Origin of the sequence: Neopararhizobium haloflavum (genome assembly GCF_002750855.1) — a bacterium.
Classification (GTDB): domain Bacteria; phylum Pseudomonadota; class Alphaproteobacteria; order Rhizobiales; family Rhizobiaceae; genus Georhizobium; species Georhizobium haloflavum.
In genome coordinates, this window is sequence record NZ_NWUC01000010.1 from 1 (window position 1) to 57671 (window position 57671).

General features: G+C 62.8%; 56 protein-coding genes (1 of these 56 running past the window's edge). 25 read left to right on the forward strand and 31 right to left on the reverse strand.

The annotated features are described in order from the left end of the window. The first annotated feature begins 119 nt into the window (after positions 1–119). From CN673_RS18170 to CN673_RS18245, 16 genes are all read left to right on the forward strand, one after another. A complete protein-coding gene (locus CN673_RS18170) occupies positions 120–641 on the forward strand; it encodes a DUF4376 domain-containing protein (RefSeq protein ID WP_099867832.1) in 522 nt (173 codons plus the stop codon). Next, entirely contained in the window at positions 641–985 is a 345-nt protein-coding gene (locus CN673_RS18175; RefSeq protein WP_099867833.1) for a DUF1353 domain-containing protein, read from the forward strand. The genes CN673_RS18170 and CN673_RS18175 overlap by 1 nt, the downstream gene beginning before the upstream one ends. A gap of 133 nt (positions 986–1118) precedes the next feature. Further along, entirely contained in the window at positions 1119–2363 is a 1245-nt protein-coding gene (locus tag CN673_RS18180) for a phage tail sheath protein (protein WP_099867921.1), read from the forward strand. A gap of 74 nt (positions 2364–2437) precedes the next feature. Continuing rightward, entirely contained in the window at positions 2438–2974 is a 537-nt protein-coding gene (locus CN673_RS18185; RefSeq protein WP_099867834.1) for a phage major tail tube protein, read from the forward strand. A gap of 63 nt (positions 2975–3037) precedes the next feature. Beyond that, positions 3038–3361 carry a phage tail assembly protein gene (locus CN673_RS18190; protein WP_099867835.1) on the forward strand — a complete coding sequence of 108 codons (324 nt, stop codon included), beginning with the start codon at positions 3038–3040 and terminating at the stop codon, positions 3359–3361. A gap of 164 nt (positions 3362–3525) precedes the next feature. Continuing rightward, positions 3526–5964, forward strand: a complete 2439-nt coding sequence (locus CN673_RS18195) for a phage tail tape measure protein (protein WP_099867836.1) — start codon at positions 3526–3528, stop codon at positions 5962–5964. 12 nt (positions 5965–5976) lie between these two features. Then, positions 5977–6399, forward strand: coding sequence for a phage tail protein (locus CN673_RS18200; protein WP_099867837.1), 423 nt, complete (start codon positions 5977–5979; stop codon positions 6397–6399). Continuing rightward, the gene (locus tag CN673_RS18205) at positions 6396–6629 is read left to right on the forward strand and encodes a tail protein X (protein ID WP_099867838.1); all 234 of its coding nucleotides are present in this window, start codon (positions 6396–6398) and stop codon (positions 6627–6629) included. Before CN673_RS18200 ends, CN673_RS18205 begins: the two co-directional genes overlap by 4 nt. Then, entirely contained in the window at positions 6629–7651 is a 1023-nt protein-coding gene (locus tag CN673_RS18210) for a phage late control D family protein (protein WP_099867839.1), read from the forward strand. Before CN673_RS18205 ends, CN673_RS18210 begins: the two co-directional genes overlap by 1 nt. Before the next feature lie 66 nt (positions 7652–7717). Continuing rightward, a complete protein-coding gene (locus tag CN673_RS18215; protein WP_099867840.1) occupies positions 7718–8482 on the forward strand; it encodes a peptidoglycan recognition protein family protein in 765 nt (254 codons plus the stop codon). 43 nt (positions 8483–8525) lie between these two features. Further along, complete coding sequence (locus tag CN673_RS18220) at positions 8526–9011, forward strand: hypothetical protein (protein WP_157928941.1); 486 nt, start codon at positions 8526–8528, stop codon at positions 9009–9011. A 143-nt stretch (positions 9012–9154) separates the two neighbouring features. Next, positions 9155–9409, forward strand: a complete 255-nt coding sequence (locus CN673_RS20950; RefSeq protein ID WP_157928942.1) for a hypothetical protein — start codon at positions 9155–9157, stop codon at positions 9407–9409. Beyond that, positions 9402–9707, forward strand: a complete 306-nt coding sequence (locus CN673_RS18230; protein WP_099867843.1) for a hypothetical protein — start codon at positions 9402–9404, stop codon at positions 9705–9707. Before CN673_RS20950 ends, CN673_RS18230 begins: the two co-directional genes overlap by 8 nt. After that, entirely contained in the window at positions 9704–10234 is a 531-nt protein-coding gene (locus CN673_RS18235; RefSeq protein ID WP_099867844.1) for a hypothetical protein, read from the forward strand. Before CN673_RS18230 ends, CN673_RS18235 begins: the two co-directional genes overlap by 4 nt. 223 nt (positions 10235–10457) lie before the next feature. After that, positions 10458–11039: a hypothetical protein gene (locus CN673_RS18240; protein ID WP_157928943.1), complete on the forward strand. Its 582-nt coding sequence runs from the start codon at positions 10458–10460 to the stop codon at positions 11037–11039. 376 nt (positions 11040–11415) lie between these two features. Further along, positions 11416–12567 (forward strand): GGDEF domain-containing protein, encoded by a 1152-nt coding sequence (locus tag CN673_RS18245; protein ID WP_099867846.1) that lies wholly within the window; start codon positions 11416–11418, stop codon positions 12565–12567. Between the two features lie 45 nt (positions 12568–12612). On the opposite strand, the gene CN673_RS21480 is transcribed toward CN673_RS18245, so the two are convergent. The 5 genes from CN673_RS21480 to CN673_RS18265 form a co-directional block, all read right to left on the reverse strand. After that, a complete protein-coding gene (locus CN673_RS21480) occupies positions 12613–12747 on the reverse strand; it encodes a hypothetical protein (RefSeq protein ID WP_280951201.1) in 135 nt (44 codons plus the stop codon). A 23-nt stretch (positions 12748–12770) separates the two neighbouring features. Then, positions 12771–13718, reverse strand: a complete 948-nt coding sequence (locus CN673_RS18250; RefSeq protein ID WP_099867847.1) for a hypothetical protein — start codon at positions 13716–13718, stop codon at positions 12771–12773. Positions 13719–13929: 211 nt separating this feature from the next. Then, positions 13930–15858, reverse strand: coding sequence for a TRAP transporter permease (locus CN673_RS18255; protein WP_099867848.1), 1929 nt, complete (start codon positions 15856–15858; stop codon positions 13930–13932). A gap of 81 nt (positions 15859–15939) precedes the next feature. Continuing rightward, positions 15940–16896 carry a TAXI family TRAP transporter solute-binding subunit gene (locus tag CN673_RS18260; RefSeq protein ID WP_099867849.1) on the reverse strand — a complete coding sequence of 319 codons (957 nt, stop codon included), beginning with the start codon at positions 16894–16896 and terminating at the stop codon, positions 15940–15942. Positions 16897–16930: 34 nt separating this feature from the next. After that, positions 16931–17827: a fumarylacetoacetate hydrolase family protein gene (locus CN673_RS18265; RefSeq protein WP_198586053.1), complete on the reverse strand. Its 897-nt coding sequence runs from the start codon at positions 17825–17827 to the stop codon at positions 16931–16933. 184 nt (positions 17828–18011) lie between these two features. On the opposite strand from CN673_RS18265, the gene CN673_RS18270 reads away from it, so the two are divergent. Continuing rightward, positions 18012–18683, forward strand: coding sequence for a FadR/GntR family transcriptional regulator (locus CN673_RS18270; protein ID WP_099867923.1), 672 nt, complete (start codon positions 18012–18014; stop codon positions 18681–18683). A gap of 65 nt (positions 18684–18748) precedes the next feature. Here CN673_RS18270 and pntB read toward each other — a convergent pair whose 3' ends face one another. The 13 genes from pntB to CN673_RS18335 all read right to left on the reverse strand — a co-directional run bounded on the left by pntB (position 18749) and on the right by CN673_RS18335 (position 35800). Then, positions 18749–20113 (reverse strand): Re/Si-specific NAD(P)(+) transhydrogenase subunit beta, encoded by a 1365-nt coding sequence (gene pntB / locus CN673_RS18275; protein WP_245409986.1) that lies wholly within the window; start codon positions 20111–20113, stop codon positions 18749–18751. 4 nt (positions 20114–20117) lie between these two features. Further along, positions 20118–21653 carry a Re/Si-specific NAD(P)(+) transhydrogenase subunit alpha gene (locus CN673_RS18280; RefSeq protein ID WP_099867851.1) on the reverse strand — a complete coding sequence of 512 codons (1536 nt, stop codon included), beginning with the start codon at positions 21651–21653 and terminating at the stop codon, positions 20118–20120. A gap of 101 nt (positions 21654–21754) precedes the next feature. After that, on the reverse strand, positions 21755–23467 hold the full coding sequence (locus tag CN673_RS18285; protein WP_099867852.1) for a dihydroxy-acid dehydratase: 1713 nt from the start codon (positions 23465–23467) through the stop codon (positions 21755–21757). Next, positions 23464–24918, reverse strand: coding sequence for an NAD-dependent succinate-semialdehyde dehydrogenase (locus CN673_RS18290; protein ID WP_099867853.1), 1455 nt, complete (start codon positions 24916–24918; stop codon positions 23464–23466). Before CN673_RS18290 ends, CN673_RS18285 begins: the two co-directional genes overlap by 4 nt. Before the next feature lie 14 nt (positions 24919–24932). Continuing rightward, positions 24933–26822, reverse strand: coding sequence for a thiamine pyrophosphate-dependent enzyme (locus CN673_RS18295; protein ID WP_198586054.1), 1890 nt, complete (start codon positions 26820–26822; stop codon positions 24933–24935). Beyond that, on the reverse strand, positions 26815–28329 hold the full coding sequence (locus tag CN673_RS18300) for a tripartite tricarboxylate transporter permease (protein WP_099867855.1): 1515 nt from the start codon (positions 28327–28329) through the stop codon (positions 26815–26817). Before CN673_RS18300 ends, CN673_RS18295 begins: the two co-directional genes overlap by 8 nt. Before the next feature lie 10 nt (positions 28330–28339). Then, on the reverse strand, positions 28340–28849 hold the full coding sequence (locus CN673_RS18305) for a tripartite tricarboxylate transporter TctB family protein (protein ID WP_157928944.1): 510 nt from the start codon (positions 28847–28849) through the stop codon (positions 28340–28342). A gap of 28 nt (positions 28850–28877) precedes the next feature. After that, a complete protein-coding gene (locus tag CN673_RS18310) occupies positions 28878–29840 on the reverse strand; it encodes a Bug family tripartite tricarboxylate transporter substrate binding protein (protein ID WP_245409987.1) in 963 nt (320 codons plus the stop codon). An 86-nt stretch (positions 29841–29926) separates the two neighbouring features. Next, entirely contained in the window at positions 29927–30937 is a 1011-nt protein-coding gene (locus tag CN673_RS21485) for a xanthine dehydrogenase family protein molybdopterin-binding subunit (protein WP_099867857.1), read from the reverse strand. After that, on the reverse strand, positions 30937–32817 hold the full coding sequence (locus CN673_RS21490) for a molybdopterin-dependent oxidoreductase (protein WP_099867858.1): 1881 nt from the start codon (positions 32815–32817) through the stop codon (positions 30937–30939). The genes CN673_RS21485 and CN673_RS21490 overlap by 1 nt, the downstream gene beginning before the upstream one ends. Continuing rightward, positions 32810–33727, reverse strand: a complete 918-nt coding sequence (locus CN673_RS18325) for an FAD binding domain-containing protein (protein WP_099867859.1) — start codon at positions 33725–33727, stop codon at positions 32810–32812. Before CN673_RS18325 ends, CN673_RS21490 begins: the two co-directional genes overlap by 8 nt. 24 nt (positions 33728–33751) lie before the next feature. Further along, the gene (locus CN673_RS18330; protein ID WP_099867860.1) at positions 33752–34915 is read right to left on the reverse strand and encodes a zinc-dependent alcohol dehydrogenase; all 1164 of its coding nucleotides are present in this window, start codon (positions 34913–34915) and stop codon (positions 33752–33754) included. Between the two features lie 39 nt (positions 34916–34954). Then, positions 34955–35800, reverse strand: coding sequence for an IclR family transcriptional regulator (locus tag CN673_RS18335; RefSeq protein WP_099867861.1), 846 nt, complete (start codon positions 35798–35800; stop codon positions 34955–34957). A gap of 182 nt (positions 35801–35982) precedes the next feature. On the opposite strand from CN673_RS18335, the gene CN673_RS18340 reads away from it, so the two are divergent. Beyond that, positions 35983–36435, forward strand: a complete 453-nt coding sequence (locus CN673_RS18340; protein ID WP_157928945.1) for a BLUF domain-containing protein — start codon at positions 35983–35985, stop codon at positions 36433–36435. Positions 36436–36453: 18 nt separating this feature from the next. On the opposite strand, the gene CN673_RS18345 is transcribed toward CN673_RS18340, so the two are convergent. Beyond that, on the reverse strand, positions 36454–38499 hold the full coding sequence (locus tag CN673_RS18345) for an oxidoreductase (protein WP_370853073.1): 2046 nt from the start codon (positions 38497–38499) through the stop codon (positions 36454–36456). A 31-nt stretch (positions 38500–38530) separates the two neighbouring features. Further along, positions 38531–40087 carry a trimethylamine methyltransferase family protein gene (locus tag CN673_RS18350; RefSeq protein ID WP_099867863.1) on the reverse strand — a complete coding sequence of 519 codons (1557 nt, stop codon included), beginning with the start codon at positions 40085–40087 and terminating at the stop codon, positions 38531–38533. Between the two features lie 91 nt (positions 40088–40178). Here CN673_RS18350 and CN673_RS18355 point away from each other — a divergent pair, with 91 nt between their 5' ends. Continuing rightward, on the forward strand, positions 40179–41090 hold the full coding sequence (locus CN673_RS18355) for a LysR substrate-binding domain-containing protein (protein WP_099867864.1): 912 nt from the start codon (positions 40179–40181) through the stop codon (positions 41088–41090). A 187-nt stretch (positions 41091–41277) separates the two neighbouring features. Beyond that, on the forward strand, positions 41278–41430 hold the full coding sequence (locus CN673_RS20955) for a hypothetical protein (RefSeq protein WP_157928946.1): 153 nt from the start codon (positions 41278–41280) through the stop codon (positions 41428–41430). 136 nt (positions 41431–41566) lie between these two features. On the opposite strand, the gene CN673_RS18360 is transcribed toward CN673_RS20955, so the two are convergent. The 3 genes from CN673_RS18360 to mscL all read right to left on the reverse strand — a co-directional run bounded on the left by CN673_RS18360 (position 41567) and on the right by mscL (position 44036). Beyond that, positions 41567–42169, reverse strand: a complete 603-nt coding sequence (locus CN673_RS18360) for an outer membrane protein (RefSeq protein WP_099867865.1) — start codon at positions 42167–42169, stop codon at positions 41567–41569. A 174-nt stretch (positions 42170–42343) separates the two neighbouring features. Beyond that, entirely contained in the window at positions 42344–43510 is a 1167-nt protein-coding gene (locus tag CN673_RS18365) for a pyridoxal phosphate-dependent aminotransferase (RefSeq protein WP_099867866.1), read from the reverse strand. Positions 43511–43622: 112 nt separating this feature from the next. Then, positions 43623–44036: a large conductance mechanosensitive channel protein MscL gene (gene mscL / locus CN673_RS18370; RefSeq protein WP_099867867.1), complete on the reverse strand. Its 414-nt coding sequence runs from the start codon at positions 44034–44036 to the stop codon at positions 43623–43625. Between the two features lie 207 nt (positions 44037–44243). On the opposite strand from mscL, the gene CN673_RS18375 reads away from it, so the two are divergent. Beyond that, positions 44244–47762: a hybrid sensor histidine kinase/response regulator gene (locus CN673_RS18375; protein WP_099867868.1), complete on the forward strand. Its 3519-nt coding sequence runs from the start codon at positions 44244–44246 to the stop codon at positions 47760–47762. 36 nt (positions 47763–47798) lie between these two features. Here CN673_RS18375 and CN673_RS18380 read toward each other — a convergent pair whose 3' ends face one another. Then, on the reverse strand, positions 47799–48479 hold the full coding sequence (locus CN673_RS18380; RefSeq protein WP_099867869.1) for a response regulator: 681 nt from the start codon (positions 48477–48479) through the stop codon (positions 47799–47801). A 109-nt stretch (positions 48480–48588) separates the two neighbouring features. Beyond that, positions 48589–48909, reverse strand: a complete 321-nt coding sequence (locus tag CN673_RS18385) for a hypothetical protein (RefSeq protein WP_198586055.1) — start codon at positions 48907–48909, stop codon at positions 48589–48591. A 133-nt stretch (positions 48910–49042) separates the two neighbouring features. Here CN673_RS18385 and CN673_RS18390 point away from each other — a divergent pair, with 133 nt between their 5' ends. Further along, a complete protein-coding gene (locus CN673_RS18390) occupies positions 49043–50011 on the forward strand; it encodes an alpha/beta hydrolase (protein ID WP_099867926.1) in 969 nt (322 codons plus the stop codon). Positions 50012–50013: 2 nt separating this feature from the next. Here CN673_RS18390 and CN673_RS18395 read toward each other — a convergent pair whose 3' ends face one another. Next, on the reverse strand, positions 50014–50442 hold the full coding sequence (locus tag CN673_RS18395; RefSeq protein ID WP_099867871.1) for a hypothetical protein: 429 nt from the start codon (positions 50440–50442) through the stop codon (positions 50014–50016). A 146-nt stretch (positions 50443–50588) separates the two neighbouring features. Between CN673_RS18395 and CN673_RS18400 the strand changes: the two genes are divergently transcribed. Further along, positions 50589–50936, forward strand: coding sequence for a DUF952 domain-containing protein (locus CN673_RS18400; protein ID WP_099867927.1), 348 nt, complete (start codon positions 50589–50591; stop codon positions 50934–50936). Continuing rightward, on the forward strand, positions 50933–52024 hold the full coding sequence (locus CN673_RS18405; RefSeq protein WP_099867872.1) for a quinone-dependent dihydroorotate dehydrogenase: 1092 nt from the start codon (positions 50933–50935) through the stop codon (positions 52022–52024). Before CN673_RS18400 ends, CN673_RS18405 begins: the two co-directional genes overlap by 4 nt. Here the strand turns inward: CN673_RS18405 and CN673_RS18410 are convergent. Beyond that, entirely contained in the window at positions 52014–53369 is a 1356-nt protein-coding gene (locus tag CN673_RS18410; RefSeq protein ID WP_245409988.1) for an MATE family efflux transporter, read from the reverse strand. The two genes, CN673_RS18405 and CN673_RS18410, sit on opposite strands and share 11 nt — an antisense overlap. Positions 53370–53484: 115 nt before the next feature. Between CN673_RS18410 and CN673_RS18415 the strand changes: the two genes are divergently transcribed. Continuing rightward, the gene (locus CN673_RS18415) at positions 53485–54381 is read left to right on the forward strand and encodes a histone deacetylase family protein (RefSeq protein ID WP_099867928.1); all 897 of its coding nucleotides are present in this window, start codon (positions 53485–53487) and stop codon (positions 54379–54381) included. 3 nt (positions 54382–54384) lie between these two features. Here CN673_RS18415 and CN673_RS18420 read toward each other — a convergent pair whose 3' ends face one another. The 4 genes from CN673_RS18420 to CN673_RS18435 all read right to left on the reverse strand — a co-directional run. After that, on the reverse strand, positions 54385–54870 hold the full coding sequence (locus CN673_RS18420; RefSeq protein WP_157928947.1) for a CAP domain-containing protein: 486 nt from the start codon (positions 54868–54870) through the stop codon (positions 54385–54387). Positions 54871–54875: 5 nt separating this feature from the next. Beyond that, complete coding sequence (locus tag CN673_RS18425) at positions 54876–55142, reverse strand: DUF6460 domain-containing protein (protein ID WP_099867929.1); 267 nt, start codon at positions 55140–55142, stop codon at positions 54876–54878. Positions 55143–55259: 117 nt separating this feature from the next. After that, the gene (locus CN673_RS18430; protein ID WP_099867875.1) at positions 55260–56894 is read right to left on the reverse strand and encodes a cisplatin damage response ATP-dependent DNA ligase; all 1635 of its coding nucleotides are present in this window, start codon (positions 56892–56894) and stop codon (positions 55260–55262) included. 13 nt (positions 56895–56907) lie between these two features. Further along, positions 56908–57671, reverse strand: the 3' portion of a protein-coding gene (locus CN673_RS18435; protein WP_157928948.1) for a hypothetical protein. The gene runs 160 nt beyond the window's last position; only the last 764 of its 924 coding nucleotides appear in the window; its start codon lies beyond the right edge, outside the window; its stop codon occupies positions 56908–56910.

Genomic DNA, 57671 nt, shown 5'->3' on the forward strand with positions numbered 1-57671 from the left:
GGCAACGCCTCGCCCGGACAGATACCCGGCGGCGGCGGGGGCGGCGCAGGACGATCTGGAAAGGGTGGCAACGGCGCACGAGGTGAAGTCCGCATAACTCGTTTCAAGAGGGTCAAGCAATGACACGTCGCGCAGTCATAGACGGCGGGATAGTCGTCAACATTATCGAAGCAGGGCCGGATTTCGAGCTTCCCGGCAAAACGCTGGTGGACGCGGGGAACGCTAGCATCGGCTGGTCATGGGATGGCGAGGCTTTTACCTCACCCCCGGCCCCGCCCGTTACCGCCGACCAAGTCGACGCCGAACGCGACCGCCGCATTGACGCGGGATTTGCCTTCAACGGCGTCCATTACCAATCTGCGCCGAAAGACCGCGAAAATATCGCAGGAGCGGCGACAGCAGCACTCGGCGCAATGATGGCGGGGGTTCAGCCGGGCGATCTCCGGTGGCATGGCGGCGGCGACGATTTCCGCTGGATCGCTGCCGACAACACCGAGCACGACATGGACGCGCAAACAACATTTGCATTCGGCCAGGAAGCCATGCGGCACAAGCAAGCGCATATCTTCGCAGCGCGAGTTCTGAAAGACATGGACCCGATCCCAGCAGACTACGCGACCAACGAGGCTTACTGGCCCTGATGTCCGCCTACACCGCGCATCTCGGGGCGATCCCGATTGGCGGTATCGAATATCGGCTGGCACGATCGCTGACATGGCACATCGGACACGAAGACGGACCGCCGGTCACAGTGCCGGCAGGCTTCATGTTCGAAGTGTCGGTGCCGGTGCTTCTTCGCTGGCTGTTCGATCCGCACGACCCCGCCTTCCACAAGGCCGCAGCCCTGCATGACTGGCTGCTTGAAAACGGATGGGATCGCGTCACGGCTGGCGCGGTCTTCCACGAGGCATTGAAGGCCGACGGTGTCTCGCTGCCGCGCCGGCTGGTGATGCTGCTCGCCGTGATCATTTGGAGGTACGAGTAACCGTATCTGCCGCCTCTGAAACCGCATGAGCCCGCCACCCCGGCGGGCTTTTTTATTGCCCGCATACAGGCCGTGGGCGGGCCGACCATCAAACGCGCGATGCGCGCTCTTCAAAACTGAAATGGAGAACAGAATGTCCGACCCTACGTTCGGCCTGTCCATCACGCGCGTCGACAACGAGCCGCGTCCGGCTGTTGGCGCCGATCTTTCCGTCATCGGCCTTGTCGTTACCGCGCCGGATGCAGACGCGACGCGCTTCCCATTGAATACGCCGGTCCTCGTTTTCTCTGACGACGCCACGCTCGAAGAAGACCTCGGAACGACTGGCTCGGTCGCGCATCAGCTTGATCTCATCAATGCGCAGCTTGGCGAGTTCCAGGTTGCCGCGCGCGTCGTCATCGTTCGCGCCGATGAAGGCGCCGATGATGCCGCGACGATGACCAACCTCATCGAAGCCCTCGATGGGCTTGAGACTTCCGGGGCTGTTCTTGGTGTCGTCCCGCGGTTGATCGGCATCCCCGGCTTCACGTATCAGCAGGAAGAGGACATCGAGAACCCCGGCGTCCTTCTCGCGAACCCTGTCATTGCCGCCCTGGCAGGCCCGCTTGAGCGCATGCTCGCCCATGCGGTTGTCACCGGACCCCACTCCACCCTTCAAGCCTTCACCGATTGGCGTGAGACGATCCAGAGCGATCGCATTATTCCGGTCGAGACGTGGGTCAAGGTGGGCGCGGCGGCGACCGTCGTCGATAGCGTCGGCTCGATCCTCGGCGCTGGCGTTCGGCGCGACCATGAAAAGCAGGGGCGTCCGTTCCACTCCTGGGCCAATCAGCCGATCCAAGGCATCGTTGGCCCGAACCGCCCGATCGGCTTTTCGCTGACCGATGGCGCAACTGAGGGGCAGACGATCCTTGCTGCAAATGGCGGGGTCATCCTGCGCGGCGAGGCGGGCGTGGAAACCGCGATCGCCTCTGGGGGCTTCGTATTTGTCGGAACTGACAACGCGGGCGAAGACGATGTGTGGCGCTTCTACAATGTCACGCGCGGCCGGGACTACATCCATCTGCTTTTCCTGAGGACGCTCCGCTTCTATCTCGGTCGCTTCAATCTGACGGGCCAGACGATCGAAGCCGTCACGAATACGATGAAGATGGCTCTGCGCGACCTTCAGGCTGACGGCGATATCCTCGGCTTCAAGATGGGCTTCTCGCGAGACCAGAATAACCCCGAACAGCTTCGCCTTGGGAAGTTCACGATCGACTTCGCCGCCGAAGAGGCGCCGGTCCTTCGCTACATCGGCGTTCGTTCTGCGCGCTACCGGCCGGCTCTCGACGCCCTGCTCGACAATCTGATCACCCAGCTTGATCAGGCCGCTTAACGGCGCCCTGCGCCTTGCCATAGCGGGCGGCTCCTAAGAGCCGCCCTTCGCCATTTCCACGGAGCAAATGCCCGATGTCCACGATCTACATGATGACCGCGGTCAACCTGTTCGCAGGCGACCACGATCCGACGAAATCGAAGCACCTGACGATTTCGGAACTCAAGCTTCCCGATCTATCTGAAATCTACGTCGACCATCACCCCGGCGGCGGTCGTGTCGGCGTCGAATTCGAGGTCGGCGTCAATAAGCTTGAGCCCACTTTCAAGCTCGCCGGCCACGACCCGGACCTCATGGTTCAGTTCGGCCTCGGCGGGAAGCAGCGCAAGGTCTACACGGCCTACGGCGTGATCCTCGACAAGCGCACCGGCCGCGAGTTCGAAAGCAAGGCGATCATCGAAGCCCGCCTGGGAAATGTGGCGCCTGACGCATTCCAGCGCGGTGAACTTCAGGGGCACGAATACGCGCTTAACGAAGTCATGCACTACGAGCTTTGGTTCGACGACCAGGAGAAGTTCCACTGGGACTTTTTCACGAACGTCTGGCGCGTCAATGGCAACGACGAGAACGCTGGGGTCAACCGCATCCTCCGAATTCCGGGCGCCGCTTAAGCGGATCGCCTCCGCCCGCCGGCTTCTGCCGGCGGGCATTCAACGCCATAAGGAAGCGCCGAAATGTCTAGTACTTGGAAGACGAGAACGCACGTCCTGAAATTTCCCGTCACGTTGGGCGAAAAGCATATTGCTGCCGTGACGGTTCGCGAGCCCGATGTCGATGCGCTTGAAGCCATCGAGGGGCTTGAGATCGAAAATGGTGAGAGCCTGACGATCAAGCAAATGCGCGGCCTCATAAGCGCCCTCGCCGATTGCCCATCCGAAGCCATCGGAAAGATGCACCGAAGCGATCTGGAGGCGCTTGGCGAAGTCGTCATCCCTTTGTTGCAGGACGAAGAGGAACAGACGGAAGAGGCGCCGCAGGAGCCGTCATCGTCGAAATGATTGCTTGGTACCGCGATCACGGCGACGTGGTTGTAGCCGATGTCGCGGCCATGCTTTCGACCCCCTACCCGCAAGTCAGGCGAACCCCCATCCCACTATTGCTGCGGTATCACCAGCAGGCATTGCGGATCGCGCGGCTTCGCCTTCGATAAGGAAACCTTCCGATGGCCGGTTCTGTCACTTCGACCCTCGTTGTCCGGCTACTCGACAAGGTATCGACCCCGGCGAAGGCCGCAGCGCGCTCGCTGGGTGGTATCCAGCGGGCGGCAAACCGGACCAGCGGCACGCTCACGTCGCGCGTGCAAGGCGCGATCGAGCGGAACAACAGGGCGCTCGACGAGACGCGCGGGCGGCTGGTCGATGCCGTCGGGGGCTTCTACCTCTTGAAGCAGGGCCTCACGGCCCCGATGACCGCAGCGCGCGATTTCGAGAGCCAGCTTGAGGATATCGGCCAGAAGGCTGAAATCCCGACGAGCAAGCTCGGAGAACTCGGCAAGCAGATCACAAAGATCGGCCGCGACACCAATCAGGCGTCATCGCAGATCGCCGCGGCTATCGACAATCTTGTCGGCAAGGGCGCATCGACCGATGTCGCGCTTGCTGCGGCTGATCCGATCGGCAGGGCGGCTACCGCATACCGGGCATCGACGGACGACCTTGCATCAGCATCTTGGTCGGCGGTCGATAACCTGAAGGTGCCGGCCGAGCAGATCGAGACTGCCATCGATATGATGGCGCAGGCGGGCAAGGAGGGCGCCTTCGAGCTTCGCGACATGGCGCAGTATTTCCCGGCGCTCGGCGCGTCCTATCAGGCGCTCGGGCAGGAAGGGACATCGGCGGTCGCGGACCTTGCGGCGGCGCTCCAGGTCGTGCGCAAGGGGACGGGCGATAGCTCGTCGGCCGCGACGAACCTCGCGAACGTCCTTCAGAAGATTTACGCCCCGGCGACGATCAAGAAGTTCGGCGACGCCGGCATCGATATCTTCAAGGAGATGGAAGCCGCCGCGCAGCGGGGGCTTACTCCGATCGAGGCGATCGCTGATATCACCGACAGGGCTCTCGATGGCGATCTGAAGAAGCTCGGCACCTTGTTCGAAGACGCGCAGGTCCAGCAGGGCTTGCGGTCGATTATCCAGAACATGGAAGAGTATCGGCGTATCCGCGACGAAGCCATGCGGGCCAGCGGTGTTGTCGAGAAAGACTTTCAGAACCGCATTCAATCTGCAGAAGGCGCAACGCTGCGCTGGCAGGCTGCGGTCGAGAACCTGAGCATCGCGATCGGCAACGGACTTCTCCCGCTGCTTTCCGATGTGACGAACAATATCGTCCCGCTCATCGACAAAATCGGAGCACTTGCTGAAGCCCATCCGAGGCTGGCGCGGGCTGCGATCGTGGCAACCGGCGGCATGATTGCGCTTCGCGTCGGCATGATCGGCGTCCGTTGGGCTGCACTGATGATGCGGGGCGGCGCTCTTGCCGCTGTTCTTCCCATCATCAAGCTCGGATCGTGGGCAAAGCGTGCGGCGACAAATGCCGTCGGCCTCCAGGCATCGCTTGCCGCTCTTTCGGGTGTCAGGTTCGGGCCGCTGTCAAAGGCCTCTGTCGCCCTTGGAGGCATCGCCCGGGCCATTCCGGGGGTCGCCCTGCTTGGGACGGCTGGACCGGCCATTGCCGGCGCTGTGGCGGCGATTACGGCGCCCGCATGGGGCGCCATTGCGATCGGGGTCGGTGCCGTCGCGCTCGCGGGGGCTGCGATCTACAAGTACTGGGATCGTGTCTCGTCGATCTTCAAGGGCGTCGGCCGGGCGATCAGTGAGCATCTTCTCGGATCGCTTTCCGAGGCAGGCGATCGCCTATCCGGCTTCAAGGATACGGTGGCGAGCAAGGTCGAGCAGATTGCCGATGCCTTCGGCTTCGATGGCTCGGCGGCGCGCGCAGCTTTCGAGCGCATGTTTGACTTCTCGGCAATCCGCGAGAAGCTCTCGGGCTTCTTCGATTGGATCGGCGGAATGTTCAGCCGTGAGGTCTTGTCCGAGGACCAGAAGGCGGGCTTCGAGCAGGCCGGATACGACATCGCGAACCGTTTGATCAACGCCGTAAAGGAAACGATCAACGGCCTCGTCGAGTGGTTTCGTGGCCTGCCCGGGAAGATCATCGGCGCGATTGGCAGCATCGATCTCTCGAAGATCATCAAGTGGCCGACCCCGCCTTCGTGGTGGACCAATCGGCCGACGTGGATGGGCGGTACCGGCGGCGCTTCGGCGCCGGCCAATGATAACGTCGAGAAGCGTGCAAAGGGTGGCCCTGTCCGCCGCGGCAAGCCGTACATCGTCGGCGAGGAAGGCATGGAGCTTTTCACGCCGGACACGAACGGCTCGATCATGCCGCACCGAGACACCATGAGCGCTTTGCGCAGCACGGCCGGGATGGCGGCGCAGAGCGGTGGCGCCCAGCGGGCGGCAGGCGGTGGCGGGGCGCTCACAATCAACGCCCCGATCCACATCCACGGCATTGCCGATCCGAAGGCCGTAGCCGATGCAGTCGGCCGCGAACTCGAAGAGCGGCAGCGCCAGGGCCTTCGGGCCATCCACGCGGACATCTAAAGGGGAGCCGGCATGCTCTATCGTCTCGGCTCTCTGGCGATCAAGGTCCATCCGTTCAACGTCCATCAAGTCGGCCGCGAGGCTGCGGCCGACTATGCCTTCAAGCCAGTGATCGGCGCGGAAGCCCCCGGGGAATTCGTTGGCGAGGGCGCGAATACTTGGTCCTTCGAGGGCCAGCTTTTGCCTCGAAAGATCGGGGGTCTCGACGAACTCGAAATCCTCGATCAGATGCGCTCTTCCGGCTTGCCTCAATATCTGATCCGCGGCGACGGCCGTCCTATGGGATGGGTCGTAATCGAAAGCGTATCGGAACAGTCGACTTATCTGGACCCCCAGGGCGTCGGACAGGTCATAACCGTATCGATCCGCGTGCGCCGGGCTCCGAAACCTTCGCCGGGCTCCTACTTCTCCATCGTTTCAGGGTTCTTCCGATGACCGATACCGTCGAGCGCATCGTCATCGAGGGCGAAGGCATCACGGTTCCGCTTTTGGTGTGGCGGCGCTTCAAGCGCCCCATGCCGGGGATCGTCGAGCAGGTCTTCGAGATGAACCAGAACCTCGCCGACCTTGGCCTTTTTCTTCCCGTCGGGACCGAAGTCCTGATGCCAATTCCGACGCCTCGTCCTGCGCCGATTGTCGAGCCTGTCCGCCTATGGGGTGACTGATGAAAGCCGTCTTTTCAGTCTTGATCGACGGCAGCGATATATCGACGAGGCTCGCGCCGGTCGTCACTTCGATTTCGGTCAGCGACAAGGCCGGCATGTCGAGCGATACCGCGTCGATCGATGTCGATGATCGCGAAGGTCGCATCGTTCTCCCCCGCCCTGGGGCATCAATAACGATCATGCTCGGTTTCACAGAGACCGGCATGGGCGTCGTCTTTCGCGGGAAAGTCGATGAGGTCCGCAGCCGGGGCGATCGCGGCGGCGGTCGCTCGATCACCGTCTCGGCGAAAGGGGTCGACACACAGGGCAAGGCGAAAGAGCCTCAGCAAAAGCACTGGGACGAAAAGAGCCTGCAAGACATCCTCTCGGAAGCCGGAAGGCTCGCGGGCATCGATGACGTGCGGGTCGACCAATCCTTCGCGTCGATCATCCGAAAATATGAGCGGATGGACGATGAAAGCTTCCTGTCGTTCGGCGAGCGCATCGCGGCCGAGATTGGCGGGACATTCAAGATATCGGATGGCCGCGCGGTCCTGGCGAAACGAAACGGGGGCACAACGCCCGGAGGAAGCCCGCTGCCGACGGTTTCGGCCGTCTACGGGCAGAACCTCCACTCGTGGGACATTGCGCCCTTCCTGAGCCGCCCTCGCTATAAGCAGACCCGGACACGCTACTACGATCGGGAAGCGGCGACATGGAAGGAAGTTTTGACTGAAACGGTCATCGAAGACGCGGAAGCGATCGCGTCGTCTCGCTTTACTGCAGCCGACGAGGATGAAGCCAAGCAGAAGACAGAAAGCCAGAAGGCGGACGCGGAGCGGGGCTCGGGCGCCGGGACGGTTGTCATTGAAGGCAACATCGGCGCGCAGCCTGAAGGCCTATGCGTCGTCGGCGGAACGCGTGCGGGGATTGATGGGACGTACCGGATAGACGGCGTTCAGCATGCCTATTCCCGCGGGGGCTTCATCACGACGCTCTCGCTCAAGCAGCCGCAGGGCACCGCCGGCAAAGACGATCGGTAAGCCTTCTGCCCTTTTGGAATTCACACAGCCGCCTCCGGGCGGCTTTTCTTTTGGAGAAACGCCGAAATGAGAACGATCAACGAAATCATCGTGCACTGCACCGCGACGCCTGAAGGGCGCCCCGTCACGGTCGCGGAGATCGACCAATGGCATCGAGCGCGCGGGTGGTCCGGCATCGGCTACCACCGCGTTGTAGGGCTCAACGGCGAACGCCAGGACGGCCGGCCGATCGAGAAGATCGGAGCCCACGTTGCCGGGCACAATACCGGCACGATCGGCATCGTCTATGTCGGCGGTGTCGAGAAGGATGGGAAGACGCCCAAAGATACCCGCACGGCGGCGCAAAAGGACGCGCTGCTTTCGGAGATCGTCAACCTCCGCGACCACTTCAAGATCAAGAAGATCAGCGGCCACAACGAGTATGCGAACAAGGCATGCCCATCCTTTGATGCCTCGGCCGAATACGATCACCTGATGATGCGAGCAGGCGACTTCGTGCCGACAGTCGATGCCGTCTTGCAGCGCGGCGATAGCGGCGCGGAAGTCGCGGCATGGGTTGATGACCTCGCTGCTTATCGCGAACAGGTCGATCATCCATTCCCGGTTCGCCCCGGTAGCGCCTTCGACCATACGATCGAGATGGTCACGATCTGGTTCCAGAAGGAGCGCGGCATCGTCGCCGACGGTAAGGTGGGCCCGCAGACGCGCGACGAGATGGAACTCGCGCTATCAGGCAAGCCACCCTTCCAGGCGATCCCCGACGCCGGCCCTGGCCCGGATACGGCCGAAGCTGCCCGGCTCCTGCGGGCTGCTCTCGAAATCCTCACCTGACTTTCAAGGCCGCAATCCCGCGGCCTTTTTCATGGAGAAAGCCATGTTCCGAAACAACGCCGTCTTCACTATGGCGATGCTTATCGCCGTCGCTGCCGTGTCCCTCCTGATCGGCCCCGCATTCGCCCAAGAAGCGGGTGATACCGTCGTCGGCCTGGGCGGCTTCTTCGGCGCACTGTCGCCCTTCATCGCGGAGGTCGCCGCCCTTCTCGTGACCGCGCTTGTCGGCTGGATCATGGTTCGGCTTAACGGCCTGCTTGGTCTGCAGAAGGAGGGGAAGCACCGAGAGGCGCTGCAATCGGCGCTGATGAATGGTGTTTTTGCCGGCCTGCACTACGTCGAAGCGAAAGCCGACAAAGCAACGATCGATGTCCGATCGGCGGTCCTCGCCGAAGGAATTCGCTACGTTGAACGCAACGTTCCCGACGCTCTGAAGTTCTTCAAGCTAACGCCGGATCGTGTCCGCGAGCTTCTTGAAGCGAAGCTCCCGGCCGTCGAAGTGGATCGTGAGGCCGAGCCCCATGCTTAGCGCGCTCCTGTCCTTCCTGTCCGGCGTTATCGCATCCATCGCACGCGACGTGATCTCCGACTACCGGCGGGACAAGGCGCTCGAAAGAAAAGGGGCGGCGGAAGCCGCCCTCACTACCGAACGGCGAATTCAGGAGATTGCCGATGCACAGCACCAAATCGATGCGGCTGATCGCGGCAATTCTGCCGATGTCGCTCGTCGCCTGCGCGAGCGTATCGCCGCCCGTCGCCGATAAGGCGTCCATTGCTCGCGTCTGCCCAACGCAGACGCCAGATAGCAGGCTCGTGGCGATAGCCGAGTATCTCGAAGTGGCGCCGGCCGATCCCGGCCTCGATACCCTCGCAACCGAATGGGAGCGCCTCGACGCAGGCGCCCGGGGGTGCGAGGGCGATGCATGATTTTCTAAAGCAGAATGCCGGGTTCCTGATCGCCGTTGGCGGCGGGCTTCTGGTATCTGTACTGAACTCGGAGAAGCATTCCGTGATGGTCGCAATCACCCGGCTTGCCGCGGGGCTTTTCTGCTCGGTCTTCCTGACCGACCCCTTCCTTCACTACATGGAACTCGACCCCGAGACCTACCGTAATGGAGTGGCGGGCCTCTTCTCGATGATGGGCTATGCAGTGACGCGCTTCGTCGCGAACATCGATAGCGCGACCTTGCTTGATTTTGTTCGTGCAATCAGAGGCCAAAAATGAGCTTCCCGAAAAACATCCAGTGCCGGATAGTCGATGCCGCCCGCAGCGCGGAGATCGGCGATAAGGCGTTCGGCCTGATCATCCTGGCCGCGTTCCTTGTCTTCCTCGTGCACAAGCCGATCCTGCAATACTACGACGACTGGACGACACCGCAGCCGTGGTTCGCCGCTTCGATCGACGTGGAGGATCATGTGGTCGGCCAAGAGGCGATGGTCAGCTATACGCGGGTCATCAACCGGCCGGTTTTCGGGAACTGGCAATCGAACGTCTTTGCCGTCGATGCAGGTGAAGGATTTCGCTACATCTGCTCAGGGGGCGGCTACGCCCGCTACTATCCCGAGACATCAGGCGATATCCGCATCAGCCTTTCGGATTTCGTCGGCGCCGAATGCATCCAGTCTGAAGGGCGCTATCGAGTTTGCTCGAGCTACGCCTTGCGCGACGAAAGTGAGCTTCTCCGGCGCTTCGGTCCTTTCTGCACTCAATTCGATGTTGCCCCGGCCGATGAGGCGCCAGGGGCACAATAGACGCGGCTGGCGGTGTAATCGGCGTTCGCTGCCAGCCACGTAGCGGGGGCGCGTCCTCCAGCGCGACCCCCGCGCTTGTTCCCTGTGGGCTTGACCGCCCTACCTCGATGCCCCCTTTTGCGGCTGATGCCGTGGGAGGGGGCCTTTTTTTGTGCCTTGATTTGGAGTTCCCACGTCTTTGATCATCGATTACGGTCCCGAGCATTGAGGCATGGAGGGCTCGATGGAAAACTTCTTCGCATTCTTATTCTTGGTCGCGGTGGCGGTCATGATCTACGGCATCGTTTGCATGTTCCGATCGGGGCGCCGCTTGCGCGGCTTTACCACTGCATCTCTCGGGCTCCTGTTCGGCGTGATATCGCTCTTGCAGATTGGCTCCGACATCGACGTTTCGAGTGCTGAAGGCACGCCTGAAGCAACCCAGGCCGAAGCCGTGCCCGAAGAGCCGGCGGAAGAAGAGGAAGTCGAGCAGGCCGCGGCGACAGGCGATGAGGACGAAGCCGAAGACTGCCGGCAGGACATATCTTGCCACGGCGAGAAGTTCGTGACCGAAGCGTCGGTTCGATGCACCGGCCTTATCGAAGGGCTGGCGAACTACGATTACGAGTGGACGAATGGGTGGCTATCGCCGAAGTTCTCGCGCCTTCAATGGGTCGATCGCGAAGCCGGCATCGTCAGCTACATCGGCGATGAGATCAAATTCCAGAACGGCTTCGGGGCTTGGCAGTATCATACCTACCGCTGCAACTTTGACACCGAACTCGAAGCGGTAGTCGATGTCGAAGCTTATCCGGGGCGCATCTGAGATTAAAAAGGTGCGGCCCGCCCTTTACGGGAAGCCCCGAAACGCAAGGGGAAGCAAAACGGGCCGCACTTGCCGTAAGCGTTTGATTTTAGGCGCTTGCCGCGCCCCGCCCCTGGGCACCATTCTTTCAAAAATAGCCCGGTGGATCGCAGCTTTCCCTGACGATGTCTCCCGCTGCGAGCGGACCGTCTCGTCAGGCCTCGTCGCGCTAGCCGACAGAGGTCGTCCTGTCGATGCGGCCGACCTCCAAATTGATCTGGCGCAATTCAAAGTATTCCGGATAACCTTTTCGATACCAGATCGCTCTATCGTTCGCCGGGTGGGGCTGGGTTTGGGTGCGTTTACCTTTGGGCCTCGTCTTTAGCCGGGGCAATCGATGATTTTTGACCAGATCTCCCTGTTGGCAGCGATCGGGTTCGCCAGCACGGCATTGTGCGTGACGTTGTTCGTGGCCTGGCTTGGTGCGCGCCAGGACAGATTTCTGTTGAGCTGGTCAATCGGGATGGCGTTGATCGTCGGCGGGGTGGTCTTCTTCGGTGCGATCGGAGAGACCTATCTGCCCACCGTCCAATTCACCTCGTTCGCGCTGGTCATCGTTGGCTTCAGCTTCGTCTACGTCGGCGCGATGCAGTTCCGTACCGGCGAGACCAACTGGACCTCCTTCGGATGGACGATCGCCATCGCGGTGACGCCGACGGCCGCGGCATTTGCCCTTGGCTACTCCGGCACCGGAACAATGCTGGCAAACTGCGGTATCGCTCTCGTGATCGGCCGCATCGCCCACCAGTATTGGATTGGTCGCAGCGAGGCTCCCATTCCCATGGTGGCGAACACATTGCTCTATGGCGCGACGTCATTGTCGTTCCTGTTGTGCGGCGTGGTCCTCCTGCAAGAGGGCCAGTTCGTCCTGTCACAGCGCCCTGAGAACTGGGCCGAGGACGTCAACGCGATCGTCATCATCATCGGCATAAGCAGCATCGGCGCACTGTCGCTCGCGATGAACCAGTCACGCATCGCTCGCCGCCACCGGGTCGACGCCATTACCGATCAACTTACCGGACTCCTCAATCGCCGGGCTCTTTTCGAGTGTGTCGACGACACCCCGGTCCAGCCCGGCACGGCCTTGATCGTGCTCGACCTGGACCACTTCAAAGAAATCAACGATCAGTTCGGTCATGACGCCGGCGACTTCGTGCTTCGGCGGTTCGCGAAGGTCGTCCAGGAAAGCATCAGGGCAACCGATATGGCGGCGCGCCTTGGCGGCGAAGAGTTCTGTATCGTGTTGCCGAACATCACCCCAAGTCACGCCAGCGGCATCGCCGAACGCATTCGCGCGAAGTTCGAGATGGAGACCATCGAAACAGCCATCGGTGTCGTTCGCGCAACCGTCAGTGGCGGCCTTGTCATGTGTGCGGGCAAACCCGAAAATTTCGCTTCCCTGCTGAGCCAGTCGGACGCCGCGCTCTATAGGGCAAAGCGCAACGGCAGGAACCAGGTGCATTCCGTCGGCCTCAAGCAGGTGGCCTGACGCGGATCCCTGCTTCGTTCAGCCGGCGAGCTCCCACCCGGATCTTCAAAGGAAATGCAGTGCGACCGGCCGACCTGCGATCTGCTCGACCGGCATCTTGTATCCGAAGACGGCTTCCAGCGCATTGGACGTCACGATCTCATCCGGAGGCCCATGGGCGACGATGCGCCCGTCCCTCATGGCCACGATCCGGTCGGCATGGATCAGGCGCCATTTTGGCTGGGGCTCAGTCGCGCTTTCCAATCCGATTGCGGCGGCAACCGGATATCTTCGCCGTGGATGTCTGTGATGACGGCTTTGTTGAAAGTGTCTGGATCATTATAATTGTCATGATCAAACACGTGAGCAAAGTACATCGATTCGACCCACATCTCGTTGGCGACAAGCTTTGGAACGAAGAACTTCAGACCCGAAATAGGCGATAATTTTCTTGTCTCGGACTCCTGATTGAATTCAGCGATAGCCAACCGTTCGCCGCAAAACTCATTGTAGGTGTAGCCGAATATATCGTCAAAATAACACGAGACCCGCGGCAAATATCGTTCACTGTCGTACGAAAAAAGCGTCAGCGCATTCCTTGTGGACGAATACAGGTCGAGATCAAACGATACAAAACCGACCGGATAGCGGATTTTGCCGATGTGTTCGGTGACGGTTGTGCTCACATCCCCGATGATCAATTGACTTCGACGAAGTGCCGCACGCAGAGTGGTTTCGTCCATGGGCAGTTGCCCCGCAAACCACATATTTGGCTGGTCGCGGTGGTCGATTGGCTCAGGAAGCCCCTGGCCGCTATCGAAGCCCAGCACATCGATCTTAACTCCGGTACACTGCTCGGCCGCTTCAGCACAATGCTCCATAGCGAGAAGCCCAGCGCCCCCAGCCACCCCGAACTCGATGACGGTAATGCCCGGGACCCCGAGTACCTTGGCCAACGCCGCTGCCTGCAACACACCCCACGCATACATCGGCTTTGCGTGAAACTTGCTGTGCTGCAGGAGTTCCAGAAACGTATGACCGATCCATTCATAGGTGTTGTCGAATGGGCCGTCGCTCCACGCCTGATCTCTGAATAGAGCCGTTCCAATCCGTAGCCGGTTCACGAAACCGCGAGGAAGCTGCCGCCTCAGTGCGTCGCGAAGCGTAGGCATGATCAATTCTCCCACCCAATGTGCTCTGGATTAAAGCCAACGTCGGGTGCCCCGTGGACGACTATCGATTTATGGCCGGACGGTCGTCCAGTTCTCCATTTGGCGTAGGTTTGAATTCGGCTTCCATGGAGCGCATCTGCCTGTGGGTTCGACATTGCCCTTCGAAGCGGACAATGGCCGGATCCTGATCGGCGCGCCGGTCGGCCGGTCGTCAGGATGTGTTGGCGCGGTTCTGGGCCGGCGTGCCGCCCAGTCCGGTGTTCATCACGGCGATGGCGATGGCGGCGAGCGCAATACCGGCAAGGTCGATCCAGATCGTGGCCGGGAACATCAAAATGAGGCCGCTGGCACCGAAAAGCAGCCGAACGGGCTGGGCGATCCTTCCGCCGATCGGGGCGGCGCCCTGGATCGCGATCGCCAGGAAGATCGATCCGACCGCGTAAAGCACGGTGGTGTAGGTGATTTCCCACCACGTCCCCTGCAGCAGGATCTCGGGCACATAGGCGAAGGTGAACGGCATCAGGACCAGCGTCGCGCCGAATTTCAGCGCCGCAAAGCCGGTGCGCATTGGCGGCGCCCCGGCAATGGCGGCACCGGCGAACGCGGCAACGCAGACCGGCGGCGTGATGTTGGAAAGGCATGCGGCGTAGAAGACCGCCAGGTGCGCGGCGATCGTCGGCACGCCCAGCTGGATCAGCGCCGGCGCGGCGACCACGGACAGGATGATGTAGGAACCGGTGGTCGACGAACCCATGCCGATGATGATCGACACGAAGGTCACGAGAAGCAGCGCGAAGAACAGATGCCCGCCCGACAGTTCGATCAGGACGGACGAGAATTTGAGGCCGAGACCGGCAAGGACGATACCGCCGATGATGACGCCGAGCGTTCCGATCGCCGCGCCGGCCGAACTATTCGACTGCGCCCCGCCTATCAGGCCCTGCACGACCGCTTTCGGTCCCATCCGCGTCTCGCGCCGGCGCCAAGAAAGGACCGCCGCCGACACGGTGCCCCAGAAGGCGCAGAATTCGGCCGAGTAGCCGGCAAAGAGCAGGCCGATCACGACGACCAGCGGCAGGAAGAAGTGCCAGCCCTTTGCAAGAACCGAACGAACCGAGGGTATCTCTTCGCTCGGAAGGCCCTTGAGGCCGAGCCGCACCGCTTCCAGATCGACCATCGAGAGCAGGAAGATGAAGAAGACGGTCGCCGGGATGACGTTCATCAGCGCGATCGTCAGATAGCTTGTCTCCGTCAACGTCGCGAGGATGAAGACCCCCGCCCCCATGACCGGCGGCATGAACTGGCCACCCGTCGATGCGATCGCCTCGATGGCGCCGGCGTCATGCGGCCTGTAGCCGGTGCGCTTCATCAAAGGAATGGTGAAGGACCCCGTCGTCACCGTATTGGCGACGGACGAGCCGGAGATCGATCCGAAGAGCGCCGAGGTGAGAACGGCGACTTTCGCCGGTCCGCCACGCCAGCGCCCGGCCACCGCGGTGCCGAGATCCATGAAGAAGGCACCGGCGCCGGAGCGCTCCAGGAAGGCGCCGAAGATCATGAAGGGAAAGACGAAAGTGGCGAAGGTCGCCGTGACGACGCCGAAAAGCGCCTCCTGCGTCGAATAGGTGAACTCCAGTATCCGCTCGACCGACATGCCGGGATGCGCCAGCTTGCCGGGCAGATAGGCACCGAAATAAAGCTGCAGCAGGAAGACAATGGCGATGATCGAGATGATCGGACCGAGCGCCCGGCGACTGGTTTCGAGCATCACCGCGATGGCGACGACGCCCATGGCGAGGTCGGTCTGGCTCGGCGAGGAGACACGGAACATCGCATAGCTGACATACTGGTCGATCCAGTAGCCGATCGAGATCACCGTGGCGGCGATAAGCAGAATGTCCACGACGCTTGTGCGATGCGCCGGCGCGCCCTTGCGTGCCGGATAAAGCAAAAAGACCAGAACCGATGTCAGCATCAGGTAGATGCCGCGATTGGTTTCGGTGGAGACCAGCCCGAAACCCGACGTGTAGAGATAGAACCCGGCAAACCCCGCCGCGATGAGATTGAAGGCAAGGGCGTTGAACCCCGTGAGGGTGCGGCGCGCACCTTCAACCTTGAAGAGCCAGGCGGTATCGATCATGGGACGGTCTTGACTTGAGAAACGACAGGCCTCTCCCGAAAGCTGAACGGGAGAGGCTCAAGAGATCCGGCGCTGTTTGCCCTATTGGGAAGCCAGGCCTTCTTCTTCGTAATAGGCCAGTGCGCCGGGATGCATCGGTGCGCCGAGCGCCTCGAAGTTCTCGACGTCGGGCTTCATCTGCGCCCAGGCCTTGTGGCCTTCGGCCAGCACATCCTGCTTTTCGTAGGCGGCGGCGACCATGTCGTGGACGACATCTTCCGGAACGCGCTCATGCGCGACCCAGTAGACCGTGGTGAACGGCATGTCCGTGGCGGGCACGCCCTTGTAGGTCGTCTCGGGCATCGTGCCGGTGTGGTAGAACGGGAAGGTCTCGTTGATCGAGGCGAGTTCGTCCTCGCCATACGGCACGACGAGGATATCATTGGTCTCGGCCAGTTCGGTCACGGCCGCGGCCGGCGAGGAAGACTGGCAGAACGCATCGATCTGTCCGTTGCCAAGCGCCCGGCCGGCATCGCCGAACGTCATCATCTGCGGCTCGATATCGCCGAGAATGCCGAGCGCCGTCAGGATGTTGGAGCAGTTGAACACCGTTCCCGAGCCCGGCGGTCCGAGCGCGACGGTCTTGCCGGCAAGATCGGCGATCGATTCAATCCCGCTGCCTGCCATGGTGACGAAATAGGTTGGACCTTCATAGGCCATGGCGACGCCGCGCAGCATCGTGCCCTTCTCGTCGTTCTCGAACGGGCCGGTCTGATCCTGCGACATGAAGACATGCGAGCCATAGACGATGCCCATGTCGAGTTCGCCCTTGATCAGCCGCTTGGCGTTCTCCGTCGAACCGCCGGTGGTGACCTGGGTGATGTTGACGTTCGGCAAATCCTTGCCGAGCTCGGTGCCGGCAACGCCGACCATATAGTACATCACGCCGCCGGGATTGGACCCGCCCCATGCGATCTCCTGCGTGTCCTGGGCCGACGCGGAACCCGCGCCGATGGCGATGCACAGTGCCGCCGTGGCGGCCAAAGCTGAATGTCTCATGTGTCTCCTCCTTGTTGTGATTGTCGACGACCGGTTAACCCGCGGCCGCCTTCGCCTGACGCGCATGGTTCGATACGCATCGATTGGTCAGCGTTCCTATGCCGTCGATCTCAACGCGCACTGCATCGCCGTCCTTGAGGTAACGCGGCGGGTCGAAGCCGATGCCGACGCCTGCCGGTGTTCCGGTGGCGATGACATCGCCCGGCTGAAGCGTGACACCGGCCGAGATGGTGGCAATGATCGTCGGAACGTCGAAGATCAAAAGCCCGGTGTTCGATTCCTGGCGCAGTTCGTCGTTGACGAAGCATCGGATTGCGGTGTCCGCGATGTCGATCTCATCGCGCGTGACCGCATAGGGTCCCATCGGGCAGAAGGTATCCTGCGATTTGCCGATCAGCCATTGGCTGTAGCGGCCCTGAAGGTCGCGCGCCGTGATGTCGTTGACGATGGTATAGCCCCACACGTGGTCGAGCGCGTTTTCCGGCGCGATGCCGCGACCGCCCTTGCCGATGATGACCGCGAGCTCCGCCTCATAGTCGACAGCCTCGCTCACCTCCGGATCGATCCGGATGTCATCGCCGGCCGCGATCACCGTTTCCGGCACCTTGGAAAAGATGATCGGGTTCTTGGGGACCGCTCCGGCGGCAGCACTGGAATCGAAACCGCTCTTTGAAAATTCGTGCGCGTGCTCGAAATAGTTCTTCCCGACGCAGAAGATGTTGCGGGCGGGCCTGGGAATGGGCGCCGTCAGCGCAACCGACGAAACGGAGACCTCCTCCAGAACCGCAGGCATCGTATCGCGTTCGATGAGGGCTGCGACGCCACGGCTGGCTTCATTTTCAGGCAAGTCGTAAACGGCAATACGCTCGCCGTCTTCGCTGATGACGCCGACGCTCGGCCGACCGTTCTTCGTAAAGCTAGCAAACTTCAATTTTCTATACCAATCAGATACCAATCAACACCTTGTGGAACCACTACTAGACCAATCAGGCCACTGTCGCAACAGTTCGGTCCATGATTGGCTGAGATTTGACCCGTTTATTGGATTGGATATGGACGAAACGACTCTCGCCCGCTAAATGGATCACAATTGGATCATTTTGCGGGAGCGTGGTTTGGCAAGGCGCAGTTCCGACGACATCGCCGCTCTGTTGCGCAAGGACATCTCGGCCGGCACCTGGGCCGAGACCGGCAGATTGCCGACCGAACGCGATCTGGCCGTCGACTATGACGTCGCGCGCAACACCGTGCGTCGCGCATTCGACCGGCTGGAAGAAGAAGGAATACTGACCCGCCACGTCGGACGGGGAACCTACATCAACACGGCAAGGCGTGATCCGCTGGCCGACATCACCGCGCGCATGCTGGGGGCAAGTCCCGCCGACATGATGGAAATCCGCATGCTGCTGGAACCGGCCGCGGCCGCATTCGCGGCGACCAACGCCAGCGCCTCGCAATTGTCCGCCATCGAGAAGGCGCACGAGAAGGCGAATGCGGCGGGCGACATGCCCGAATTCGAGCATTGGGACACCGAGTTGCACCAGCTCGTATTCGAGTGCTCGCGCAACGACCTCTTGCGCGAAATCCACAATATCCTGCGCGTCCTGCGCAATCAGCCGCCGTGGTTCGAGATGAAGAAGCGGTCCTTTTCCGACGAGCGGCGACAGCACTATTGCGAGGAACACGACCGGCTTGTCGTCGCTTTGCGCAGCCGCTTGCCCGAGGAAGCCGAGCGCGCGATGCGTGCTCATCTCGTCACGGTGCAGAAGAACATGCTCGGGCGATAAGGCGGTTCAGCCTCAGATCGCTTCCGTTCTGCATGGCGCGGGCGACGAGCACCCGCGCCATTGTCTCAAATCAGCTTGATGAGGCTGTCGAGCGACGCCTTGGCATCGCCGTAGAGCATCCGCGCGTTGTCCTTGTAGAACAGCGGGTTCTCGACCCCCGAATAGCCCGTGCCCTGCCCGCGTTTGGAGATGATGACCTGACGGGCGTTCCAGACTTCCAGAACCGGCATGCCGGCGATCGGGGAGCCGGGATCGTCCTGCGCCGACGGGTTCACGATATCGTTGGCGCCGATGACGATGACGGCATCGGTCTGTCCGAAATCCTCGTTGATCTCGTCCATTTCCAGCACGAGGTCGTAAGGCACCTTCGCCTCCGCGAGGAGGACGTTCATGTGTCCGGGCAGGCGGCCTGCAACCGGGTGGATCGCAAAGCGGACAGTCTTGCCCTTGGCCCGAAGCGACTTCGTCAGTTCCGAGACCGCGGCCTGCGCCTGAGCCACTGCGAGACCATAGCCCGGCACGATGATTATGCTGTCGGCATCCTGCAGGGTTTGCGCCACGCCGTCGGCGTCGATCGCGACCATTTCACCGTCGATGGCATCGGATGTCGATTGCTGCGCCCCGAAGCCGCCGAGGATGACCGAGAGGAAATCGCGGTTCATCGCCTTGCACATGATGTAGGACAGGATCGCCCCCGAGGAGCCGACCAGCGCTCCCGTGACGATCAGGAGATCGTTGCCGAGCATGAACCCCGTCGCCGCCGCTGCCCAGCCGGAATAGCTGTTGAGCATGGACACCACCACGGGCATGTCGGCGCCGCCGATCGCCATGATCAGGTGCGCACCGAGCACGAAGGCGATCAGCATGATGGCGATGAGCGTCCAGACGCCCGCCCCTGCCACATAGAGAACGCCGAGCAGCAGGCATGCCGCGACCATCGCCAGATTGGCGGCATGCCGTCCCGGCAGCACGAGCGCCTTGCCGGAAATCGAACCCTGCAGCTTGCCGAAGGCGACCAGCGATCCGGTGAAGGTCACCGCACCGATGAAGATGCCGAGAAAGATCTCGATCTCGTGGATGACCTTTTCTGCGCCGGCATAATGGCCGGCGGCATAAAGGGCGCTGTTCAGCCCGACGAAGACGGCCGCCAGCCCGACGAAGCTGTGCAGCACCGCAACCAGTTGCGGCATCTGGGTCATCTCGACGCGCTGGGCGACGAAGATCCCGATCGCCGCGCCGGCGATCATCGCGGGGATGAGAAGCTGGTAATTGCCGACGCCCGGCGCGAACAAGGTCGCCACAACCGCGATCGCCATGCCGACGATGCCGTAGAGGTTGCCGCGCACGGCGGTTTCCTGGTGGCTGAGGCCGGCCAGCGACAGGATGAACAGGATGCTGGAGCCGACATAGGAGGCAGTGATGAGGCCCATGGTCTCAGTCCTTCCTGAACATGTTGAGCATCCGCCGGGTGACATAAAAGCCGCCGGCGATGTTGATGGAGGCGATCAGGGCCGCCAGCACCGCGAGTGCCACGACAAGCCCGGACGGTGCGCTCATCTGCAAGAGCGCGCCAAGCACGATGATGCCTGAGATCGCGTTTGTGACGCTCATCAGGGGCGTATGCAGCGCGGGCGTCACATTCCAGACCACTTGGTAGCCGACGAAGCAGGCAAGCACAAAGACGGTGAAACGCGCCACGAACTCGGCCGGTGCGAAGAGGCCGATCAGCGCAAGCAGAGCCGCACCTGCGAGAAAGAACGGCAGCGAACCGGCCTTCTTCTCAGACGCCGGCGAAGTCGCCGCGGCTGCCGGTTTCTTCTTCGGTTGCGCGATCGCGCGAACCTTTGGGGGCGGTGGCGGCCATGTGACGGCGCCATCCTTGACGACGGTTGCGCCGCGAATGACGTCATCGTCCATGTTGACCACTGGCGTGCCGTCTTTCGACGGGGTCAGGTCGTCCATCATGTGACGCAGATTGGTGGCGTAGAGCGCCGAGGCCTGTGCGGCCATGCGGCTTGGATAGTCGGTGAAGCCGACGACCTTCACGCCATTGTCCGTCTCCACGATGGTTCCGGGCTGGGTCAGCTCGCAATTGCCGCCCTGCTCGGCGGCAAGGTCGACGACGACCGAACCGGGTTTCATCGCACGCACCATTTCGGCGGGCCACAGCTTCGGCGCCGGGCGGCCGGGGATGAGCGCCGTGGTGATGACGATATCGACCTCTGGCGCCTGAGCGGCAAAGAGCTCCATCTCCTTGGCGATGAATTCGGGGCTCGCAGGCTTGGCATACCCGCCCTCGCCCGAGCCATCCTCCTCGAAATCGAGCATCAGGAAGGTCGCGCCCATGGACTCGATCTGCTCGGCGACTTCCGGACGAACGTCGAAGGCACGAACCATGGCACCGAGCGCCTGCGCGGTACCGATTGCCGAAAGACCAGCAACACCCGCGCCGATGACAAGGACCTTTGCCGGCGGCATCTTGCCCGCCGCCGTGATCTGGCCGGTGAAAAAGCGGCCGAAATTGTTGCCCGCCTCGATGACGGCCCGATAGCCGGCGATGTTCGCCATCGAGCTGAGGGCATCCATCTTCTGCGCGCGGCTGATGCGCGGCACGGCATCCATCGCGATCACCGTCGCGTTGGTTGCCGCCAGGCGGTCCAGGAGCGCTGCGTCATGGGCAGCCCCGATGAAGCTGATCAAGGTCTTGTCCGCCGTAAGCCGGTTGATCTCGTCCTCCGCCGGCGGCCGCACCTTGAGAATTATGTCGGCCTCGCGCCAGAGGCGCGTCGCATCGGCGACGACGGTGACGCCCGCCTCGCGATAGGCATCGTCCTTGAAGTCGGCGGCGATGCCGGCCCCCTCCTCGATGAGGCACTCATAGCCGAGTTTGGCGAGCCGCATGGCGCTCTCCGGCGTCATCGCCACGCGCCGCTCGCCGTCGAGCGTCTCCTTCGGCGTTCCGATCTTCATTTCCCTCTCCTCTTGCGCACGGCTTCGCCGCCGGGGCGAACTGCCCCGCGCTCAACCGGATGGCTGCATCTTGATCTGGACCGGCTCTCCCGCCGGCGTTGTCAGGCCTTTACAGGCTGCATGATCTCGAAATCACACCCCTCGTCGGCCTGAAGAACCTGTTCGGCGTAAATCCGGTCATACCCCCGACGCTCGGAAGCCGGTTGCACGCTTGGCTTGAACGCGACCTTGCGTCGCTGAAGTTCTTCATCGTCGACCAGAAGGGAGATCGTCTTGTCCTTGACCGACAGCTTGATGCGATCACCGGTGCGCACCAGGGCCAACGGCCCACCGACGGCCGCTTCCGGCGCGACGTGCAGGACGATGGTGCCGAAGGCCGTACCCGACATGCGCGCATCCGAAACGCGGATCATGTCCCTCACACCCTTGGAAGACAGCTTCTTGGGGATCGGCAGGTAGCCGGCTTCGGGCATGCCGGAGTCACTGCGGGGCCCGGCGTTCTGCAACACGAGGATATCGTCGGCCGCGACATCGAGATCGGGATCGTCGATCCGTTCTGACAGGTCCGCGAGCGAATTGAAGACGATCGCCCGACCTTCCTTCTCGAACAAGGAGCGGTCGGCAGCCGAGCGCTTCAGGATGGCGCCGCGGGGTGCCAGGTTGCCGAACAGCGCAACGAGCCCGCCTTCCTCTTCGAGCGGCGCTTCGGCGCTGGCGATGACCTTGCGATCGACATAGCCCGCGTCTTCGGCAAGGCGGTCGCCCAGCGTGTCGCCGGTGACCGTGCGGCAATCGAGATGCAGCAGCGGCTTCAATTCACGCAGGACGGCGCCGACGCCGCCGGCGAAGAAGAAATCCTCCATATAGTTCGAGCCGACCGGTTTGAGATTGACGAGCACCGGCGTCTCGTCGGAGAGCGCATTAAGCCGCTCCAGCGATACGGCGATGCCGAGCCGTCCCGCGATCGCCGTCAGGTGAATGATCGCGTTGGTCGAGCCGCCGAGAGCCAGCAGAACGCGCAATGCGTTCTCCACCGACTTTTCGGTGATGATCTCGCTCGGCCGGATCGGGTTGTCGATCATCCGGGCGGCAGCCAGCCCGGTCGCTTCGGCGGCACGCAATCGATCGGCATGAACCGCCGGGATCGCCGCCGTTCCGGGCAAGGACATGCCAAGTGTTTCGGCGATGCAGGCCATCGTCGAGGCGGTGCCCATGACCGCACAGGTCCCCGCCGTCGTCGCCAGCCGTCCCTCGATATCGTTGATCTGTTCCGTCGACACCTCACCAGCGCGATATTTACCCCAGAACCGGCGGCAATCGGTGCACGCGCCGAGACGCTCCTCGCCATAGCGGGACGTCATCATCGGACCGGCAACGATCTGGATCGCAGGAAGATCGGCCGAGGCCGCACCCATCAACTGGGCCGGGACGGTCTTGTCGCACCCGCCCATCAGCACGACCGCATCCATCGGCTGGGCGCGGATCATCTCCTCCGTATCCATCGACATGAGGTTGCGGAACTTGAGACTGGTGGGGCTGAGAAAGACCTCACCGAGCGAAATCGTCGGAAACTCGATCGGCAGCCCCCCGCCGAGAAGCACGCCGCGCTTTACTGCCTCGAGCATTTCGGGGAAGTGGCGGTGACAGTTGTTGAAACCGGAAAAGCTGTTGGCGATGCCAACGATCGGCTTTTTAAGGACCTCCCGCGAGTATCCCATCGACGCGGCGAACGAATTGCGCAGATAGACCGAGAAATCCTTGTCGCCATAGTTCGTGAGCCCCCTTGCGAGCCCGCGCGCGTCCTGCTCACTCATGCGTCCGCCCGATCTTCCAGCTTGATCTTCACATACTTCGTTTCAAGGTAGTCCTTGATGCCGAACGAGCCACCTTCCCGGCCCATGCCGCTCTCCTTGATGCCGCCGAACGGCGCCTCGGCCGTCGCCAGAAGCATCTCATTGACCCCGACCATGCCGACCTCGAGATCCTCATAGGCTCGGGTGGAGGTCTTCAGGTCGTTGGAGAATACGTAACCTGCAAGGCCGAACGGCAGCGCATTCGCCCGTTCCATGACCTCATCATAGCTGGTGAAGGACGTAAGCGGCGCCACCGGTCCGAACGGCTCCTCAACCATGATGCGCGCATCGTCCGGGACCCGACCGAGCACGGTCGGCTCGAAGAAGAAGCCGCGATTGGCTTCAGCCGGCACATTGCCGCCCGCCAGGACCTCCGCCCCACGTTTGCGGGCGTCTTCGACAAGGTCCTTAATCGTTTCGAGGCCACGGCGATTGGCAAGCGGTCCCATCTGGACGCCCTCGTCCATGCCGCGGCCGACTTTCAGCGATTTGGCCACTTCGGCGAAACGCTCGGCGAAGGCATCGTATTTCGACTCGTGAACATAAAACCGGGTCGGAGAAATGCACACCTGGCCGCAGTTGCGGAACTTGGTGTTGGCGCAGACCTCCGCGACCTTGCGGGCATCGACGTCGTCGAAAACGACCACGGGTCCATGACCGCCAAGTTCCATCGACACCTTCTTCACCCCATCAGCGGCCAGGTGCAGGATCTGCTTGCCGACTGGCACCGAACCGGTGAGCGACACCTTGCGCACGATCGGAGAAGCGATCAGGCGTTTGGCGATCAGGTCGGAATTGCCGGTGAGGTAGTTGACGACGCCCTTGGGAATGCCAGCATCATGGCAGGCTTGGACGAGCGCCGCGCACGAGCCCGGCGCTTCCCCCGCCGGCTTGACGATGATGCTGCAACCGGCACCGAGCGCCGCCGCAATCTTGCGCGCCGGCAGCAATGCCGGAAAGTTCCAGGCCGAAAAGGCCGCCACGACGCCCACCGGCTGGTGGATCACAGCCATGCGGCTTTCAGCCGTGCGGCTCTCGATGATCTGACCGTATATGCGCTTGGTTTCCTCGGCGTACCACTCGAACTGATCGGCTGCGGCGTTGGTCTCCCCCTTTGCCTCGGCGATAGGCTTTCCGGTCTCCAGCGACATGACGGTCGCGATCGCATCGACCCGATCGCGGATCAGATCCGAAGCCTTGCGAAGCAACTTGCCGCGCTCCCAGGGGCCGACCTTGCGCCAAGTCGCAAAACCGGCACTCGCCGCGTCGAGCGCCGCATTGATGTCACCTTCGCCGGCCGCCGCGATGGAACCGAGGGTTTCCTCGGTGGCGGGATCGGTCACCGTGCGGGTGGCACCGTCATGCGCGCCGCGCCATGCGCCGTCGATATAGAGTTCGAGATCACGATACATAATTCTGTCCGTCTTCAGATGGTCTGTTCAAGATAGCGGGCCTGGACATCGTCCACCCAATTGCCGACGTTCCACGAACCGTAGGCCCCCATTTCGGCGATCGGATCGCGGCCTGCATAGACCGGGATATGGACGAGCGACAGCCCATCGTGGGCATGAGCGGCCTCAAGTGCCGCTTCCAGTTCCCCCCGGCTGGTTCCGCCGTGAAGGGCTTTCACCCCGCTGACCGCGCCGGCAAGTGCCACATAGTCGACGGCGACGCTGTCGTTGGTGCGGAACTCCTGGCCATACTGGGCATACTGCAAGCTCGTGATCGCGGCCATCCGCCGATTGTCGAAGAGTGCGATCATGCCTTTGACGCCATGCTCGACGGCATCGATCAGAATTTGCGGGTTCATCATGAACGAGCCGTCGCCGGTGAACGCGATCCCGTATCGGGGATTCTCGACGCCTGCCGACCCGAGGAGGGCCGAGCCGGCAAAGCCCATGTAGGATGCGCCCGTTTCGGTGAAGGTCTCGCCGACGGCATCGTCCTCCACGATCTGGAAGCCGTTCGCCTGGACGTCGCCGGCATCGAAGAACTTCGCCGCGCCGATGCGCTTGGCGAAGGTTGCGACCGTGTGGATCGCCGCGGGCTGCGTGAGGACGGAGCACTGCCAGACGTCGTCGGCGATCGGCTTGGCGGTAACGCGCTGTTCCTTCCACACCCGCCACTCGCGCTTCTTCTCCGCGCAAGCCGGCAGCCAGCGATCGATGACAGCTTCCCGAGCCTCCCCCGAAAGGCGGGCGACCAGACGGTCGGTGACCGCTGAAAGATCCCCCGGCAGAGCGAGCGTGTTGGCGTAGTGCGTGACGTCGGCGATATCACCGTTGATGTTGATAACCGCCTTGGCATTGGGATAGCCGATGCCCGAGCAATCGGCCTGGCACACGCCGCGCGAACCCATGAAGATGACGAGTTCGGCGTTCTCCATGGCAAAGTTGCCGCTGATCGACCCCTTCGATCCGCCGACATGCATGTTTTGCGGATGCGCGTCGGGCAGCACACCGGTCGAGCCGGGCGACAGGACGACGGCCGCCCCGCTTGCTTCGGCCAGCGAGCGCACTGCGTCGCCATGAGCGCGCGTGCCGCCGCCGGCCTTGATGACGACCTTGTCATATAGCCCGATGAGCCGGGCGGCCGCGTCATAAGGTGCCTCGTCGGCGGGCGCGACCGCGGGCAGCGCCATGCGGGCAGGCAGCGTATCGATATTGACGCTTGCCATCTGCGGCTGCGTGTTGATCGGCAGCATGATGAAGAAGGGGCCCGGACGATAGGGATGATGAACGCAGTTCGTGCCGCGGCGCATGCATTCGCGCAGCGATTCCGGCGTGTGCAGCGTGTGCGATTGTCCCATCAGCGCGGTGATCTTTCCGAAAATGCCCTGCTCGGGCTTCGGCACCTGCTGCATGTTGTAGCCTTCGCCGCGCGTCGTCTCATCGCCGTAGATGTGATAGACGCCGATGCCATTCGACGCGGCCGCGAGCGAGCCGGCCATGGCCTGCAGACCGCCCGGACCGATCGATGTCACGACGGCGGGTGTACGCCCATACTGCCAGGCATGGGCGGTCGCCGCATGTGCCATCTCCACCTCGTTGCGGCAATTGACGACGCTCACCGCACCTTCCTCGCAGTAGATGCGGAGCACCTCGCCGAGATCGGTCGATCCATGGCCGAAGATCGCGAAATAGTGCGTCACGCCCTGCTTCAGGAGCGCCACGACAAGCGCCTCCGACAATGTCATCTCCACCGGTCCGCGCTCGCCGGTCGAAGCGAAGGCGGCATTCACGTCAGGGCTTTTGGCGAGAAGCTTGGCGCGCCGCCGCATGGTCATCTCCGGACCCTGTTGATCACTCTTAAGCATTGCTGGTTCCAACTGCTGCGTTCTTGGATTTTTTCCGGAAGAATTCGCCCGATAGCTGCAGACCGACGATCAACAGCGCAAGGGCGAAGAAGACGAGTGCCGTCGGCGACGTGTAGAAGATCGCGAAATCGCCGCCCGAAAGATTCATGGCCGTGCGGAACTCGCTTTCCAGGATCGGGCCGAGCACGAGTCCGAGGATGATCGGCGTTGCCGGGATGTCGGCCTTGATCAGCCCATAGGCCAGCAACCCGACGATCGCCATCGTGTAGACATCGAAGATGCTGTTTCGGACCGAGAATGCGCCGATGCCGCAAAGCACGATGACGACAATCGCCATCAGCCGCGGCGGGACACGCAGGACATGCACGAATAGCCGGATGCCCAGCAACTGCATGACGAGGATCGCCACATAGGCGACCACGATGGAGATGTAGATCCCATAGACTTCGGTCTGGTTGGTCATGAACAGGGCAGGACCGGGAACAATGCCGTGAATCTGCAGGCCGGCAAGCACGATCGCGGTAGCCGGGTCGCCTGGAATGCCCAGCGCCAACAGGGGAATCATGGTCCCGCCCGTGACCGCATTGTTGGCCGTTTCGGGCGCGATGACGCCCTTGATGTTGCCTCGGCCGAATGTCTTCGGCTCCTTGGAGAACCGCTTGGCGTGATCGTAGGCGAGAAAGGCCGCGATGGGTCCGCCGGTACCGGGAATGGCGCCGATGCCGGTGCCGAGGAATGCGCAGCGGATCATCAGCCAGAGATTTGCGAACATCAGCCGGAACGACGGCAGTTCCGCCCGCACGTCGGTCGCCTGCGCCGGCGGCTTGATGCCGCGACGGTGTTCGTCGAAGACCTGGATAACGAAAGGCACAGCGAAAAGGCCGATCATGGCGACCAGGAGATTGATCCCCTGCAGCATGTTGGTCGAGCCGAATGTCAGCCGCTGGACGCCGTCAAACGCATCGAGACCAATGGTCATGAGCATCAGGCCGATGACCCCGGCGATCAGGCCGCGCAGGAGCGATCGGCCGGCCATGCCGCAGATCGTGGACAGACCGAAGACCACGAGCGCGAATATCTCGGCGGGCCCGAAGGTGATTGCCACCTTGGAAACGAGTTGAACGGCGACAACCATGACGACGAGACTGAATATGCCGCCGAAGACGGAGACGATGACGGCCATGCCAAGCGCCAGTGAGGCGCGGCCGTTCTTGGCCATCGGATAGCCATCGAAAACGGTGGCCGCGGCGGACGGCGTGCCGGGAATGCCCAATAGGATCGCGGAAACGGAGCCGCCCGTCATGCCACCGATATAGGTGCCGAGAAGCAGGCCGATCGCGGAAATGGAGTCGAGGTTGAAGGTCAGCGGCAGTGCAAGCGCCAGCGCGACGGTGAATGTCAGGCCGGGAATGGAGCCGAAGATGAGGCCGATCAGGGAACCGAGCCCAATGGCACCAAGCACTTCGGGCTGGAGTGTCATGATCGCGGCGTTGAGAAACTGGTCCATGATCGCCTCCTCAGCCCAGATTGATCCAGGTGCCGTTGGCGAGATAGACGCCAAGCAGCTTGCCGAAGATGAGCCAGCACATGACCGCCACACCGACGCTCATGCCGACGATGCGCAGCGGCGATCGTTCACCCGCGCAGGTCACCATGATCGACGCCACGACGACGACCGTGGAAAGCAGGAAGCCGAGCTTCTGCATCAAGAACGCGTAGGCGATCATATGCGCGAATGTCAGGAAAACGGTGAGCCATCCGACGCTTCCGCCAGTTGAACTGTCCTCCGGTTCGGCATCGTCGATCGGCAGGTCGGCCTCGACGGCCGGCGTTCCAGTGAATGCCTTGATGATCATGACCGCCGAAAGGATCGACAGCAGGGCGCCGAGCAGCAGAGGAAAGGCGCGGGGACCAACGTCCCCGCCTCCCGTACCGGGCGGGATCGTCCGCCAGACCAAAACACACCAGACGAGTCCTGCGGAAAGCAGCACCGCGCCCACGAAAGCGTCTTGCATCTTCTGCGGCATCATCATCCTCCCGCTCACGCGCTCAGCTTCAGTTGGTCATGCCAAGTTCTTGCAGAAGCGACGCGTAGAAGGCGTCGTCCTCAGCTATGACTTCACCAAATTCGGCATGGCCCTTGAAGGACGGCTCGAAGCCGATGTTCTGGGCAGCGGACTGGAACTTCTCCGATTCCACGGCGCTCTTCGCCGCTTCCTCGAGTTTCACGATGACCTCTTCCGGGGTTCCCTTGGGGACGGCGATGCCACGCCACATCGAGATGTCGACATCAAAGCCCTGCGCCTGCGCGGTTTCGACATCCGGCAGCACGCTCACCGGGTCGGCACCCGTCGAGGCAATCACCGAAAGATCGCCGGATTCCACATAGGACAGGAACTGGCCCGGCCACTGAATGGCCGCATCGATTCGACCCGCGAGCAGTTCGACCGGCGCTTTGCCATCACCATAGGAGATGTAGTTCATCTGGTCGCCGATCCCCATCGCATTGAACAGCGCAACGGAGGTCAGGTGGGTGAACGAACCCTTGCCGGAAATCCCGATATTGTAGGTCTCGCCACTTTCCTTCACCGCGGCGGCCATTTCCTCAAGATTGGTCCAGCCCTTGTCCGCGCTGACCGCCAGCACCGGCACTTCGACCGAGATCTGCGCGACCGGATCGAAGGCTTCGTAATTGAAGGGGAGCGTGCCGAGGTGGTAGCTCGTGTTGATGGAATTGGAGTTCCAGACGACGTTGTAACCATCCGGCCGCATCGACTGGACGTGGGCGTAGCCGATGGCGCCGCCACCGCCGGTGCGCGAGACCGGAACGACCGGACTGCCGAGCTCCTCGGCCATCAGTTCGGAAAGCAACTGAGCGATGGTGTTGGCGGTCCCGCCGAACAGCACGGTCATCTCCACCGGCTTTTCGGGATATTCGGCTTTGGCTGGCAGGCTGGCGCCCATGGCGAACACGGCCAATGCGGTGGCAAAGATACCACCCTTGCTAAGCGTAGACATCATTTCACTCCTCCCGTTGATGCTTTGCGGCTCATGCCGCGGCTAAACGTTTCCCCCGAACTCCCTCTCGAAGAATCGCGCCGTTATCAGCCCGTCATCTGCAGTGCGGCTGCTTCCTTCTCCTCGAGTGCCTTGAGAATGGCCTCCGGCGTCGCTGGCAGCGACGTGATGCGCACACCGATGGCGTCGTAGATCGCGTTCATGATCGCCGGCGCCGTCGGCACCAGGGCCGGCTCGCCGATCCCCTTGGCGCCGAGCGGGCTACGGGGATCGCGATCTTCGACAAGCTTCGTGTTGATCTGCGGGATGTCGAGCGAGGTCGGCAGGATGTATTTGGCGAAGCCGTGCGTCGTGGTGTGGCCCTTGTCCAGCTGATAATCCTCCATCAGCGCCTGCCCGAGCCCCTGAACGATGCCCCCTTCGATCTGACCCTCGACGCCGCGCGGATTGATGGCGCGGCCGACATCATGCACGGCCCACATGCCGAGTACCTGCACTTCGCCGGTCAGCGTATCGACCTCGACTTCTGCAACCTGACAGCCGAAGACATAAGCCTGCCAGGGCGCCCCTGAGCCGTCGACGGGGTCGAGACCGGTGCCATGCGCGGTGAAGGAGCCGGACCCGACCGGCACGACACCACGCTTCTTGCAAAGGTCGATGGCTTCCTCGACCGTCATGCGCTTGTTGGTGCCTTCGGCCCAGATCTCGCCGTCGAAGGCCTTGATGGTGCCGGCATCAACCTGCCAGTGATCGGCGAGCTCACGGTCGAGTTTCACCCGCGCATCGCGGCAGGCGATCGCCACGGAATTGCCGATCATGTAGGTCTGCCGCGTGGCGCCGGCATGCGCCGCTTCCGGCGAGCGCGCCGTGTCGTTGTCGCCGATCGTCACGTCTTCAGGCCGCACGCCGAGTTCCTCGGCCGCGATCTGCGCCAGCACCGTCAGGATGCCTTCGCCGATTTCGGTGACGCCGGTGACGACCTTGGCCGTGCCGCCGTCATCCATTTCCACCCATGCGCCTGCGCGGTCGATCGTCGCGGTGCGGGCGATGCCGTACCAGGATGCCGCCATGCCGCGGCCGCGTGCCCTGCGTGCCATCACGCCACCTCCTGCTTCTTGTCATCGACGATCTGGCGGAAGCGCGCGCCGAGCGTGCAGGACGCCCGCGTGTCCGGTCCGCCAAGGTCCGTGCGTGTCGCGCCGCGGCTGGTGGGCGCTCCCGTTTCCCATCGGCAGAAGGCTTCGGCCGTTTCCAGCACTTCCGCGATCGAGACCGTCTCCAGCTTCTGCTGTGTGTGCGTAAGGGAACCGATCTTCATCATGTTTCGGCGCCGGATTTCGAACGGGTCGAGTCCCAGCTTCTCCGCGCAGATATCGAGGTGCGATTCCGTCGCGAATTGCGCCTGCATCGCGCCGAAGGTCCTGAATGCCCCCGACGGCGTGTTGTTCGTGTAGATGCCATAGGTATCGATCTCGACATTGGCGAGGTCGTAGGGGCCCAGCGACAGGATCGCCGCCTTGCGCATGACGCCTTCCGTCGACATGCCATATGCGCCGCCATCGCTGATCATGCGGAACGAGACGGCGGTGATGCGTCCGTCGTTCTTGAGGCCCATCTTGTAGGTGACGCGCGAAGGATGGCGCTTCGCGGTCGAAAGGATGGACTCTTCGCGTGTGAAGACGAGCCGCACCGGCCGGCCGGTCTTCATCGCCGTCAGCGCCAGCATGCCCTGATAGATCATGTCTTCCTTGCCGCCGAAGCCGCCGCCGACCGGGCTCATGATGAACCGGACCTTGTTGATCGGCTTGTCGATGATGGTCGACAGCATGTGCCGGTGGTGGGTGATGTTCTGGCTCGGCGAGACCACCGTGACCACACCGTCGTGATCGACATACGCAAGCCCTGCCTCCGGCTCGAGATAGGCGTGTTCGACCTGCTGGGTCGAATAGCTGTTCTCGACGATGATATCGGCCGCAGCGAAGCCCGCCTCGACATCGCCCTTGCGAATGGGGATGTGCTTGACGACATTGTCCTGCGCATAATCGTGCACCACGACAGCGCCCGGCTGCATCGCCTCTTCCGGGTCGAAGACGCCCGGAAGTTCCTCGTATTCGACCTTTATCAGTGCGAGCGCCCGCCGGGCGATCTCGTGGGTTTCAGCTGAAACCGCAGCCACGGCCTCACCGACATAGCGAACCTTGTCGCGTGCCATGACCGGCTGATCGTGTACGAAGACCCCGAACCCATCCTTGCCGGGGACGTCCTTGTGGGTAATCACGCACTCGACGCCTTCGAGGGCCTCGGCGGCGGAAGTATCGATGGAAACGATCCGCGCATGCGGGTGGGGACTGCGCAGAACCTGCATATGCAGCATGTCCTGCATCACCATGTCGCCGGCGTATTTCAAGGCACCGGATACCTTGCTCGGCGCGTCGAGACGACGCACGTTGTTGCCGATATAGGACTCGCCCGCGCCATCGGGATCGAGTGCCGTCGCCGGCAGGCGCCCGTTCATCACGTCACGCGCCAATTCGACGGCTTCAAAGATCTTGGTGTAGCCGGTGCAACGGCAGATGTTGCCGCCGAGGCGTTCCTTGATCTCCTCGATATCGGCGTAGGGATTTTCGCGCAGCGCCGACGTCGCGGCCATCACCATGCCCGGAATGCAATAGCCGCACTGGCTGGCACCGGTCTTGTGGAAGGCCTGCTGCAGCGCCGTGAGTTCGCCGCGACCCGCCAGCCCTTCGACCGTCTGGATCTCTGCGCCATCGGCCTTGGCCGTCGGCATCAGGCAGGATTTCACGAGCTTGCCGTCGACGAACACGGAGCAGGTGCCGCACTCGCCCGCGCCGCACCCTTCCTTGGCGCCGGTCAGGTGCACTTCCTCGCGAAGAAAATCGAGCAGGCGGTACTGGCCGTTGATCGGCTTGGCGACCTTGCGGCCGTTGACGGTCATGTTCAGCATTGTGTCAGGCATGGGCTGCCTCCCTTTGCTCTTCGGTGGGCATCGGCGCGCCGCAGGCAACCAGCGCGTCCTCGATCGCCGCTTCCACAAATCCGCGCACCACGCGCTTGCGATATTCAACGCGTGACCGCGAGGCGACGCGATCGGCCGGGATGACGCTTGCCTCGGCAATGAGCCGGCGCGTGATCGCCTGCCCCTTCAACATGTCCTCGATATCGGTCAGCCGCACCGGCACCGGGCCGATGCCGCCAAGCGCGAGACGCACGTCCTCGAACGTGCGTCCGTCTGCGCTGGTCTTCACCAGAGCGACGGCAGACACCTTCGATATGACGAGAGACCGACGCTGACCGACCTTCTGGAACGATCCACCGTAGCCCTTCATGGACCGGCAGGTGACCGCGCAGATCAACTCACCCTTCTCGAGCCGGGTCTTCCCCGGACCGTGAACGAAGGCGTCGATGGAGATCGTGCGATAACGCACCTCGCCGTCAACCAGACGCGCGATCTCCACTTCCGCGTCCATCGCCAGAAGCGGCGGCGTGCCGTCGGCTGCAGGCGAAGCGTTGGCGATGTTGCCGGCGAGCGTTGCCTGTTCGCGCACCTGGTCGTCGGCAAACCAGATGGCGCAGTAAGGCATGCACGGCAGATGCGCCCTCAGCTCGTCGTCCTCCAGGAAGTCCTGGAAGACGACATTTGCGTTGAGGCGAACCTTGCCCTTGGCAATCTCGTAGCCGCGAAACTCATCGACGCGGCTGAGGTCGACGATGGTCGAGAAGTGGATGTCGCCGCCCCGCCCTTCGCGGGCATAGGGCACGACATCCGTCGCTCCCGCGATGATCTTGCCGTCTTCGGGCAGGCGCTCGATCATCTCGAGCGCCTCTCGCAGGTCCTTCGGGCATAGATAGTGATCGAAGGTGAACATCGGCACGCCTCCCTTTGATGCGGCCTATTCGGCTGCAAGCACCTGTTGCGCGGCATGCTTGTTGCGCACGACGACCTTGATCGCATCCTCGACGCGGTCCTTGGCGTAGCGCAGGGCTTCCGGCAGATCCTCCATGTCGAAGGTGTGCGTGTGGATCTTCGTGGCGTCGAAACGCTTCTGGCGCATGAACGCCTCGGCCCGGTGAGTGGCCGTCTTGCCTTCGCCGCGAATGCCGAAAACGTAGATGTTGTTGCGCACGAGATAGGCGACGTCGACCGGTACGGCGTCGCTCGGGAAGGCCGCGAGACAGATCTTGCCGCCGCGATTGAGCATCTGCGCCGCTTCGTTGACCGCGTTCGGCGCGCCCGAGCACTCGACGACATAGTCGACGCCCTTGCCGTCGGTCAGCTTGCGCACGGCCTCGACGGGGTCTTCATTGCGCACGTTGATCACATGATCGGCGCCGAGCTTCTTGCCGATCTCCAGCCGGTTGTCGCGCGTGCCGGTGAGAATGACCGGCTGGGCGCCCAGTGCTTTGGCGACGGCGGCGCCGAGAAGGCCGATCGGTCCGGGACCGCTGACGACGACGCTTTCCCCGGCAACGAGACCGCCGAGTTCGGTCAGGCCGTACATCGCCGTGCCTGCGGTGACGACCAGTGTGGCCTCCTCGTCGCTCATCTCGTCATGAACGTGCACGAGCGTGTTGATGTTGTTGACCTGGTATTCGCAGAACCCGCCATCGGTGGTGAAGCCGTTGGCCCGGTGACCCTTGTCTACGTCGCCGTAGTTCTTTCCGTAGTTGTGGCACGAGGTATACATACCCTGACGGCAGCGCTTGCACTGGCCGCAGCCGGCATGGATCTCGACCGTCACGCGCTCGCCGATCTCGTATTCGTCGACGCCCGGTCCGAGCGCGACGACGGTGCCCATATATTCATGGCCGGGCGTGAAATTCTTGTTGAAGGGCTTGCCGCCCTCGATCTGTGCGGGCGGGCCGTGGTGGATGATCTCCAGATCGGTGGCGCAGATGGCCACGGCATCGATGCGCACCAGCACTTCGGCCTTCTTGGGAGACGGCACGGCTTTGTCCACGAAGGTCAATTGGCCAGGATCGCCGAGAACCCAGGCCTTCATCGTCTCCGGAACCGGGTAGTCGGGGTGGGTCTTCACGCCTTCAGGCATAGCCATGGTTCTTGCTCCTCCAGATAGTGCAAACGGTTAAAGGTCTTAGAAATGTCCGACGCGCAGCCGGTCGGACAGCTTGCGCGCGCATTGCACGACCGCACGCGTCACGTGGGCACGGTAGTCGGCGCTGGCGCGGCTTTTCGGGATCGAAACGCTGATCGATCCGAGGACTGCTCCGGTCCCGTCGCGTAGCGCCGCCCCGTAGCAGATGACGTTGTTTTCCAGCTCCTCGTTGTCGACTGCAAAGCCCTGACGGCGAACGAGCCGCAACTCCTCGATCAGCGCCGAGAGCGAGGTGATGGTGTTGTCGGTGAACCCGGTCAGCCCGTTGTCGGACACGGCACGGGCCATTTCGGTTTCCGGCAGCCAGGCAAGAATCGCCTTGCCGGTGGCCGTGGCATGCGCCGCGCGCATTTTCTTGACCTCGTCGGGCTCGACGTGGGTTGGCATCATGGAGCCGAACTTGATCTGCGTGATGAGCGCGGAGCCGCGCAGCACCGCCATCTGAACACTCTCGCGCAGATTGGCATTGAGTTCCTGCAGGTCGGCATGCACGAAATTCAGAAGATCGAATTCGTGGTTGGCGAGATCTGCGAGATCGCTCAGCTTCGAACTGATCATGTAGCCGCGGCTGCGCCCGGCATGGATGACATAACCGCGTGCCACCAGCGTCGACACCAGATGGTGACAGGTCGATAGATTGAGGCCCGATGATCGGGCCAATTCGTTGAGGAGGATTGGATGATCCTTGCCGGCAAGGATTTCCAGGAGCGTCAACGCCCTGTCGACGGACTGGATCGTCCTGATCTCGCCGGCCTTGCGCGAGCGTACCTCGTCGGTGCGCCCGGTGGCCGGAACATCCTGCCGATCTGTCTCGCTCGCTGACACGGATACAATCTCCTCTACACCGCCAATCGTACGAACGATGTCGAATTTATGTCAAACGGAATTGAAATCGTCAAATTTGATTTGACGATGTGAAATTCACGCGATTGACGTCCACGCCCTCTCGCCTATGTTCTCGAACGAAAGATCTGAGGGCACATGCAATCTGGAGAGGGGAAGACCGCGTGGCAGTCGATTATCTTGTATATGTCAGCCAGGCCACCAAGGCTGTGAGCGATGGCGACCTGAAGGACATTCTCGCCAAGAGCCGGGAATACAATGCCGGCGCCGACATTTCCGGCATGCTCGTCTTCGCCTACGGCCGCGACGGTCGCAGGGGCAGCTTCATGCAACTGCTTGAAGGCGATGCTGGCGAGATCGAGACCCTGCGCGAGAAGATCTTCGCCGATCCGCGCCACCATACCAAGATCGTCATCGAAAAGGGCAGCAAGGCCGAACGGGATTTTTCCGATTGGTCGATGGCCTTCAAGAACGCACCGGAAGACAGCCTCGCCGCCTTCCCGGCTTTTGCCGATCTCGGATCGGACCACTTCTTCGAGCGGTGCCAGACCGGCAGGATCAGCGGCTCGCTCGCCTTTCTGAAGGATTTCTGGGACGCCGATCGCTCCGACGCCTGAGATTTGGCAAGACGTCCCCTACCACCGTATGCCGAACCGGGCGGCATCGTAGATCGCTGCATGGATGTTTCTGGAGGCCACCGCATCGCCGATGCGATAGAGCCAGAACGCGCCCTCACCATTGCGCTCCGGAAAGATCGCACCGCCAGACAGCAGCGCCGCATAGTCGATCGCGCCGCCGTTGCGCGAAGCGGGTTTGAGGTCATGGTAGAGTTCGTCGAGCGGCAATGTGCCGTGCTCGACGACAATCTGATCGACGAACCGTTCCTCGTGCCAGCCTTGCGCATAGTCGGAGCCGAGGACGGCAACCAGCCGGTTGCCCTCGCGCCGCGCCGCAACGAGTCGCGTGTTGATGGTGACGCGAACGCCGTGCTCCTGAAACGCCTTCATGTAGGGCACATGATTGGCCCCGCCCATTTCCGGCGCGAAGAAGCGTTCCGGTGAAACAAGTTCGACCTGACCTCCGGCGCGGGCGATGATCTCGGCCGCGCTCATTGCCTGATGGCCGCCATTGTCGTCGAAGACGAGGACGTTGGCGCCGTGGCGCGCGGTTCCACCGAGAATGTCCCATGAGGACACGACAAGATCCGCTCCCTCGTCGAGCGGCGGCGACTGCGGCATGCCGCCTGTCGCGACGACCACCACATCGGGCGACAGGTCGGCCACGTCGTCGGCCGTTGCGAAAGTGTCGTAGCGGATCACAACGCCCAGCCGCTCCAGCTCCGAAAGACGCCAGTCGACGATGCCGATCAACTCGCGGCGCCGCGGGTTCTTGGCGAGAAGGAGGACCTGGCCACCGGCACGCGACGCCGCCTCAAGAACGGTCACGGAGTGGCCACGCTCGCCCGCAATGCGCGCGGCCTCCAGGCCGGCCGGCCCCGCGCCCACGACGACGACGCGCTGCGGCGTGGAACTGGGCTCGATCTGGTGCGGCAGGCTCGCCTCCCGTCCGGTCGCGGCGTTGTGGATGCAGAGCGCCTCGCCGCCCTCGTAAATCCGGTCGAGACAGTAGGTAGCGCCGACGCAAGGTCGGATGCGCGCCTCTTCGCCGCGCGCGACCTTCGCCGCGATGTGGGGATCGGCGATGTGTGCACGCGTCATGCCGACCATGTCGAGCTTGCCTTCCGCCACCGCGTGCCGTGCGGTCGCGACATCGGCGATGCGCGCGGCGTGGAAAACGGGGAACTTCGTCTCGGCCCGCACTTCACCGGCAAAATCGAGATGCGGGGAGGCCCGCATCCCGGCGATCGGGATGACGCCGGTCAGAGCGGCGTCGGTATCGATATGTCCACGGATCAGGTTGATGAAATCGAACTTGCCGGAGGCGGCGACACGCCGGGCGATTTCGACCCCTTCCGCCCGCGTCAGCCCCTTGTCCCAGTCCTCGTCCGCGACCATGCGGATGCCGACGATGAAGTCACTTCCCACACGCGCGCGCACCGCATCGATGACCTGCCATGTGAAGCGCAGGCGGTTGTCCAGCGAGCCACCGTAATCGTCTTCTCGCAGGTTGGTGGCAGGCGACCAGAAGCCGTCCATGAAATGGCCGTAGGCCTCGAATTCTATTCCATCGAGGCCTGCCGCTTTCATCCGTTCGGCCGCATCGGCATAATCGGCGACGATCCGCTCGATATCCCAATCTTCCGCCGCCTTGGGAAAGGCGCGATGGGCCGCCTCGCGCACGGGCGACGGAGCCAGAACCGGCAACCAGTCGGCCTTGTTGAATCCCGTTCTCCGGCCAAGATGCGTGATCTGGATCATCACCGCGGCGCCGTGTTCGTGGCAATCGTCGGCCAGCCGCCTGAGCCAGGGCACGATCGCATCGTCATAGGCATGCAGATTGCCGAACGCAGGCGGACTGTCGGGCGACACGATCGCCGAGCCGGCCGTCATGGTCAGTGCGATACCGCCGCGCGCCTTTTCGACATGATAGAGCCGGTAGCGGTCCTTCGGCAGGCCATCCTCCGAATAAGCCGGCTCATGCGCGGTCGACATGATCCGGTTCCTGAGCGTCAGATGCTTGAGCTGATAGGGTTGCAGAAGGGGATCGGAAGTCATTGCCATGAATGGTCCATCGAAGTGGCCGCAGACGCCATCAATACCACGCGTCGGCCACTTCGGCTTTGCGTCGCGCGACAAAATCGGACAAGGCCGCGTCGATCGCGGTCTCCAGCGGCGGAGCTTCGTATTCCGCCAGCGCCTGCTTCCAACGGGCATTGGCACGGGTCGCAGCGTCGCTGGCACCAGCGGCCTCCCATTTCTCGAACGCTTCATTGTCGGCCATGGCGCTGTCGAAGAAAGCGGTGCGATAATTGCGCATCGTATGGTCGCAGCCGAAGAAATGGGCGCCGGGTCCCACTTCGCGGAAGGCATCCATGGCAAGCGCATTGTCGTCGATCACCACGCCGGCGAGGTAGGTGTGGAGCGCCCCGCACAGGTCCGTGTCCATCATGAATTTCTCGTAGGACATGGACAAAAGCCCATCGAGGAAGCCGGCCGAATGCAGAATGAAGTTGGCGCCGCAATGCACCGCGGCGAGCATGGACATCGTTCCTTCCGCCATCGCCTGGGCGTCGGGCAGCTTCGATGTCGTGAAGTTTCCTGAACAACGCAGCGGAAGGCCGAGACGGCGCGCAAGCTGACCGACGACCATCGACCCGACGGCCGGCTCCGGCGTACCGAAGGTAGGCGATCCGCTTCTCAGGGACATCGATGACAGGAAATTTCCAAAAATCACCGGAGCACCCGGCCGCTCCAGCTGGGTGAGCGCGCAGCCGGCCATGGTTTCGGCCAGCGACTGCGCAATGGCACCCGCATTCGTCACCGGCCCCATGGCACCGCCCAGAATGAATGGCACGATCACCGCGGCCTGGTTGGCGCGCGCATAAGCACGCAGCGACCGTGTCATCGTCCCGTCCCATACGAGCGGGGAATTCACGTTGACGTTGCCGAGGATCACGCAATTGGCATCGACGAAGTCCGAGCCGAAGAGGATGCGGCACATCTCGATGGAATCCTCGGCGCGCTCCTCAGCCGTCACCGACCCCATGAAAGGTCGATCGGAGTAGCGGATATGGCTTTGCACCATGTCGAGATGTCGCTTGTTGACCGGCAGGTCGACCGGTTCGCAGATGGTACCGCCGGAATGATGCAGCCAGGGCGACGACTGGGCGAGCTTGATGAAGTTCTGAAAGTCTTCCAGCGTTCCGTAACGCCGTCCCCGATCAAGATCCATGACGAATGGCGACCCGTAGGCGGGCGAAAAGACCACGCTGTCACCGCCAATTTCCACCGACCGCGCCGGATTGCGGGCGTGCTGAACGAAGCGGCGCGGTGCGGTCTTGAGAATTTCGGCCAGCATGCCTGGCTCGAACCGGACGCGCACGCCGTCGAGGTTGGCGCCGGCCCGGCGCCAGAGTTCAAGAGCCTCGGGATCGTCGCGAAACTCGATGCCGATCTCCGCCAGAATACGCTCAGCCGTATGCTCGATGCGCAGCAGGCCTTCTTCCGAAAGGATGTCATAGGCAGGAATGGCGCGGCGAATGAATGGCTGGGCCGGAGGCTGCGCCGAAGCGGCGCGCTCGCGTCGTCCCTGTCGTCCCGCGCGCCGGGAAGAACCCTCGTCCTGTCGGCCTGCCGCTGCACCTTCCATCGTGACCTCCCGTGTCGACCACAGTGAGGCTAACTGTGCGCAACACCGTTGTGACGCTGGAAAAAAGTCATGTCTTGTATAATTTCCATTTATGCAAAGCCTGCGTCATCTCCTGCCGTCAGCCGGCGCGCTCGTGGTGTTCGAGGCCGCGGGACGCCTGTCGAGCTTCACCGATGCAGGCCGAGAGCTCGGCATGAGCCAGGCGGCCGTGTCCTATGCGATCCGCCGCCTCGAGGCCCAGCTCGGCACCATGCTCTTTCACCGGAGCCATCGCCGGGTGCGTCTGACCGACGCCGGCGAACGGTTCTTCGCCGATGTGACGCTCGGCCTGTCCCACATTCGCAAGTCCGCCGAGGCCCTTCGGGCGCAAGGATCGGGATCTCACGTCACGCTGGCCGCTTCCACGGCCTTCGCCTCGTTCTGGATGATGCCCCGGCTGCAGAAGCTGCGCGATGAACTGCCTGGGATCGATCTGCGGATTCAGACCTCGGACCGGGATATCGATATCGTGGCCGAAGGAATCCCGCTCGCCGTGCGTGGCGGAACGCCGTCCGATTGGCCGGGTTTTGATTGCGCCGCGTTGGCGCGCGAAGAAATCTATGCCGTGGCCGCGCCTCGCTATCTTGCCAATTTTGGACGTCCCCAAACCACCGCGGCCCTTGCCGGCCATCGGTTGATTCACCTTGAGGAGCCGTTTCGCCCAGCGGCGGATTGGCGGGACTGGTTCCGCAGCGCGGGAGTGCGGGATCTGCCAACCAACCGCGGGCTGGTCATGAACGACTATGCGCTGGTCATCCAGGCGACGATGGAAGGCCAGGGAATAGCCCTCGGATGGCACCACCTTGTCGAACGTCTTGTCGCCGCGGGCCTTTTGGAAAGGATCAGCGATCACGCATTGTTGACCGGCCGATGGTTCCATGTGGTGTGGCCGTCGGCGCGAAACCTCGGCGAATCCGAGCGGCGTGTGCGTGACTGGCTCGCCGCCACCCGCACTCAGCCATGACATTACACTCAAAAGTACCCATGAAATGACTGAAATTCAACCTGAGCTTGCCAAAGCGTCTCATTCCGAAACACACGTTACAGATTGGCAATCAAAATGATGGCAATAACCTGATCGAGTTATCGCTTCGAATAAAGATTCCCCGCAGAATTCGTATGTTACGAGGAATAGGCTGTTGGAGGCATGTATGGATTTGACCGTCGTGGAAGCGTTGCGGATCGCGCTGGCCAAGAGCAAGGCAAACACGATGCAGCGCTACCTCATTGAGATGGCACTCATGGAGGCCATAGCGCCGGACCGGCAGGAACTCGTACCCGAGCATCGCACGCACCTGCAGTAGTGTGCGATCGATCGACAGCAAAGGGCAAACCGACGGCACGATGAGAAGGCCTGACGTGCGCCCCTGATGCAAAACAAAAAATGGCGGCTCCGCAGAGCGCGGAGCCGCCATTTCTTTCGGCATACGCCGGACTGGATCAGAACTTGAACGAGGCCTTGGCGCGCACCGTGTGGACGTCGACGTCGACATCGGTGTCATCGAAGCTGTTGAAGTTGTGATAGAGATATTCGGCACCGACGATGATGTTGTCGGTTGCCGCGACATCGACGCCGCCGCCAACGAGGAAGCCGAAGTCGTCGACGTCTTCACCAGCGAGATCACCATGGGCATATGCGCCGCCGGCGGTCACGTAGGGGAGAACGCGTCCGAGATCGACGCCGGCCTTGGCCTTGGCGCGCGCGATACCGTCGATCTGGCCGACATCGCCGAGAACGTCGTCTTCGACTTCGAGGTCGGCAAAGTCGTAGTCGACTTCACCGCCGACGACGAAACCGCCGAGGTCGTAGTTGTAACCGGCATGCACACCGCCGACGATGCCTTCGCCGTCAACGCCCGGAAGGTCGGGGTCGACGAAGCCGTAGCCAACCTGGCCACCGATGTAGGGGCCGGTCCAGTTGGACTCGGGCTCGACCATCGGAGCGGCCGGCGGCGTGGGCTCATTGTAGACGATGGCATCGGCAGCGAACGCGCTGGTGGCAACGCCGGATGCGAGGATGGTGGTGATAAGAAGCTTCTTCATGATCTGGTCTCCATGGACACACTAACAAAAGGCACTGCCCCCGCAGCAAACTGATCAAGAAATGTATACGAGTTCTTTACGTTCCAAGGGTCGATCGACGAGAACCCACCCCTGTTGCAGTTGCGCAACATCCGGAGATGCAACCAAGCCGGCACAAACCTACCAGACTGGGCTTCAAAGCCCGTTGATAAACGTCACGAGCCGGTCCGCAGCCTGTTCGACCTGATCGAGGCGACGGTGGAAGCAGGCGCGGAGGAACTTTTCGCCGCCCCGCCCAAACGCGGTGCCCGGCGCCAGTCCCACCCCTGCCCCGTCCACGAGATCCAGGGCAGCTTGCCGGGTATCGGCCATCCCCTCGATCGCGAAGAAGGCATAGAATGCGCCCTGAGGCTTTGCGAGGCGCACCCGTTCGGTTGCGATCAGCGCGTCGCAAAGCAGATCACGCGCGCGACTGGCCCGATCGATCTGGCTCGCCAGGAACGCTTCGCCTTCGTCCAGCGCCAGCACCGCACCCTGCTGCATGAAGTGGGCGACACCCGAGGTCGAGTACTGGATCAGATTTTCCAGCACCTGCCCCAGCTCGCGCGGAGCATGGATCCAGCCGATGCGCCAACCGGTCATCGACCAGTTCTTTGAAAAGGAGTTGACGAAAAGGATCCGGTCTTCGGCTGCCGCTACATCGAAGAAGGACGGCGCGCGGGCGCCTTCATAAAAGAACCGCGCATAGATCTCGTCGGCGATGATCCAGAGCCCGTGCCGCCGGGCGAGCGACAGGATGTCGGCAAGCTGATCCGCACCCGCCGTGAAGCCGGTCGGATTGGCGGGCGTGTTGACGAAGATGGCGCGCGTGCGTGCAGTGATCGCATCTTCGACGCGCGACAGGTCGAGAGACCATCCCTCCTCGCCGTGATCGAGCACCACGGGAACAGGCTCGGACCCCGAAATCTCCAGCGCCGCCTTGAAGTTTGGCCACGCCGGGGAGAAATAGACGATCTCGCTACCCGGCCCCGCCACCGCTTCGATCGCAATCCTGATCGATTGCATGCCGGACCCCGTGACGAAGAAATTCTCCGGCTGAAAGGTGCGACCGAAGTGACGCGCGTGATAATCGGCCAGCGCCCGGCGCAGCTCGGGAATGCCCCGCTGCCATGTATAGAAGGTTTCGCCCTTCGCCAGTGACTCAACGACGCCCCGCGCGATGAACTCCGGTGTCGCCAGATCGCCCTCGCCGACCCAGAGCGGAATGAGGTCGGGACGCCCCCGGCCATGATTGACGACTTCGACGATGCCGCTTTCCGGTGCCTGCCGGGCGAGCGGGTTGAGGTGGTCGATGAGTGACAACGGGCAATCTCCGCCGATGGAATTTTGGTCCGTCGGCGATAGCCCAAATCGTTGCCGCGATCACGTCATATCCGATGATGGACCGATCGCGCCGCGTGATGAAACATCGTGCTCAGCGTTTCAATAGGTCGCGGATTTCGGTCAGGAGCAGGATGTCCGGCGGCGGTGCCTTTGCCTCGGCCGGATCCGGCTGTTTGCGCCGAAGCCGGTTCACGGCCTTGACCATCAGGAAGATGATGAAGGCAAGGATGAGGAAGTTGATCAGCACGGTGATGAAGTTGCCGTAAGCGAGCACGGCGCCCTGCTCGCGCGCCGCCGCCAGCGAGTTTGCGCTGACGTCACCGGAAAGCGGCAGGAAGTAGTTCGAAAAGTCGACCCCCGATCCGAGGATAGCCCCGACGATCGGCATCACGATGTCGTCGACGGCGGACGACACGATGAGACCGAAGGCGCCGCCGATGATGACCCCCACCGCGAGGTCCATCACATTGCCACGCGCGATGAATTCCTTGAACTCGTTCAACATGAGCTTGTCTCCCCGAATGGAACAGCCGTGCCGCAACCTGGGCGGAAAGGATTGGCAGCCCGCCCTTTACAGGCGAGAATTTAGCATAAGCAGCGGGAATGATAAGATAAAACAATAGCCGATGCGGGCGGGGCGATTTGCCGTCGCAGCGTTTGCCGCTATGGTCGATGCGGGGAGGCGGATCGGCCTCGTGGCGCGGGAGGCTTAATGGTCGCCGGTTGGGTCATATTCTGCTCGGCCTTGCTCTACATCATGCTGCTGTTCGCCATAGCAAGCTATGGCGACAGGATCGGGATGCGGCCCAAGCGGCGGCTTGCGGGCCGGCCGGTGATCTACTCGCTGAGCCTGGCGATCTACTGCACCTCATGGACCTATTTCGGCTCGGTCGGGCTTGCCGCCGACAAGGGCTGGGAGTTTCTGGGCATCTATATCGGGCCGATCCTGATGTTCACGCTCGGCTTCCCGATTGTGCGCCGCATCGTGCGCCTCGCCAAGGCCGAGAAGCTGACCTCCATCGCGGATTTTATCGCCGCGCGCTACGGCAAGAACCCACTGGTTGCCGGTATCGTCGCGACGATCGCCGTTATCAGCGCGATCCCCTACATCGCGCTTCAGTTGAAGGCGGTTTCCAGCACCGTTACCGCGATGGTCGATGCCAACGATCTGGAACAGATCCAGAGCTCCTTTTTCCTGACGGAGATTTCGCTCACGGTGGCATTCCTGCTTGCAGCGTTTGCCGTGATCTTCGGGACGCGCCACACCGACGCGACGGAACACCAGGACGGGCTCATCCTCGCCATTGCGATGGAATCGGTGGTCAAGCTGGTCGCCTTCACCATGGTCGGGTTCTTCGTCGTCTTCTGGCTCTATGACGGACCGGCCGAACTCTTCCAGCTGGCGCGTTCGCATGAACTGGCCATGACGGCGATGGCGCACGAGACTTCGCTTGGCCGCTGGGTCCTGCTGACCGTCCTTTCTGCCTTCGCAATCCTGCTTCTGCCGCGCCAGTTTCACGTCACGGTCGTCGAGAACCGCACGCAGGGCGAACTGAAGATGGCCGCGTTCCTCTTCCCCGCCTATCTGATCGCCATCAATCTCTTCGCGCTGCCGGTAGGGCTCGCTGGATTGATGGCCTTTGACGGCGCCGGCGACGCCGACCTCTACGTTCTGTCGCTGCCCCTTGCCTACGATGTGCCCGAACTGACGCTGATCACCTTCATCGGCGGCTTTTCCGCAGCCACGGCCATGGTCATCGTTGCCTCGGTCGCCATCGCCATCATGATCTCCAACGACATCGTGATGCCTATCCTTTTGCGCCAGCAGTTCTTTCGGCGTGCCGTGGCGCGCGGCGATTTCACACGCACGATCCTGCGCATCCGCCGCACCGCGATCTTCGTCACCGTATTCCTCGGCTATGCCTATTACCGCGCCGCCGACGTGAGTGGTGGCCTGTCGTCCATAGGGTTGCTGTCCTTCGCGGCCATCGCCCAGCTCGCGCCCGCACTCTTCGGCGGGCTCATATGGCGCGGCGGCAATGCAAGAGGCGCGGTCGCCGGTCTCGTCGGCGGGATTCTCGTCTGGGTTTATCTGCTCCTCGTGCCCAGCCTGGGGGGACCCGACAATTCCTATATTGCCGCCAACATCCTCGCATTCATGGTGCCGGGAACGGCCGCCTTTTCGCCGCCCAACTCCGACCCGCTCTTCAATGCGACGATCCTCAGCCTGTCGATCAATATTCTGCTCTACGTTCTGGGATCGCTGTCGCGCGAACTCACCCCGCTGGAGCGGCTGCAGGCCAACACCTTCATCCCGCAGCGCTCACTGGCCAACCCGGCATCGGGACGCTGGTCGACCAAGGTGACCGTCAAGGACCTGAAACAGACGATCGCCCGCTACCTCGGCGAACGGCGCACCGAGCGCTCCTTCCACACCTACGAGACGACGACAGGGCGGTGGCTCGAGCCGGCCTCGGCCGTCGACATGGGCCTCGTGCGCTTTTCCGAGCAACTGCTTGGCAGCGCCATCGGCTCGGCCTCCTCGCGTCTCGTCCTCTCGCTTCTCTTTCAAAAGCACGACGACTCATCCGCCGCCACTGCGCGCCTCCTCGACGAGGCCTCCGAGGCCTTGCAGTACAACCGCGACCTCCTGCAGACGGCGCTCGGCCAGATGGATCAGGGCATTTCCGTCTTCGATGCGACCAACCGGCTGACGGTCTGGAATACGCGTTTTCGCGACCTCCTCGGCCTACCGGAGGCGGTCGGCCAGGTCGGCTTCCCGCTGACCGAGATCATCGCGATACTGAAGGAGCGAGGCGATCTGGACGCAGCGGGGGGCAAACGCCTGCTGGCCGACTTCATGGTGATGGACCACGCCTTCGAGCTGCAGTTGCCCAGCCTTGAGCGGATCATCGAAATCCGCTCCAACCCGATGCCGGACAAGGGGGTGGTCACGACCTATGCCGACATCACCCAGCGCGTCGCGGCGGACAAGGCACTGAAGCAGATCAACGAGACGCTAGAACAACGTGTGGTCGAGCGTACGTCGGAGTTGACGCGGGTCAATCAGGAACTGGCCGACGCCAGGGCCGGGGCCGAAGAAGCCAATATCGGCAAGACCCGCTTTCTGGCGGCGGCCGGTCACGACATTCTGCAACCGCTGAACGCGGCGCGTCTCTATTCATCGTCCCTGGTCGAACGCATCGGTGATTCGGAAAATCGGGAGATCGTGGCCAACATCGATTCCTCGCTGGAATCGGTCGAGACGATCCTGGGCGCGGTTCTCGACATCTCGCGCCTCGATACCGGGGCGATGAAACCGCAAGTCTCCTCGTTCCTCCTCAACGACCTGCTGCGGCGGGTGGAGACGGATTTCGCGCCGATCGCGCGCGCGAAAAACCTTTCCTTCAAGGTCATGCCGACATCGGTCTATGTTCGCTCCGACCCGAACCTGATGCGTCGTCTCGTCCAGAACCTCGTATCCAATGCGATCAAGTACACGATCGATGGCGGCGTCCTCATCGGCGCGCGTCGACGTGGCCCGTATGTCGAGATTCAGGTCGTCGATACCGGCATCGGCATTCCGACATCGAAGTTCCGCACGGTGTTCCGCGAGTTTGCGCGTCTGGACGAGGGGATGAAGACGGCGAGCGGCCTGGGGCTTGGCCTGTCGATCGTCGATCGCATCGCACGCGTTCTCGACCATCCGGTCAGCCTGCGATCCATGGCTGGCCGGGGTACCGACTTCCGCGTGCGCGTGCCGATCGAGACCCATCTCAAGCGGCCGGTCGCAAGCCCCGTCCGGCGCGCGCCGCCCCTGCCCGCCACACCGCTGACGGGGCTGAAGGTCCTGATCATCGACAATGAACCGACGATCATCGAAGGCATGAAGGTTCTTCTCGGCGGGTGGGGCTGCCAGGTGGAAAGCTTGACGGCGCTCGCCGATATCGGCGTGCCGACGATGGCTGGCCAGGGCACGCCGACCATGCCCGATGTGGTCGTTGCCGATTATCACCTTGACGACGGCGACGGCATCGACGCGGTTCGCCGCTTGCGGGCCCTCTGGAATACCGATCTTCCCGCGCTGCTGATCACAGCCGACCGTTCCGCGGAAGTGCGCGGGGCCGCCGAAGCCGAGCGCATTGCCGTGCAGAACAAGCCGGTGCGTCCGGCAGCCCTGCGCGCATTTCTCAATCAGGTCGTTGCGGCGCGGCGCACCGCTGCCGAATAGGCTGAGGCGACGCCCATACGTCCATCCACGGCCGCGTTACGAGGCCGCAGGCGTTTCGCTCTGCATGCTCGGCAGGGCACCGACGCCGATCTTGGAAAGCTGGATCACAGCCTGGGTGCGGCTGTCGACATCGAGCTTTTGAAGGACCGCCGAGACGTGGGCCTTGATCGTGGCTTCGGACACGCCGAGTTCATAGGCGATCTGCTTGTTGAGCAGACCTTCCGCCAGCATGCCGAGCACGCGGGACTGCTGCGGTGTAAGGGTCTGCAGCCGGCGAATGAGATCGGTGACGTCCGTTTCCGGCTCATCGTCGATATTGATGGCCGGAGGCGTCCACAAGCCGCCGTCGAGCACACGCCGGGCAGCCTCCCGAATGTCATCAATGCTGGCAGATTTCGGAATGAAGCCGGATGCGCCGAGGTCGAGCGATCGGCGGATCGTGGCGGGATCGTCCGATGCCGACACGACGACGACGGGAAGACTGACGAACTCCGCCCGGAAGGCGATGAGCCCTGACAAGCCGCTGACACCCGGCATGGTGAGGTCCAAAAGGACCAGGTCCGCCTCGCGATTGTCGAGCGCGGCCTGCCGGGCCGTGTTGAAATCGCCGGCCTCGACGATCCGTGTATCTTCGCCGAGACCAACGAGGGCCTGGCGCAGCGCGCCACGAAAGAGCGGGTGGTCGTCTGCGATGATGATCGTCAGGTCAGTTGTCACCCGTGCCCTCCCTCACAGCACCAGGATCGATCTCCGGTCACCCCTGGATGCTGCGTCGTTTGCACGAATGCTAACGGTCTGAACCCGCCACGCAAAATGGTTTCTGCCGTCATCCACCGCGGCTGTCGGACGACGCCCCGGCCAGCGCGGCCCTCAAGCGGGGCCAGCGCGCGACGATCCACACCACGAGCCACAGGTTGCCGAGAAATGGCAGAGGCAGGCACCAGGCCACTGTCGGCACGACACCGCGCTCGAAAAGCGCAATGATCACGGCGCCGATAACGAGCCCGAGATAAAGGTCGGCGAGCGTCACCCGACCCCACGGATCGGCAAGCAGGAAGCTGCCTGCCGCCCCGAAGTCGCCGGTCTGAAATGCGTAGAGGATAAGAGCGCCGAGACCGATGCCGAGCAATGCGATGACGATGCGCATGGTGCCTCCTTTCATACCGAGCGATTGCGTTGGGGCGCACCTGCCTTATGGTGCGCACGCGCCCTCTCACATGGCGCAGAAAGCCGTCGGGACCAGGAGGCATGCCTTGAACGATCCGCAACGCCAGCCCGCGATGACGCTCGACCCGGCCTGGTTCGACCCGGCGAACGTGCCGGCCGAAACGGCCCGGTTCAACGCCGACCTTGTCGCACGACTGTCGAAAGGCCCCGATGTCTGGTCGCGCCCGCTGGCGGACGTGCGCCAGGCAAGAGCGGCGGGCCTCGGGACATTTCCCCTGCCACCGCCCGATGCGGCGGCCGAGTGTGCGACGATCGAGGGCAAGCACGGACCGATCCAACTGCGCCTGATGCATCCCAAAACCGCACGGCCACGCGGCACGTACCTGCATTTCCACGGCGGCGGCTGGGTGATGGGGTCCGCCCGCGAGAACGACGACCGCCTGCGCAGGCTGTGCGAAGCGGCGCGCCTTTCGATCGTTTCGGTCGATTACCGCCTCGCGCCGGAAAGCCCCTACCCGCAGGGTCCCGACGACTGCGAGACGGCGGCGCTGTGGCTTATCGGGGACGGCGGCGCCGACCTTGAACGATCGTTTCTTGCCATCGGCGGCGAATCGGCCGGTGCACACCTGGCCGCGGTGACGTTGCTGCGTCTGCGCGAGCGCCACCATGCGAGCCCTTTTGCGGCGGCGCTGATGACGGCCGGCTGCTACGATCTCTCGCTGACGCCGAGCGTCCGCAACTGGGGGGACGAAAAACTCGTCATCAACACGCGCGACGTGGAGCAGTTCGTCGCGCATTTTCTGGCGCGCGGCGGCGATGCCGCATCGCCCGACATTTCGCCCCTGCACGCCAATCTGGAAGGCATGCCGCCAGCCCTGTTCTCCTGCGGCACGGCCGATCTGCTGATCGACGATACGCTATTCATGGCAGCGCGCTGGCTGGCTGCCGGCAATCGCACCGGCCTGTCCATCCACCCCGGCGGCTGCCATGTCTTCCAGGCATTCGATACGCAGCAGGCCCGCCTCAGCCTGCGGGAGATGGAGGATTTTCTGTCCGCCGCGGCCGATACATCATCCGCCTGAAATCAGGTTCGATCGGGCGCAGGCTCGCTGTTCTCTTCGCCGTCGAAATCACGATTGAGATCCTCGACGATCGAGAAGAACCGGCGCATAAACGTCTCCATGATGCCCATGGTGCGGTCGATTTCCTCGTCCGTCGGCAGCGCATCGCCGTCCCGTGCGCCATCTCCAATCGCCGACTCGAGCGCCGCGACCCTGTCTTCCAGCGAATCGAGTTGTCTTTCGAATGCCTCGCGGTCGTCGGCAGCCAGTTGGCAGACCATCTGCTCGCCGCGCTCGCGGCAGATCGAGACTTCTCCCGTCATCGTGTCAAGACGCACATAGCCATCGTCGGTCGGGTTCATCGTGTAACGATTGGCATCTTGCGCAAGGGCCGGGATAGCGAGGGCTGCGGTCAGGAGACCGCCGCAGATCATGGTCGAAATCCGTGCCATGGATGTCAGGTCTCCAGGTGTTTGCGGCGCCCGAATGCGGCCAAGAGGTTATCCACTGGAGCGCCACCGATCATGGTTGCATGCCCATATGGCATTGAAAGGCGTCCAAAATAGGATATCGGTAGCGGGCAATGGAAGGGACGATCATGCATTCGACGATCTACAAGCTGGCCCCGAAAGCCCAATGGGCCGAAGCCGAGGCGCGCGGCCAGTTCACCGGAGCGCCGATCGATCATCAGGACGGCTATATCCATTTCTCGACTGCCGAGCAGGTCGAGGAAACGGCGGCAAAACACTTCAAGGGCGCCGATGATCTTCTCCTGATCGCCGTCGACCCGGCAAAGCTCGGGGATCTGCTCAAATACGAGCCATCCCGAGGCGGCGCGCTGTTCCCGCATCTTTACGGGCCGCTGCCGCTGTCGGCGGTCCTATCGGTCGAGGAGTTGCCGCTCGGCGAAGCCGGACGCCATCAGTTTCCGGAGATGAACCGGTGAGCCGCGCACTGAATGCCCTTGGCCGGGGGCTCCTGCACCGGCTCGATCCTGAGACGGCGCACGGCCTTGCCCTTCGTGCGCTGGCGAACGGGCTGGTCAGCGCACCACCGGTGCCCCGCGACAAGCGGCTCGAAACCAAGGTCGCGGGCCTGACCTTGCCAAATCCGGTCGGGATGGCTGCGGGCTTCGACAAGAACGCCGAGGTGCCGAATGAACTGCTGAAGCTCGGCTTCGGCTTTGTCGAAGTCGGCACGGTGACACCGCGCCCCCAGCCCGGCAATCCTCGCCCGCGCATCTTCCGCCTCCGCGACGACGACGCGATCATCAATCGCCTCGGCTTCAACAATGACGGCCATGAGCGCGCGTTGGCGCGCCTCAAGACACGCTCCCGCCGTGCCGGCATTCTCGGGGTCAATATCGGGGCCAACAGGGACAGCGAGGACCGGATCGCCGACTATGGGGCCGGCATCAAGGCGTTCTCCGGGGTGACCGACTATTTCACGGTCAACATTTCTTCGCCCAACACGCCCGGACTTCGCGACCTCCAGTCCGCGGAGAACCTCGAAGAACTGCTCAAGGCCGTGACCGCGGCGCGTGACGCCTCGTCCAACATCTCGGGCAAGCGCATCCCGATCTTCCTGAAGGTCGCGCCGGACCTTGACGACGAGGGCATCGAAACGATCGCAAGGTCGACCGCTGGCATCGACGGCATCGTCGTGTCCAATACGACAATCGCACGACCGTCCCTGCACGATGCCGACAAGGCGCGTGAAACGGGCGGGCTATCCGGCCGGCCGCTTTTCGAGCGCTCGACCATCGTCCTTGCCCGGATGCGCCGTGCCATAGGCCCCGAGATGCCGCTCATCGGCGTCGGGGGGGTCGACGGAGCCAAGACCGCGCTCAGCAAGATCATGGCCGGGGCCGACCTCGTCCAGCTTTACAGCGGCTTTATCTTCCGCGGTCCGACGCTGATGAACGAGATTCTCTCCGGTCTCATCGAAACGCTCGATCGCGATGGCGAAGACTCGATCGCCGCCTATCGCGACCGCGAAACCGAGGAGTGGGCAGCACGCCCTCTCACGGCGTGAACGTCTCGTCCGCTCGCCGCCTGACGAGCGACAGAAGCGTCAAGCCGCGCAGGCCCAGGAAGACGTTGAACGCGGCCCAAAGGCCGTGATTGCCGGTGGATGGCACGATCAGCCAGAGCATCAGCAAATAAAGTACCAGCGACACCAGCATCATGTTGCGCATGTCGCGTGACCATGTCGCGCCGATGAAGACGCCATCCATCTGGAAGGCGAGCACGCCGGAGAGCGCGCTCAGTGCCGCCCAGACCAGATATGTATCGGCAGCCTCCCTGACGTCCGGCGCAGTGGTCATGACATCGATCAGGATCGGCCCGGCAAGGAGGAAACTGGCTGCACCGATCCCCGACAGGATAAAGCCCCAGAAAATCGTGAGCCGGATCGCCTTGTCGAACGCGGCCCGGTGATTGGCGCCGATTGCGCGACCGCCGATCTGTTCGGCGGCTGTGGCGAGCCCGTCGAGATAGAAGCTCGCGACGAAGAAGAAATTCATCAGCACCGCATTGGCCGCAAGAACGACCGGCCCGAACTGGACGCCCGCCCGCGTGAAGAAGGCGAACGCCGCCAGAAGCGCCATCGACCGGATCATGATGTCGCGGTTGAGCGACATCAGCCGCAACAGTGACTGGCGATTGCCGATTGTCGCCCAGCCGGGCGTTGCTGACCTGTCAAACCGGCTCCAGATGAAGAGGAAGCCGCCGAGGGCCCCAGTGAGTTCCGCGATGACAGTGCCCCACGCGACACCGGCCAGCCCCCAACCCAGCCCGAGTCCGAGCCAGAGCGACAGTACGACGTTGCTGCCGTTGATCGCGGCTTGCAGCAGCAGTCCGATCGTTCCCTCCCCCCGGCCAAGCACGAATCCGAGGATGGCATAATTGACGAGGGCGGCCGGTGCGGACCAAAGCCGAATGGCGACATAGGATTCGGTGGCGGCGCGCACGTCCGGGCCCGGGTCCATGAATGCAAGGCCGGCCGCCATGATCAACGGGCCGGCCAGCAGGATCGCGGTGCCGATGATCATCGCCAATGTCAGCGACCGCCAGAAGACCGCCTGCTCCTCGCGCCCGTCATCACGGCCGAAGGCCTGGGCCACGAGGCCTGTCGTCGCCGAGCGCAGAAAATTGAAGGTCGCGAAGACGACATCGAATATGATCGCACCGACAGCCAGTCCGCCGATCAGCGCTGCCTGGCCCAATTGTCCCACGACCGCCGTGTCCGTCAGCCCGATCAGCGGCGTCGTGATGAAGGCAAGCGTCATTGGCAGCGCAATGGCGACCACCGAACGGTTGGTTACCTCGAATGGGCGCGAGGCCGAAGCTGTCGCCTCACTGGGCGGGCGATTGCGCACTGCGATCGATCCTGCTGGAAAATGCAGCAACCTTGCCGCTCGCGCGCCGATTCGCAAGGGCCGTCAGCGCCCATGCACCCTCCCCGCGAGCGCCTTGCGCCCTATAACCGCAGACATGATCCTGCCCATCGTTCACACGCCGTCCTATGATGCGAACTTTCCGGCCCATCATCGCTTTCCGATGGGCAAGTACACAAGGCTCGCCGAAATCCTGAAGGTAGAAGGCCTCGCCCCGCGCGGTTTCCTCCAGCCGGACTTCCTGCAGGAAACGGCGCTCAAGCTTGCGCACGACCCGATCTATGTCGATCAGGTGATCGCCTGCGCAGTCCCCGAGAGCATCGAGAAGGTGATCGGCTTTCCCGTTTCCGAGCGCGTTTCGCGGCGCGCCCGTGCCGCCGCGGCGGGCACGCTCCTTGCCGCTCGGGTCGCGCTCGAACAGGGCCTAGCCTGCAACACGGCCGGCGGCAGTCATCATGCCCGGCGTGCACACGGCGCCGGCTTCTGCACGTTCAACGATGTCGGCGTGACAGCATCGCAACTTTTGAGCGAAGGCACCATCGGCGCCGCACTGGTCGTCGACCTCGATGTGCACCAGGGTGACGGCACGGCGGACATCTTCCGCGACGAAGCCCGTGTGTTCACGCTTTCCATTCATGCCGAGCGCAACTATCCGCATAACAAGATCGCTTCCGACATGGATATCGGACTGCCCGACGACGTGAAGGACGACGCCTATCTCGAGGTTGTCGCGCACGCTCTGGCAGGGCTTGGCGGCTTTGCACCGGACATCGTCTTCTACAATGCCGGCATCGATCCGCACGAGGAAGATCGCCTTGGCCGGCTGTCGCTGACGAATGACGGGTTGGCGCGGCGCGACCGCATGGTGATCAGCCACTTCCGTGAACGCGGCATCCCGGTCTGCGGCGTGATCGGCGGCGGGTACGGAAAGGATGTCGAGGCACTCGCCTGGCGGCATGCCATCCTGTTTCGCGAAGCTTTCAAACTGGCGTGATGGCTACCGGCCCGACAGAACCATCGCCCAATAAGGCTCCCCACCATTATTCGGATCATAGGCAACGGCGACGCCGACACCGGTGAAACGCTCGTCGAGCGTGTTGCGTCGGTGGCTGGCCGACACCTCCCAGGCACGCAGCGCGCGCTCGACCGTGTCCTGTCCGGTTGCAATGTTTTCAGCAGCCGGCAAGGCAACATCCTGGCGTTTCATCCGGCGCGGAAAATCCGCCCCGAGCCCGATATTGTGCGCCATCTGCCGGTTCTCGGCCATGGTCCGGGCATGCTCGAGTGCTGCCGCCGAGGCAGCCCGGTCGTGGCGCAGAGCCGTCTGACCGTTGGAGAGCCTGAAAGCGTTGATCCGCTCGATCGCCTCAGACGTTACGATGCGCCCCTCGACCGAGCGGGAGGACAGCGAGCCGCAGCCGGCAAGAGCTGCCAGCAGGAACGCCCCGCCGGATGCGAGAAGGGTACGACGCTCGAATGGCAAAGAGGTCAGTTCCGGTAGCTGAAGACACGCAGGACAAGGAAGATCGGGATAACCACCAATGCGCCAAGGGCGAGATAGCGCCCGACACTGCCGAACGCTTCGAAACCCAGATCCCACAGATAGAGGACGAAGTTCCGCAGCCAGTAATAGACGTCCATCGGATACCAGTTCATCGCGCTCATGATGACGCCGACAATGAACGACACGATCAAGAGCTTGATCACCGTGCGGCCCGGTGTGTCCCCTAGAAATCGCGTTACCCTGCCCGACATTGCGCTGCCCATCACTGACTGTCGCGAAGCCGACGCGGCCCGCTCTCATTCGCGCAGTTAGGTTCTCATTGCGGCCTTGGCAAGGCGTTACGCGTGTAAGGCCGTTGGCATCCACCCTCAGGGCAGCATCTTCTCCAGTGTCTCCAGCGTATCCGCCTCACGCGCCGGCTTGTCCCAGCGAAGACGCGATATCCGGGGAAAGCGCATCGCCACGCCCGACTTGTGCCGCGCCGATCGGTTGAGCCCCTCGAAGGCGATTTCGAGCACCAGGCCCGTCTTTAAGTTGGCGCGCACGGAACGCACCGGCCCGAAGCGCTCTACAGTGTTGTCGCGCACATATTTGTCGATCTGCTTCAGTTCCTCGTCGGTGAAACCGAAATAGGCCTTGCCGACAGGCACCAGCTCACCGTCTTCCGGAACGCCCTTCCAGACCCCGAATGTATAGTCCGAATAAAAGCTCGAACGCTTGCCGTGGCCGCGTTGGGCGTACATCAGCACGGCATCGATGAGAAACGGCTCCCGCTTCCATTTGAACCAAGGTCCGCGCGGCCTTCCGGGAACATACGCGCTGTCCCAGCGCTTCAGCATCAAACCCTCGATGATCGGATGAGGCGGCTCGCTGCGGAAATCGACGATCTGCGACCAGTCGTCGAACGGCACCAGCGGCGAAATGTCGAAGCGTTCCGGATCGAGATGCTGCACGAAACGCTCCAGCCGGCGGCGGCGCTCACGAAACGGCTCGGCCCGAACATCCCGATCGCCGTCCTGCATGAGGTCGTAGGCGCGGATGAAGGCCGGGTAGGATTCGATCGTTTTCGCCGAGACGATCTTGCGGTTCAGCCGTTGTTGAAGGTCCCCGAAACTGCCGATCTCGATACGCTGTCGCCCGTCATCGAGAAGATCCCCGCTGCGATGACCGACAAGCAGTTCGCCGTCCATCGATCCTTCGAAATTAAGATGCTCCATAAGGTCTGGAAAAGTCGCCGAGATATCGTCGCCGGTGCGGGTATAAAGACGCCTGACACCGCCCTCGGCCGTCGCCTGCACGCGGATACCGTCCCATTTCCATTCGGCGGCGTAGTCGGCAGGATCGAGTTTGTCGAGATCGCCATCCTCGATCGCCGTTGCCAGCATCACCGGGCGGAAGGGCGCGGCGGCGAGATTGGCGGGTTTGTCGGTGTGACCCTCGAGCCAGGCAAAAAGCGGCAGATAGGGAATGTCGAGACCGTGCCATAGCTCCTCGATCGCCGTCACGTCGACCTTGCCGAAATCAGCCAGCGCTTGCTTGGCAAGCCGCGCGGAAACGCCGATCCGCATTCCGCCGGTCACCAGCTTGATCAGCGCGTAGCGGCCGGACGCATCCAGCCGGTCCAACCAATCGGCCACCAGGGCCGGCGCCTTGGCGCGCGTTGCCGCATGCAGTGTCTCGACCACCTCAAGAAGCGTCGGCGCATCGTTCGCACCCTGGGGCCGATCTTCCCCGACGGGCCAGATCAGGGCGATGGTCTCAGCCAGATCGCCCAAGTAATCATACGACAGGGCGAAGAGGACCGGATCGACCCGTTCCTCGACAAGGCCCCGGAGCATGGCCGGCTTGATCGAGGCGATCGAAAGATCACGCGTGATCGCCGCCAGCGCCAGCCCCCGTTCGGGATCGGGCACCTCGTTGAAATAATCGACCATCAGCTTGAGCTTGCCGTTGCGCGACGGCGTCAGGACCAGCCGGTCGAGTAGCTCGGCGAACCGTTTCATCGCACCGTGCGTCTCATTGCGCGGGCACCAGTTCGATGACCTCGAAGAAGGTCGGATCGGGCGGCGCCATGCCGCGGCTCTGGCCCGAAACGAGATAGAGCGTACCCCCGTCCGCGAGCGCCACGCCGACCTTGTTGCCGAAATTGTCGTTTTCGCCATTCGTGGGCGCGTCGCGATCGTAGGTGGTCTGCGCATGGTCCTCGAGGAAGGTACGGCCCATATAGGCCCGCACGCCGTCGGCCCATGGGAAAAGCCCCGCGGTCAAACGCTCGCCGCTGACCTTGCGCACTTCCATGCCGCCCTCGTTCTCCTCGATCTCGCATCGGTGCGTTCCCACGCGGCGCGCGCCCTGATCCAGGAACCCATACCAATACACCGTGCAGCGGTAGGAACCGGGGACGACCACCGTATAGTCGAGATCGGGAGCGCCGCTCGAGACGAGGTCCGCGATCCGGTCGGTCTCGCTATCGTGGGCTTCGTCGCGCGCATCAAGGTCTTCCAGCGTTGCGGCCACTCGAGCGGACAAATCCCTGATCGAATGAAGGTCCTCTTGCGCCATCAAGCCCTCGGTCTGCTGGCATGCCGCATCGCAGCCCGATTGGGCGGCGTCGGGCGCGCTGGTCATCGTCTCGGGCGCACCTTCTGCAAGGGGCGGAATAGGGTTGCCCAGTTCCACGACCTTGCTCGCCTTGTCCATGACACAGACCCGCTCGACGCGCTCGCCGTCTTCGCTGCCGCTGACGACGGCAAGCCCATAGGTCTGTGATCCGAACGGAT

What these genes read in the sequence shown, in the direction of transcription:
- CN673_RS18185 (WP_099867834.1), top strand. Translation starts at nt 2,438, where the DNA reads ATGTCCACGATCTACATGATGACCGCGGTCAACCTGTTCGCAGGCGAC.
- CN673_RS18280 (WP_099867851.1), bottom strand. Translation starts at nt 21,653, where the DNA reads ATGAAGATCGGAACGCCGAAGGAGACGCTCGACGGCGAGCGGCGCGTG.
- CN673_RS18230 (WP_099867843.1), top strand. Translation starts at nt 9,402, where the DNA reads ATGCATGATTTTCTAAAGCAGAATGCCGGGTTCCTGATCGCCGTTGGC.
- CN673_RS18245 (WP_099867846.1), top strand. Translation starts at nt 11,416, where the DNA reads ATGATTTTTGACCAGATCTCCCTGTTGGCAGCGATCGGGTTCGCCAGC.
- CN673_RS18220 (WP_157928941.1), top strand. Translation starts at nt 8,526, where the DNA reads ATGTTCCGAAACAACGCCGTCTTCACTATGGCGATGCTTATCGCCGTC.
- CN673_RS18180 (WP_099867921.1), top strand. Translation starts at nt 1,119, where the DNA reads ATGTCCGACCCTACGTTCGGCCTGTCCATCACGCGCGTCGACAACGAG.
- CN673_RS20950 (WP_157928942.1), top strand. Translation starts at nt 9,155, where the DNA reads ATGCACAGCACCAAATCGATGCGGCTGATCGCGGCAATTCTGCCGATG.
- pntB (WP_245409986.1), bottom strand. Translation starts at nt 20,113, where the DNA reads ATGGGCCTCATCACTGCCTCCTATGTCGGCTCCAGCATCCTGTTCATC.
- CN673_RS21485 (WP_099867857.1), bottom strand. Translation starts at nt 30,937, where the DNA reads ATGGCACGCAGGGCACGCGGCCGCGGCATGGCGGCATCCTGGTACGGC.
- CN673_RS18395 (WP_099867871.1), bottom strand. Translation starts at nt 50,442, where the DNA reads ATGGCACGGATTTCGACCATGATCTGCGGCGGTCTCCTGACCGCAGCC.
- CN673_RS21480 (WP_280951201.1), bottom strand. Translation starts at nt 12,747, where the DNA reads ATGAGGGACGGGCGCATCGTCGCCCATGGGCCTCCGGATGAGATCGTG.
- CN673_RS18350 (WP_099867863.1), bottom strand. Translation starts at nt 40,087, where the DNA reads ATGGAAGGTGCAGCGGCAGGCCGACAGGACGAGGGTTCTTCCCGGCGC.
- mscL (WP_099867867.1), bottom strand. Translation starts at nt 44,036, where the DNA reads ATGTTGAACGAGTTCAAGGAATTCATCGCGCGTGGCAATGTGATGGAC.
- CN673_RS18240 (WP_157928943.1), top strand. Translation starts at nt 10,458, where the DNA reads ATGGAAAACTTCTTCGCATTCTTATTCTTGGTCGCGGTGGCGGTCATG.
- CN673_RS18235 (WP_099867844.1), top strand. Translation starts at nt 9,704, where the DNA reads ATGAGCTTCCCGAAAAACATCCAGTGCCGGATAGTCGATGCCGCCCGC.
- CN673_RS18295 (WP_198586054.1), bottom strand. Translation starts at nt 26,822, where the DNA reads ATGCTTAAGAGTGATCAACAGGGTCCGGAGATGACCATGCGGCGGCGC.
- CN673_RS20955 (WP_157928946.1), top strand. Translation starts at nt 41,278, where the DNA reads ATGGATTTGACCGTCGTGGAAGCGTTGCGGATCGCGCTGGCCAAGAGC.
- CN673_RS18325 (WP_099867859.1), bottom strand. Translation starts at nt 33,727, where the DNA reads ATGTTCACCTTCGATCACTATCTATGCCCGAAGGACCTGCGAGAGGCG.
- CN673_RS18425 (WP_099867929.1), bottom strand. Translation starts at nt 55,142, where the DNA reads ATGTCGGGCAGGGTAACGCGATTTCTAGGGGACACACCGGGCCGCACG.
- CN673_RS18260 (WP_099867849.1), bottom strand. Translation starts at nt 16,896, where the DNA reads ATGAGACATTCAGCTTTGGCCGCCACGGCGGCACTGTGCATCGCCATC.
- CN673_RS18355 (WP_099867864.1), top strand. Translation starts at nt 40,179, where the DNA reads ATGCAAAGCCTGCGTCATCTCCTGCCGTCAGCCGGCGCGCTCGTGGTG.
- CN673_RS18305 (WP_157928944.1), bottom strand. Translation starts at nt 28,849, where the DNA reads ATGCCGCAGAAGATGCAAGACGCTTTCGTGGGCGCGGTGCTGCTTTCC.
- CN673_RS18200 (WP_099867837.1), top strand. Translation starts at nt 5,977, where the DNA reads ATGCTCTATCGTCTCGGCTCTCTGGCGATCAAGGTCCATCCGTTCAAC.
- CN673_RS18210 (WP_099867839.1), top strand. Translation starts at nt 6,629, where the DNA reads ATGAAAGCCGTCTTTTCAGTCTTGATCGACGGCAGCGATATATCGACG.
- CN673_RS18390 (WP_099867926.1), top strand. Translation starts at nt 49,043, where the DNA reads ATGACGCTCGACCCGGCCTGGTTCGACCCGGCGAACGTGCCGGCCGAA.
- CN673_RS18415 (WP_099867928.1), top strand. Translation starts at nt 53,485, where the DNA reads ATGATCCTGCCCATCGTTCACACGCCGTCCTATGATGCGAACTTTCCG.
- CN673_RS18330 (WP_099867860.1), bottom strand. Translation starts at nt 34,915, where the DNA reads ATGGCTATGCCTGAAGGCGTGAAGACCCACCCCGACTACCCGGTTCCG.
- CN673_RS18345 (WP_370853073.1), bottom strand. Translation starts at nt 38,499, where the DNA reads ATGGCAATGACTTCCGATCCCCTTCTGCAACCCTATCAGCTCAAGCAT.
- CN673_RS18360 (WP_099867865.1), bottom strand. Translation starts at nt 42,169, where the DNA reads ATGAAGAAGCTTCTTATCACCACCATCCTCGCATCCGGCGTTGCCACC.
- CN673_RS18290 (WP_099867853.1), bottom strand. Translation starts at nt 24,918, where the DNA reads ATGTATCGTGATCTCGAACTCTATATCGACGGCGCATGGCGCGGCGCG.
- CN673_RS18250 (WP_099867847.1), bottom strand. Translation starts at nt 13,718, where the DNA reads ATGCCTACGCTTCGCGACGCACTGAGGCGGCAGCTTCCTCGCGGTTTC.
- CN673_RS18430 (WP_099867875.1), bottom strand. Translation starts at nt 56,894, where the DNA reads ATGAAACGGTTCGCCGAGCTACTCGACCGGCTGGTCCTGACGCCGTCG.
- CN673_RS18175 (WP_099867833.1), top strand. Translation starts at nt 641, where the DNA reads ATGTCCGCCTACACCGCGCATCTCGGGGCGATCCCGATTGGCGGTATC.
- CN673_RS18285 (WP_099867852.1), bottom strand. Translation starts at nt 23,467, where the DNA reads ATGAGTGAGCAGGACGCGCGCGGGCTCGCAAGGGGGCTCACGAACTAT.
- CN673_RS18400 (WP_099867927.1), top strand. Translation starts at nt 50,589, where the DNA reads ATGCATTCGACGATCTACAAGCTGGCCCCGAAAGCCCAATGGGCCGAA.
- CN673_RS18255 (WP_099867848.1), bottom strand. Translation starts at nt 15,858, where the DNA reads ATGATCGATACCGCCTGGCTCTTCAAGGTTGAAGGTGCGCGCCGCACC.
- CN673_RS18205 (WP_099867838.1), top strand. Translation starts at nt 6,396, where the DNA reads ATGACCGATACCGTCGAGCGCATCGTCATCGAGGGCGAAGGCATCACG.
- CN673_RS18215 (WP_099867840.1), top strand. Translation starts at nt 7,718, where the DNA reads ATGAGAACGATCAACGAAATCATCGTGCACTGCACCGCGACGCCTGAA.
- CN673_RS18310 (WP_245409987.1), bottom strand. Translation starts at nt 29,840, where the DNA reads ATGTCTACGCTTAGCAAGGGTGGTATCTTTGCCACCGCATTGGCCGTG.
- CN673_RS18195 (WP_099867836.1), top strand. Translation starts at nt 3,526, where the DNA reads ATGGCCGGTTCTGTCACTTCGACCCTCGTTGTCCGGCTACTCGACAAG.
- CN673_RS18190 (WP_099867835.1), top strand. Translation starts at nt 3,038, where the DNA reads ATGTCTAGTACTTGGAAGACGAGAACGCACGTCCTGAAATTTCCCGTC.
- CN673_RS18375 (WP_099867868.1), top strand. Translation starts at nt 44,244, where the DNA reads ATGGTCGCCGGTTGGGTCATATTCTGCTCGGCCTTGCTCTACATCATG.
- CN673_RS18170 (WP_099867832.1), top strand. Translation starts at nt 120, where the DNA reads ATGACACGTCGCGCAGTCATAGACGGCGGGATAGTCGTCAACATTATC.
- CN673_RS18385 (WP_198586055.1), bottom strand. Translation starts at nt 48,909, where the DNA reads ATGCGCATCGTCATCGCATTGCTCGGCATCGGTCTCGGCGCTCTTATC.
- CN673_RS21490 (WP_099867858.1), bottom strand. Translation starts at nt 32,817, where the DNA reads ATGCCTGACACAATGCTGAACATGACCGTCAACGGCCGCAAGGTCGCC.
- CN673_RS18300 (WP_099867855.1), bottom strand. Translation starts at nt 28,329, where the DNA reads ATGGACCAGTTTCTCAACGCCGCGATCATGACACTCCAGCCCGAAGTG.